Origin of the sequence: Microbacterium kyungheense (assembly GCF_006783905.1) — a bacterium.
In the GTDB taxonomy this organism is placed as follows: Bacteria; Actinomycetota; Actinomycetes; order Actinomycetales; family Microbacteriaceae; genus Microbacterium; species Microbacterium kyungheense.
The window spans coordinates 1,081,295-1,136,004 of the sequence record NZ_VFPE01000002.1 but is presented as its reverse complement, the minus strand read 5'-3'; the positions used below and the strand labels follow the sequence as shown (position 1 = coordinate 1,136,004).

At 70.6% G+C, this 54,710-nt stretch carries 57 protein-coding genes, 1 tRNA gene and 1 pseudogene (2 of these 59 running past the window's edge); 21 read left to right on the top strand and 38 right to left on the bottom strand.

Annotated features, from left to right (window positions below):
* The 3 genes in view from FB391_RS12115 to FB391_RS12105 are tightly spaced (each overlapping or abutting the next) and all read left to right on the top strand, a layout consistent with a single transcriptional unit that may run on beyond the window.
* A protein-coding gene (locus FB391_RS12115; protein WP_141894606.1) for a sulfite oxidase-like oxidoreductase crosses the window boundary here: on the top strand, window positions 1-446 show its 3' portion. 148 nt of this gene lie to the left of the window's left edge; the window shows 446 of its 594 coding nt (coding positions 149-594); the start codon falls outside the window, past its left edge; the stop codon is at window positions 444-446.
* On the top strand, window positions 443-1,168 hold the full coding sequence (locus tag FB391_RS12110; protein WP_141894605.1) for a ferredoxin reductase: 726 nt from the start codon (window positions 443-445) through the stop codon (window positions 1,166-1,168). Before FB391_RS12115 ends, FB391_RS12110 begins: the two co-directional genes overlap by 4 nt.
* The gene (locus FB391_RS12105) at window positions 1,165-1,437 is read left to right on the top strand and encodes a DUF6510 family protein (protein WP_246093473.1); all 273 of its coding nucleotides are present in this window, start codon (window positions 1,165-1,167) and stop codon (window positions 1,435-1,437) included. Before FB391_RS12110 ends, FB391_RS12105 begins: the two co-directional genes overlap by 4 nt.
* Window positions 1,438-1,452: 15 nt before the next feature.
* Here FB391_RS12105 and FB391_RS12100 read toward each other — a convergent pair whose 3' ends face one another.
* On the bottom strand, window positions 1,453-2,373 hold the full coding sequence (locus FB391_RS12100; RefSeq protein WP_141894604.1) for an AEC family transporter: 921 nt from the start codon (window positions 2,371-2,373) through the stop codon (window positions 1,453-1,455).
* Window positions 2,374-2,460: 87 nt separating this feature from the next.
* On the opposite strand from FB391_RS12100, the gene FB391_RS12095 reads away from it, so the two are divergent.
* The 5 genes from FB391_RS12095 to FB391_RS12075 all read left to right on the top strand — a co-directional run bounded on the left by FB391_RS12095 (window position 2,461) and on the right by FB391_RS12075 (window position 5,146).
* Entirely contained in the window at window positions 2,461-2,910 is a 450-nt protein-coding gene (locus tag FB391_RS12095; protein WP_141894603.1) for a pyridoxamine 5'-phosphate oxidase family protein, read from the top strand.
* A gap of 264 nt (window positions 2,911-3,174) precedes the next feature.
* Complete coding sequence (locus tag FB391_RS12090) at window positions 3,175-3,630, top strand: HTH domain-containing protein (protein WP_342778192.1); 456 nt, start codon at window positions 3,175-3,177, stop codon at window positions 3,628-3,630.
* Between the two features lie 41 nt (window positions 3,631-3,671).
* On the top strand, window positions 3,672-3,866 hold the full coding sequence (locus tag FB391_RS12085; RefSeq protein ID WP_185843040.1) for a hypothetical protein: 195 nt from the start codon (window positions 3,672-3,674) through the stop codon (window positions 3,864-3,866).
* A gap of 37 nt (window positions 3,867-3,903) precedes the next feature.
* Window positions 3,904-4,371 carry a 2'-5' RNA ligase family protein gene (locus FB391_RS12080; RefSeq protein ID WP_185843039.1) on the top strand — a complete coding sequence of 156 codons (468 nt, stop codon included), beginning with the start codon at window positions 3,904-3,906 and terminating at the stop codon, window positions 4,369-4,371.
* A 25-nt stretch (window positions 4,372-4,396) separates the two neighbouring features.
* A complete protein-coding gene (locus tag FB391_RS12075) occupies window positions 4,397-5,146 on the top strand; it encodes a class I SAM-dependent methyltransferase (protein WP_141894600.1) in 750 nt (249 codons plus the stop codon).
* A 49-nt stretch (window positions 5,147-5,195) separates the two neighbouring features.
* Here the strand turns inward: FB391_RS12075 and FB391_RS12070 are convergent, their stop codons facing one another.
* Window positions 5,196-5,891, bottom strand: a complete 696-nt coding sequence (locus FB391_RS12070; protein WP_141894599.1) for a hypothetical protein — start codon at window positions 5,889-5,891, stop codon at window positions 5,196-5,198.
* A 70-nt stretch (window positions 5,892-5,961) separates the two neighbouring features.
* Here FB391_RS12070 and FB391_RS12065 point away from each other — a divergent pair, with 70 nt between their 5' ends.
* Window positions 5,962-6,735 (top strand): TetR/AcrR family transcriptional regulator, encoded by a 774-nt coding sequence (locus FB391_RS12065; RefSeq protein WP_185843038.1) that lies wholly within the window; start codon window positions 5,962-5,964, stop codon window positions 6,733-6,735.
* A 30-nt stretch (window positions 6,736-6,765) separates the two neighbouring features.
* Here FB391_RS12065 and FB391_RS12060 read toward each other — a convergent pair whose 3' ends face one another.
* From FB391_RS12060 to FB391_RS12050, 3 genes are read right to left on the bottom strand one after another with little or no spacing between them, the layout of a single operon-like run.
* On the bottom strand, window positions 6,766-7,371 hold the full coding sequence (locus tag FB391_RS12060) for a class I SAM-dependent methyltransferase (protein WP_141894597.1): 606 nt from the start codon (window positions 7,369-7,371) through the stop codon (window positions 6,766-6,768).
* A 10-nt stretch (window positions 7,372-7,381) separates the two neighbouring features.
* Window positions 7,382-8,254 (bottom strand): serine hydrolase domain-containing protein, encoded by an 873-nt coding sequence (locus FB391_RS12055; protein ID WP_141894596.1) that lies wholly within the window; start codon window positions 8,252-8,254, stop codon window positions 7,382-7,384.
* Window positions 8,255-8,280: 26 nt separating this feature from the next.
* A complete protein-coding gene (locus tag FB391_RS12050) occupies window positions 8,281-8,850 on the bottom strand; it encodes a TetR/AcrR family transcriptional regulator (RefSeq protein ID WP_141894595.1) in 570 nt (189 codons plus the stop codon).
* Window positions 8,851-8,964: 114 nt separating this feature from the next.
* Here FB391_RS12050 and FB391_RS12045 point away from each other — a divergent pair, with 114 nt between their 5' ends.
* Window positions 8,965-9,648 carry a GNAT family N-acetyltransferase gene (locus tag FB391_RS12045; RefSeq protein ID WP_141894594.1) on the top strand — a complete coding sequence of 228 codons (684 nt, stop codon included), beginning with the start codon at window positions 8,965-8,967 and terminating at the stop codon, window positions 9,646-9,648.
* A 49-nt stretch (window positions 9,649-9,697) separates the two neighbouring features.
* Here FB391_RS12045 and FB391_RS12040 read toward each other — a convergent pair whose 3' ends face one another.
* Entirely contained in the window at window positions 9,698-9,961 is a 264-nt protein-coding gene (locus FB391_RS12040; RefSeq protein WP_141894593.1) for a DUF6458 family protein, read from the bottom strand.
* Window positions 9,962-10,115: 154 nt separating this feature from the next.
* Between FB391_RS12040 and FB391_RS12035 the strand changes: the two genes are divergently transcribed.
* Genes FB391_RS12035 through FB391_RS12025 form a run of 3 tightly spaced genes read left to right on the top strand, consistent with a single transcriptional unit; the run spans window position 10,116 to window position 13,224 of the window.
* Entirely contained in the window at window positions 10,116-11,456 is a 1,341-nt protein-coding gene (locus FB391_RS12035; protein ID WP_141894592.1) for an MFS transporter, read from the top strand.
* A 17-nt stretch (window positions 11,457-11,473) separates the two neighbouring features.
* Window positions 11,474-12,388: a pseudouridine-5'-phosphate glycosidase gene (locus tag FB391_RS12030; protein WP_141894591.1), complete on the top strand. Its 915-nt coding sequence runs from the start codon at window positions 11,474-11,476 to the stop codon at window positions 12,386-12,388.
* On the top strand, window positions 12,388-13,224 hold the full coding sequence (locus FB391_RS12025; RefSeq protein ID WP_141894590.1) for a carbohydrate kinase family protein: 837 nt from the start codon (window positions 12,388-12,390) through the stop codon (window positions 13,222-13,224). The genes FB391_RS12030 and FB391_RS12025 overlap by 1 nt, the downstream gene beginning before the upstream one ends.
* 10 nt (window positions 13,225-13,234) lie before the next feature.
* Here the strand turns inward: FB391_RS12025 and FB391_RS12020 are convergent, their stop codons facing one another.
* The gene (locus tag FB391_RS12020; protein ID WP_141894589.1) at window positions 13,235-13,678 is read right to left on the bottom strand and encodes an SRPBCC family protein; all 444 of its coding nucleotides are present in this window, start codon (window positions 13,676-13,678) and stop codon (window positions 13,235-13,237) included.
* Complete coding sequence (locus FB391_RS12015) at window positions 13,671-14,048, bottom strand: ArsR/SmtB family transcription factor (RefSeq protein WP_141894588.1); 378 nt, start codon at window positions 14,046-14,048, stop codon at window positions 13,671-13,673. Before FB391_RS12015 ends, FB391_RS12020 begins: the two co-directional genes overlap by 8 nt.
* A gap of 98 nt (window positions 14,049-14,146) precedes the next feature.
* On the opposite strand from FB391_RS12015, the gene FB391_RS12010 reads away from it, so the two are divergent.
* On the top strand, window positions 14,147-14,719 hold the full coding sequence (locus FB391_RS12010) for a dihydrofolate reductase family protein (protein ID WP_141894587.1): 573 nt from the start codon (window positions 14,147-14,149) through the stop codon (window positions 14,717-14,719).
* Window positions 14,720-14,741: 22 nt separating this feature from the next.
* Here the strand turns inward: FB391_RS12010 and FB391_RS12005 are convergent, their stop codons facing one another.
* The gene (locus FB391_RS12005) at window positions 14,742-15,503 is read right to left on the bottom strand and encodes an SGNH/GDSL hydrolase family protein (RefSeq protein ID WP_141894586.1); all 762 of its coding nucleotides are present in this window, start codon (window positions 15,501-15,503) and stop codon (window positions 14,742-14,744) included.
* A gap of 65 nt (window positions 15,504-15,568) precedes the next feature.
* On the opposite strand from FB391_RS12005, the gene FB391_RS12000 reads away from it, so the two are divergent.
* Window positions 15,569-16,198: a phosphoribosyltransferase gene (locus FB391_RS12000; protein ID WP_141894585.1), complete on the top strand. Its 630-nt coding sequence runs from the start codon at window positions 15,569-15,571 to the stop codon at window positions 16,196-16,198.
* Between the two features lie 9 nt (window positions 16,199-16,207).
* Here the strand turns inward: FB391_RS12000 and FB391_RS11995 are convergent, their stop codons facing one another.
* Entirely contained in the window at window positions 16,208-17,881 is a 1,674-nt protein-coding gene (locus tag FB391_RS11995; protein ID WP_141894584.1) for a DUF885 domain-containing protein, read from the bottom strand.
* Window positions 17,882-17,930: 49 nt separating this feature from the next.
* A complete protein-coding gene (polA, locus tag FB391_RS11990; protein ID WP_141894583.1) occupies window positions 17,931-20,588 on the bottom strand; it encodes a DNA polymerase I in 2,658 nt (885 codons plus the stop codon).
* Between the two features lie 80 nt (window positions 20,589-20,668).
* Here polA and FB391_RS11985 point away from each other — a divergent pair, with 80 nt between their 5' ends.
* On the top strand, window positions 20,669-21,100 hold the full coding sequence (locus FB391_RS11985; protein ID WP_141894582.1) for a PaaI family thioesterase: 432 nt from the start codon (window positions 20,669-20,671) through the stop codon (window positions 21,098-21,100).
* A 48-nt stretch (window positions 21,101-21,148) separates the two neighbouring features.
* Here the strand turns inward: FB391_RS11985 and FB391_RS11980 are convergent, their stop codons facing one another.
* Complete coding sequence (locus FB391_RS11980) at window positions 21,149-21,769, bottom strand: ANTAR domain-containing response regulator (protein ID WP_018170749.1); 621 nt, start codon at window positions 21,767-21,769, stop codon at window positions 21,149-21,151.
* 50 nt (window positions 21,770-21,819) lie between these two features.
* On the opposite strand from FB391_RS11980, the gene FB391_RS11975 reads away from it, so the two are divergent.
* A tRNA-Leu gene (locus FB391_RS11975) sits at window positions 21,820-21,902 on the top strand.
* 250 nt (window positions 21,903-22,152) lie between these two features.
* On the opposite strand, the pseudogene FB391_RS11970 reads toward FB391_RS11975, so the two are convergent.
* A pseudogene (locus tag FB391_RS11970) lies at window positions 22,153-23,415 on the bottom strand (APC family permease); the annotation flags it as partial.
* A gap of 256 nt (window positions 23,416-23,671) precedes the next feature.
* Between FB391_RS11970 and FB391_RS11965 the strand changes: the two are divergent.
* From FB391_RS11965 to FB391_RS11950, 4 genes are read left to right on the top strand one after another with little or no spacing between them, the layout of a single operon-like run.
* The gene (locus FB391_RS11965) at window positions 23,672-24,028 is read left to right on the top strand and encodes a PadR family transcriptional regulator (protein WP_141894581.1); all 357 of its coding nucleotides are present in this window, start codon (window positions 23,672-23,674) and stop codon (window positions 24,026-24,028) included.
* A gap of 1 nt (window position 24,029) precedes the next feature.
* A complete protein-coding gene (locus tag FB391_RS11960; protein ID WP_141894580.1) occupies window positions 24,030-24,398 on the top strand; it encodes a DUF1048 domain-containing protein in 369 nt (122 codons plus the stop codon).
* A complete protein-coding gene (locus tag FB391_RS11955; protein WP_141894579.1) occupies window positions 24,395-25,204 on the top strand; it encodes an ABC transporter ATP-binding protein in 810 nt (269 codons plus the stop codon). Before FB391_RS11960 ends, FB391_RS11955 begins: the two co-directional genes overlap by 4 nt.
* A complete protein-coding gene (locus FB391_RS11950) occupies window positions 25,201-26,004 on the top strand; it encodes an ABC transporter permease (RefSeq protein WP_141894578.1) in 804 nt (267 codons plus the stop codon). The genes FB391_RS11955 and FB391_RS11950 overlap by 4 nt, the downstream gene beginning before the upstream one ends.
* Before the next feature lie 81 nt (window positions 26,005-26,085).
* Here the strand turns inward: FB391_RS11950 and FB391_RS11945 are convergent, their stop codons facing one another.
* The 25 genes from FB391_RS11945 to carB all read right to left on the bottom strand — a co-directional run.
* A complete protein-coding gene (locus tag FB391_RS11945; RefSeq protein ID WP_141894577.1) occupies window positions 26,086-26,475 on the bottom strand; it encodes an SHOCT domain-containing protein in 390 nt (129 codons plus the stop codon).
* An 84-nt stretch (window positions 26,476-26,559) separates the two neighbouring features.
* Window positions 26,560-28,008: a pyruvate kinase gene (gene pyk / locus FB391_RS11940; RefSeq protein ID WP_141894576.1), complete on the bottom strand. Its 1,449-nt coding sequence runs from the start codon at window positions 28,006-28,008 to the stop codon at window positions 26,560-26,562.
* Between the two features lie 46 nt (window positions 28,009-28,054).
* The gene (locus FB391_RS11935) at window positions 28,055-29,521 is read right to left on the bottom strand and encodes a glutamate synthase subunit beta (RefSeq protein WP_141894575.1); all 1,467 of its coding nucleotides are present in this window, start codon (window positions 29,519-29,521) and stop codon (window positions 28,055-28,057) included.
* On the bottom strand, window positions 29,514-34,118 hold the full coding sequence (gene gltB, locus FB391_RS11930) for a glutamate synthase large subunit (RefSeq protein WP_141894574.1): 4,605 nt from the start codon (window positions 34,116-34,118) through the stop codon (window positions 29,514-29,516). Before gltB ends, FB391_RS11935 begins: the two co-directional genes overlap by 8 nt.
* Before the next feature lie 76 nt (window positions 34,119-34,194).
* A complete protein-coding gene (lgt, locus tag FB391_RS11925) occupies window positions 34,195-35,166 on the bottom strand; it encodes a prolipoprotein diacylglyceryl transferase (protein WP_141894573.1) in 972 nt (323 codons plus the stop codon).
* A gap of 65 nt (window positions 35,167-35,231) precedes the next feature.
* Window positions 35,232-36,041, bottom strand: a complete 810-nt coding sequence (gene trpA, locus FB391_RS11920) for a tryptophan synthase subunit alpha (protein WP_141894572.1) — start codon at window positions 36,039-36,041, stop codon at window positions 35,232-35,234.
* The gene (gene trpB, locus FB391_RS11915) at window positions 36,038-37,303 is read right to left on the bottom strand and encodes a tryptophan synthase subunit beta (RefSeq protein WP_141894571.1); all 1,266 of its coding nucleotides are present in this window, start codon (window positions 37,301-37,303) and stop codon (window positions 36,038-36,040) included. The genes trpA and trpB overlap by 4 nt, the downstream gene beginning before the upstream one ends.
* Entirely contained in the window at window positions 37,300-38,076 is a 777-nt protein-coding gene (gene trpC, locus FB391_RS11910) for an indole-3-glycerol phosphate synthase TrpC (protein ID WP_141894570.1), read from the bottom strand. The genes trpB and trpC overlap by 4 nt, the downstream gene beginning before the upstream one ends.
* 2 nt (window positions 38,077-38,078) lie before the next feature.
* Window positions 38,079-38,309: a DUF6704 family protein gene (locus FB391_RS11905; RefSeq protein ID WP_141894569.1), complete on the bottom strand. Its 231-nt coding sequence runs from the start codon at window positions 38,307-38,309 to the stop codon at window positions 38,079-38,081.
* A 66-nt stretch (window positions 38,310-38,375) separates the two neighbouring features.
* Window positions 38,376-38,987, bottom strand: a complete 612-nt coding sequence (locus FB391_RS11900) for a Trp biosynthesis-associated membrane protein (protein WP_141894568.1) — start codon at window positions 38,985-38,987, stop codon at window positions 38,376-38,378.
* Entirely contained in the window at window positions 38,984-39,349 is a 366-nt protein-coding gene (hisI, locus tag FB391_RS11895; RefSeq protein WP_141894567.1) for a phosphoribosyl-AMP cyclohydrolase, read from the bottom strand. The genes FB391_RS11900 and hisI overlap by 4 nt, the downstream gene beginning before the upstream one ends.
* Window positions 39,346-40,119 (bottom strand): imidazole glycerol phosphate synthase subunit HisF, encoded by a 774-nt coding sequence (gene hisF / locus FB391_RS11890; protein ID WP_141894566.1) that lies wholly within the window; start codon window positions 40,117-40,119, stop codon window positions 39,346-39,348. The genes hisI and hisF overlap by 4 nt, the downstream gene beginning before the upstream one ends.
* A complete protein-coding gene (gene hisG / locus FB391_RS11885) occupies window positions 40,119-40,961 on the bottom strand; it encodes an ATP phosphoribosyltransferase (RefSeq protein WP_141894565.1) in 843 nt (280 codons plus the stop codon). Before hisG ends, hisF begins: the two co-directional genes overlap by 1 nt.
* 43 nt (window positions 40,962-41,004) lie before the next feature.
* Complete coding sequence (locus FB391_RS11880; protein WP_141894564.1) at window positions 41,005-41,268, bottom strand: phosphoribosyl-ATP diphosphatase; 264 nt, start codon at window positions 41,266-41,268, stop codon at window positions 41,005-41,007.
* Between the two features lie 112 nt (window positions 41,269-41,380).
* The gene (locus tag FB391_RS11875) at window positions 41,381-41,902 is read right to left on the bottom strand and encodes a hypothetical protein (protein WP_141894563.1); all 522 of its coding nucleotides are present in this window, start codon (window positions 41,900-41,902) and stop codon (window positions 41,381-41,383) included.
* A 46-nt stretch (window positions 41,903-41,948) separates the two neighbouring features.
* Complete coding sequence (gene rpe, locus FB391_RS11870; protein ID WP_141894562.1) at window positions 41,949-42,644, bottom strand: ribulose-phosphate 3-epimerase; 696 nt, start codon at window positions 42,642-42,644, stop codon at window positions 41,949-41,951.
* 54 nt (window positions 42,645-42,698) lie between these two features.
* Complete coding sequence (locus FB391_RS11865; protein WP_141894561.1) at window positions 42,699-44,069, bottom strand: RsmB/NOP family class I SAM-dependent RNA methyltransferase; 1,371 nt, start codon at window positions 44,067-44,069, stop codon at window positions 42,699-42,701.
* Window positions 44,066-44,986: a methionyl-tRNA formyltransferase gene (gene fmt / locus FB391_RS11860; protein ID WP_141894560.1), complete on the bottom strand. Its 921-nt coding sequence runs from the start codon at window positions 44,984-44,986 to the stop codon at window positions 44,066-44,068. Before fmt ends, FB391_RS11865 begins: the two co-directional genes overlap by 4 nt.
* A 30-nt stretch (window positions 44,987-45,016) precedes the next feature.
* The gene (locus FB391_RS11855) at window positions 45,017-47,038 is read right to left on the bottom strand and encodes a primosomal protein N' family DNA-binding protein (protein WP_246093490.1); all 2,022 of its coding nucleotides are present in this window, start codon (window positions 47,036-47,038) and stop codon (window positions 45,017-45,019) included.
* Window positions 47,039-47,057: 19 nt separating this feature from the next.
* Complete coding sequence (metK, locus tag FB391_RS11850; RefSeq protein WP_141894559.1) at window positions 47,058-48,251, bottom strand: methionine adenosyltransferase; 1,194 nt, start codon at window positions 48,249-48,251, stop codon at window positions 47,058-47,060.
* 94 nt (window positions 48,252-48,345) lie between these two features.
* Entirely contained in the window at window positions 48,346-48,600 is a 255-nt protein-coding gene (gene rpoZ / locus FB391_RS11845) for a DNA-directed RNA polymerase subunit omega (RefSeq protein WP_018170775.1), read from the bottom strand.
* A 91-nt stretch (window positions 48,601-48,691) separates the two neighbouring features.
* Window positions 48,692-49,729, bottom strand: coding sequence for a DUF4037 domain-containing protein (locus FB391_RS11840; protein WP_141894558.1), 1,038 nt, complete (start codon window positions 49,727-49,729; stop codon window positions 48,692-48,694).
* 9 nt (window positions 49,730-49,738) lie between these two features.
* The gene (gene gmk, locus FB391_RS11835) at window positions 49,739-50,671 is read right to left on the bottom strand and encodes a guanylate kinase (RefSeq protein ID WP_141894557.1); all 933 of its coding nucleotides are present in this window, start codon (window positions 50,669-50,671) and stop codon (window positions 49,739-49,741) included.
* A 168-nt stretch (window positions 50,672-50,839) separates the two neighbouring features.
* Window positions 50,840-51,682 (bottom strand): orotidine-5'-phosphate decarboxylase, encoded by an 843-nt coding sequence (gene pyrF / locus FB391_RS11830; RefSeq protein ID WP_141894556.1) that lies wholly within the window; start codon window positions 51,680-51,682, stop codon window positions 50,840-50,842.
* Window positions 51,679-54,710, bottom strand: partial view of a carbamoyl-phosphate synthase large subunit gene (gene carB, locus FB391_RS11825; protein WP_141894555.1) — the 3' portion only. The gene runs 256 nt beyond the window's last position; the window shows 3,032 of its 3,288 coding nt (coding positions 257-3,288); its start codon lies off the right edge, out of view; it ends in the stop codon at window positions 51,679-51,681. Before carB ends, pyrF begins: the two co-directional genes overlap by 4 nt.

Below are 54,710 nucleotides of genomic sequence, written 5' to 3'. Positions count from 1 at the left end.
GCACCGAGACCGGAGGGGGAGCGTCGTGGACGTGGGACGAGTTCCTCGCGCTGCCCATCGAGGACATCCACACCGACATCCACTGCGTGACCCGCTGGTCGAAGCTCGGCACGTCGTGGCGCGGGGTGTCGCTGGACACGCTGCTGGATGCCGTCGACACCGAGGCGTCGTACGCGATGGCGCACTCGTACGGCGGCTACACGACCAATGTGCCGCTGGACGAGCTGCGCGACGGCCAGGCGTGGGTCGCGTTCGAGTTCGACGGTGAGCCGCTCGACCCGGAGCACGGCGGGCCCGCGCGCCTGCTCGTGCCCCACCTCTACTTCTGGAAGAGCGCCAAGTGGGTGCGCGGCCTCACTCTGATGGACGAGGACGAGCCGGGATTCTGGGAGCAGAACGGCTACAACATGCACGGCGATCCGTGGACCGAGGAGCGGTATTGGTGACGGTCGGCGGCTGGCGCGCCGCCCGCGTGGTCGAGGTCGCCGATGCGACGCCGTCCGCGCGCGTGCTCCGCGTCACCGTTCCCGGCTGGGCGGGCAGCGAGGCCGGGCAGCACGTCGACATCCGGCTGACCGCCGAGGACGGCTACCAGGCGGTGCGGTCCTACTCGCTGGGCTCGTACGGGGCGTCCGAGACCATCGAACTCGCCGTCGACGAGATCCCCGAGGGCGAGGTGTCGCCGTATCTCGTGCGGGACGTGCGCCCGGGCGACGAGCTGGAGGTCAAGGGCCCGCTCGGCGGCTACTTCGTCTGGCGACCCGGGGGAGCGGACCCCGTCCAGCTCATCGCCGGCGGGTCGGGTGTGGTGCCGCTGGTGGCGATCGCGCGGGCCGCGAAGGATGCCGGAGCAGCGGCATCCCTCCGGCTCCTGTACTCGGTGCGAACCCCGACTGACGCGATATATCGCGATGAGCTGAACGGTTCGGCCGCCGACGGGGGAGTGGCGGTCACCTGGCGCTACACGCGCGCTGCGCCGGACGGCTGGGAGGGCGCCGTCGGCAGGATCGACGCGGAAGCCCTGCGGGCGGCGGCGTGGCCGCCGGATCGGCGGCCGATCGTCTACGTCTGCGGCCCGACGGGGTTCGTCGAGCATGTGGCCGACGCGCTGGTCGAACTCGGCCATGCGCCGGAGCGGATCAAGACCGAACGGTTCGGAGGCGCATGATGCGGGTGGAGAACGCGACGAGCACGGTCGACGGCAATGCTGCGGCCGGGATGCTGTGGGACGTGTTCGGTACGGATGTCACGGCGCTCGTGGGCGTCTGCGGTGGCTGCGGCGCCGCGGCCCCGTTCGCCGAGACGATCGTGGAGCTGGACGAGGCGGCGGCGATCGTCCGCTGCCGCTCGTGCACACATACCCTGTTCACGGTGCTCCGCGACGAGCGGGGCACGAGGCTGATTCTGGGCACGCTGCACGAGATCGTGCGGGACTGAGCCGCGCCGGGGGAGTCAGCCCAGCAGGAGTGTCACGAGGATGAGGACCGGCACGCACCCGATCGTGGTGAGGAACACGGTGTCGCGCGAGATCGTCTCGCCGATGTCGTAGCGCTGCGAGTAGTTGAAGACGTTCTGCGCGGTCGGCAGTGCGGCGAGCACCGTGACGATCAGCACGTCATGCGCGCTGAGGCCGAACGCGAACTCGGCGACCGACCAGGCGATGAGCGGCATCGCGACGAGCTTGAGCGTGGTGGCCAGCACGATGTCGCGTCGACGCCCGGATGGGCCGAGCACGCGCTGCCCGTGCAGGGATATCCCGTACGCGATGAGGAGCACGGGCACGCACGCGTTGGCGATGAGCAGCGCCGGCTGCAGCACGACGGGCGGCAGCTCGATCCCGAGGACCGAGACGAGCGCGCCCAGAGCCGAGCCGAGCACGATCGGGTTGGTCGCCACCCGGACGACGGAACGCCACAGCGACGTGCGGGCCGTCGTGACGGCATCCAGGATCGCCATCGTGATGGGCGTGAACAGCAGCAGCTGCATGAGGATCACCGGCGCCGGATACGCCGCGCTGCCCAGCAGGTACAGCGACAGCGGGATGCCGATGTTGTTCGAGTTGACCTGTCCGGCGCTCAGGGCTCCGATGACCGTCTCGCCGACGGAGCGCCGGAACACGAATCGCGCGATCACCGCGTAGACGAGGATGACGGCCACCGCGGCGATCGCGGACACCGGCAGCAGCGACGAGAACAGGGTGTGCACGTCCGCCTGCGACAGCACCGTGAACAGCAGGAACGGCGACAGCACGAAGAACGTCAGACGGGCCAGCACCGGCCGCGCGTGTTCGCCCAGCAGGTCGATGCGACCGAGAATCCAGCCCACCAGGATCGCCACGCCCACCACGACGAACCCGGTGAGCGACTCCAGCATGCTTCGAGCCTAGAGAAATCGTTACCTGGACGTGAATCGTGTGGCGTCGTCTGACAGACTGGCTCGCTGAGCAGACAGGGGATCCGGATGCCTGAACCACGCGATCGTGCGAGCCGCAAGGCCGATCTCATCGCGGCGCTGACCGCAGCAGCCGCCGACGTATGGGTGGCGACGGCATCCTCTGAGGGCGTCCCGCATCTGGTGCCGCTGTCTCTGGCCTGGATCGACGACCGCGCGGTGATCGCTCTGGACGTGGCATCTCTCACCGCCCGCAACCTCGCCGCTTCAGGCACCGCGCGCCTGGGCGTCGGCCCGACGCGCGACGTGGCGCTTCTCGACGTCGCGCTCGAGCGCTCAGTGCCCGTGGACGACGACCCGGCGATCGGTGCGGCGTACGCAGCACAGGCCGACTGGGATCCGCGCGGTGTCGACGGGTATGTGTACCTCGTGCTGCGGCCGACGCGCATCCAGGCATGGCGCGAGTCGAACGAGCTCACCGGCCGCGTGCTGATGCGGGACGGTTCCTGGCTCGTCTGACGCATCGTGCGGTGCATCGGCGTGCACCACGACGATTCTGCGTCGCGCCGGCGCAGTTTGCGCGGTCGGCCCGGTGCCGCGTCGTTGCCGGATGCCGGCGGTCGGCCCCTTCTGGGCGCCCGCGGTGAGGGTTCCTTCAGAAGGGGTGCGGCCGTGATGAAGAACAGCCGATAATGCACATTATGTCAACTTATATGATCGCATGCCGTAACTGATGCGCATCTGGCGCTCCCCTCGACGCAGTGGTGCGCGCATGTGGGCAGGATGGTGCTCATGACGCACCGCGGCCATCTCCCCAGCGAAGATCTCCAGGCCGTCATCGATGCGGGCGGGATGTCAGAGGACGCACTGCACGCGATCACCCGCATCCCCGCGGAGACGGTGGCCCGCTTCCTCCACGGAGAGGCTCCGGGCTCGCCACCGGCGACGTCGACCCCGCTGCTGAGCGACGACGAGAGCCGCCGTCTCTCGATCTTCTCCGCGTACGTCTCAACAGGGCTGACGATCGACGACGATGAGCGGCTCCGGGCCATCCTCGAATCACTCACGGTCGAGTGCCGCCTCACACCCGAGAACGTCGCACGGCTCGCGGATGTCGATGTCGAACACGTCGAACGAGCTCTCGTCGATCCGTCGGCAGTCCCGCTCGACGCGCGATACCGCCTCGCACTGCGGAGCTCGTACATCATCACCGCGGTCAACCGAGCACAGCCCGGCTGACCGCGGTCCGTCCGCCGTCCGCCGTCTGACAGGCTGGACGGATGCGCGCGGTCATCCTCGGCGGAGCGACCGCGGAGCGTCTGGCAAGAGCGGGGTGGGCCGTCGACGTGACCGGGCGCTCCCCCGGGCTCATGCCGGACGAGCTGGCGGAGGCGGGCGTGCGGTTCCACCGGAAGGCCGTGCACTCCCCCGTCGTGATCTCGTCACGTGCGGTGTACGTCGATGCGTCAGACTGAGGTCGTGCGCGACAGGATGTCTCGAGAGCCTTTCGTCGTGGTCGCCCTGCCCGCGCCACTCGCCGTCGGCGAGCGGGTCAGCCGCCGCGCGTGGCCCGCGCACGTGACGCTTGCGTCGAACTTCGTGGTCGAGGGCACCGCCGATGCGGTCGTGAGCGCCGTGCGCCGCGTCTGCGCCGGCGAGCGGCCGCTGAAGCTGCGGTTCGGCGACGCGGCGTGGTTCGGACCGCGACAGGACATCGCCGTGCAGCTGGTGGATTCCGCCCGGATCCTGGCACTGCACGCGCGCCTGGCCGACTCGCTCGAGGCGCTCGACGGCTTCGCTCCCGACGGGCCCGGCTACTGGCGCGAGGGCTACCGCCCGCACATGACGCACGTCCCCGGCGTCGCGACTCCGGCCGGCACGAGCGCGCAGCTGCCCTTCGTCGCCGTCGCGGTGATGCCGGGCGCGACGGCCACGGTCGTGGCGACCACCCTGCTCGAGGAGGATGCCCGCGGCAGCTGACTCGTGGGAGGGCTAGGCTCGCGGCGTGGTCGATCCTCTGCACTTCGACGGGATGGCGGACCGCTACGCGACCGCCCGGCCGCCGTATCCGCAGGAGCTCTGGCGCGACGTGCGGAGCACCGGGCTCCTCGGCCCGGGAAGACGCGCACTCGACCTCGGGGCCGGCAGCGGTGAGGCCACCCGAGAGCTCGTCGCCGCGGGGATGGACGTCGTCGCGGTCGAGCCGGGGCCGAACCTTGCCGCGATCCTGCAGAGGCGGCTCCCCTCGGTGACGGTCGTCCGCTCGCGCGCGGAGGACCTTCGCGTCGACGACGGAGCGTTCGACCTGGCGGTCGCGGCGACATCGATCCACTGGATGGATCTCGACATCGTGCTGCCGCTCCTCCACCGTGCGCTGAAGCCCACGGGGCGGTTCCTCGTGTGGCGCAACGTGTTCGGCGACGCCGCCGCGGACATCACGCCGTTCCGCCGCGCTGTGCACCGGATCGTGGAGCGGAGAGGCACCACCCGACCCGGGAACACCGAGGACGCCGATGCCACGGCAGCGCGGCTGGGCGGCACGGGACTGTTCGCCGTCGACGGCATCCATCACTACCGGTGGTCGGTGACGCTCACGACTGCACAGGTGCGTGCCCTCTTCGCGACGTTCAGCGACTGGACGCCGGCCGAAGTCGAGGAGGCGGCCTCGGCCGCGGCAGAACTGGGCGGCGCCGTGACCGAGCACTACACGTCGTGGCTGATCAGCGCGCTCCCCGTGGACATCCCGTCGGCATGAGCGCGACGCGGTCCGGGCGGCGAGCACCCGGACCGCGGCACGACGGAGGTCAGACGGTGCCGGACGTCCTGCGGCGCAGGACGGCGATCCCGACGACGGCGAGCCACAGGGCGGCGATGCCGTTGAACATCGCGACAGCACCCCAGCCGTTCGAGGCGTAGAACTCCGACGAGTTGTAGCCGAAGAACATCGACGGGACCCCGGCCAGGTGCAGGAGCGCGATCGCGAACGCCGACCAGCCGACCCACGGAGCGAGCGCCCGCGTGCGCAGCACCGCGTACCCGAATGCGACGCCGAACACCGTCAGCAGCAGGTGGGAGATGGATCCGTACAGCAGGTACGTCGGGACCGTGCGGGTCGGATCGATGAGTTCCGCCGTCTGGATGGCGCTGCTGCCCTCGAGCCCCTTCGCGACCATGTCGACGATCGTCCAGGCCACGCCGGCGGTGCCCGCGACGGCTCCGAACCACTCGAATCGCGAGTCGGCGCGTCCGATCAGGAACCGCACCCCGCTCATGAACACGAGGAACGCGGTCAGGGCCAGGAAGTTGAACAGCGTGCGCGTCAGGATCAGACCATCCGGCATGAGCGAGCCGGTGTCGACGCTGCAGGTGTTGCAGGCGGGCACCACGAAGTACAGCGGGAGCTCGGCGATGGCGAAGACCCCGCCGACGATCGCCGCTCCCCCGATCCACCGCTGTGCTGCCGTGGTGAGCGATAACTGTGTATGAGATGAAGTGTTCATGGCATGCACAGTAGCCTTAACTGTGTAAGCCGTCTACTGTTTGTTACGAGACGTCGAGAGGATGCCGCACATGACGCCGGCCGCGCCAGATCACCCGCAACGCACAGCTGTGGACCTCGACGCCCTTCCTCCCGGCCTCGCGGCGGCGTGGGGCGTGACGGGGACGGAGGGACGCCGCGGCCCCAAACCAGCCCACACCGTCGACGAGGTCGTCGAGGCCGCGACAGCGCTGGCGGACGAGGAGGGTATCGCGGCGGCATCCCTCCCCCGCGTCGCGTCACGGATCGGTGTGAGCACGAACGCGCTCTACCGCTACGTGAGTTCGAAGGACGAGCTGCTCGTCCTCGTCGCGGACCGCGCGTGGGGCGACCCGCCCGCGCTGCCCGACGGCGACTGGAGAGAGGCCGCTGCGCAGTGGGCCCGAGGCCTGTTCGAGCAGTTCGTCGCTCGCCCCTGGCTGCTCGACGTTCCGCGCACCGTTCCGCTCACGCCCCACAACGCGGCGTGGCTGGAGGAGCTCATCGGCGCCCTGGCGCCGACCGGCATGGGCTCTCAGCAGATGCTGAACTGCGCGTATCTGCTCGACAGCCACGCGCGGTACGGCGCGGATCTGCGGCGCGACGCCCCGACCCCCGCCGAGCTGCGTCGCGCGAACCCGGATCAGCAGCGCGCGATGCGGGCCGTGCGCGAGTTCCTCGACGCGCAGCTGCGCGCTCGCCGACTCGATGCGGTGGCCGACGTGATGCGGGAACCGATGTTCCTCGCGGACGAGCCTCCGCTCGACGGGTTCGAGTTCGGGCTCGCAAGGATCCTCGACGGCATCGCCGCGTACGTGGAGCGCTGACGGTCGCGATACGTCCGTCCAGCTCCGCCGTCACGACGCGGGCCGGTGCCACGTCAAGGCATAGCGCCACAGTGCGAACTGCCGCCAGCGCATGCCAGGGAGGACCGCGGACGCCATCTCCCGGACCTCGGCGTACGTGTGCGGAGGGGGCCAGACAGTGGGAGCGGTGTGCTCCCACAGGTTGCGGGTCCGGGCGTAGTACTGGTGCTGTGCGACGCCTGCCAGTCCGCGCACCCGGTCCGCCAGAGACCCTTCGCGGGCGAGCCCTACGACGACGAGGATTCCGCCGGGGGCGGTCAGGTCGCGCAGGCGCACGAGGGCGGCCCCGAGATCGTCGAAATGGTGGAGCGTCGCGATGGATGCCACCACGTCGAAGCGTCGGCCGAAGTCATGCTTCATCACGTCGGCGTGCGTCCACGCGATGTCATCGCCGTGCTCGGCGGCCGCATCGGCGAGCACCGTCGCGTCGATGTCGACGGCCGTCACGTCGGGCAGGCGCTCGCGCAGCTCTCGCGCGAGCATGCCGTTGCCCGTGCCGACGTCGAGAGCCGACGTCGCCCCCGCCGGGATCGCGTCGATGACCACGCGATGGAAGTGGATGTTGTGATTCCATCGTGGACCGTCGGTGCGCCGCATCCCGTCGTCCTCAGCCGGCGATCGCCGCCGCGGCGATCGCGGCGAGCAGGTGATCGCGCGACTCCTCGTGCGCCGTGATCGTGACGACGGAGGTGCCGGCGTCGTCGATGACGACGTACTGGCCGTACCTTCCGTCCAGGCGCCAGCACGCGCCGGGGCCCTGCCAGACGGCCAGCCCGTAGTGCGACGACGACCCGTCGTACGGGGTCGTGACCCACTCCGAGTGCATGCGATCGACCCACTCCGCGCTGACCAGCTGCTCCGCTCCCCACCGCCCGCGGTCGCGCAGCACGCTTCCGATGCGTGCGAGCTCCTCTGTGCGCAGCTCCAGGCCGCTGCCGCCCACGATCCAACCCTGCGGGCAGCGGTGCCACTGCGGGTTGTGGATGCCCAGCGGCTCGAACAGCCGTGGCACGAGCCAGTCGCGCACATCGCCCACCCGCGCGCCGAGCAGCCGCATCGCAGTGTAGGTGCTCGCGTCGCTGTACTGGAACGCCTCGCCCGCTCCCCTCGACGGGCGGCGGAGCATCTCCTGTGCGAGATCAGGCCACGGCACGGGCTGATCCCCGAACCACTCGAAGTCGATGCCGCTCGTCATCGTGAGCAGGTGGCGCACGGTCACGCGATCGACGCCCTCGCCGAGTTCGAACGAGGGCAGCAGCTCGGCCACCGTCGAGTCGAGGGACAGGATGCCGTCGTCCGCGGCCATCCCGACGGCCAGCGCGCACACGCCCTTGGAAGCGGAGTAGATGTTGACGCGATCGTCGCTGCGCCAGCGGTGCTGCGCCTGGTCGTCGCCCACGCGGACGTGAACGCCATACGCACCGAGTCCCTCCGCGTCGATGTCGGCGACGATCCGGTCGAGGATGGTAGAAGCGGTCACGCTCAGCAGTCTGGCAGAGCGTCGGCTCACAGCGAGCCGACGAGGATCGACTCGACGACCTCGTGCGTCGCGGCGCGGTCGGGGAACGCCCCCAGCTCTCCCGCGTAGAGCAGGTGCGCGCTTCCGATGAGCGCCAGCGCGAGGGCGGCCACCTCGGCGTCCGGACGGAGCCACCCCAGGTCGCGGCCGGCCGCGAGCACGTCGATGACGACGGCGGTCGCGTCCATCAGGAGCGGGATCCCATACGAGCCGGGCGCGCGCACACGGCGGCGCACCTCGTCGCGGCTGATGACGAGGGCGACGAGCGCCCGGGTCGTCGGTGTGAAGACCTGCTCGATCACATCGGTCACGGCGTCGACCGCCGAGCCGGCGGCGCGGGGCTCGATCGCCCGGATCCGCTCGGCGTCCTCTGCGACCAGCGCCGCGAGATACGCGTCGAAGTCAGCGAAGTGCCGATGCAGCACGCCCTTGGCCACCCCGCTCCTGTCGGTCACCGACCGGCTGGTGAGAGCACCGGCGCCCTCGGCGGCGAGGATGCGCCGGCCCGACTCCAGCAGCAACGTGCGTGCGTCGTCGAGTGCTCTGCCTGTCGGCACGGAGATTCCTTTCAAGTGGGCGCTCGCCCACTTTATAGTGGGCGCATGGTCACTCTATCTTCCCAGCCCCACGACCATCGTGCGATCGCGCGACGCGTCTGACAGAATTCCGGGATGCCGCACCCTGACGCGCTCGCCCGACTCTGGCCGGCCTCCGCCGTCCGTGCCCGTGCCGGAGACCTCGAACTGCGGTGGATCGATGACCAGCTGCTGCTCGAGCTCGCGGAGCTCGCCGGTCGCGGCATCCACGCTCCCGACGCGATGCCGTTCGAGCATCCGTGGACGCGCGGCACCGCGGACGAGGTGGCCCGCAGTGTCCTCACCTACCAGTGGGGCCTGCGCGGCGAGGTGTCGCCGCAGGCGTTCGCGCTGGAGTTCGCGGTGCTGCACCGGGGCGTTCCCGTGGGCATCCAGGGGCTCACCGCGAAGGACTGGACCGTGCTCCGCACGGTCACCACGGGGTCGTGGCTGGGTCTGGAGCACCAGGGTCACGGGATCGGGACGCGCATGCGGGCGCTCATCCTGCATCTCGCGTTCGAGGGTTTCGGCGCCCTCGAGGCGACATCCGGCGCGTTCGCCGACAACGGGCCGTCCAACGCCGTCTCCCGGCGCCTGGGGTACGAATCCGACGGGGCGTTCCAGGTCGCGCGCGAGGGGGCCGCGGTGCTCCACAACCGGTACACGATGTCGCGGGAACGATGGCTGGCGCAGCGTGACGATCACGCCGCGCTCTTGGGCTCGCCCGTCGAGCTGTGGGGCGTCGAGGTGATCCGCACACCCCTCGCGACCGAGCACTGACGCAAAGCAGAGCGGGCGCCCCCGAGCGCCCGCTCCACGTTGCTGCGCGTCAGAGGCCGGCGGTGTCGTCCGGGGTGCGCGTCGAACGGCGCACGACCCGCTCGTCTCCGGCAGGATCCACGGCCGTGTGCGTCACGACGTCAGACCGACGCCGGCGCATCATCAGCACGATGCCGACGAGGAAGATCACGACTCCCGCGCCCATCAGGATGTAGCCGATCATGTCGAGGTTGACCCAGTCCACCTGGACGTTCAGCGCGAACGCCAGAATGGCTCCGATCGCGAACAGTACGATTCCTGCTCCGATGCTCATGCGAAGCTCCTTTCCGGAGTGCTCCTCAGCCCTCCCCGGGCCTGGGGACGGGGTTGTCCCGGCTACCACGCTGGCCGATGCACCCGCTCCGGCGGGAGGGGGTTGACAAACAGGTGCCGACGGCGCGCTGCCCACCGGTGACTACGCTGGAGAGGTGCACAGCCTGTCCCGCCCCGCCGCGAGCGGGCCGGGAACGCGCGCGTGGATCATCTGGACCGTCGGTGTGGCCGCCTACGTGCTGGCGATCACCAACCGCTCGTCGCTGAGCGCGGTCGGGGTGGACGCGGCGGCGCGGTTCGACGCGGACGCTGCGACGCTGTCGCTGTTCGCCGTCGTCCAGCTCGCGGTCTACGGCGGCATGCAGATCCCGATCGGCGTGCTGCTGGACAGGTACGGCGCGCGACCGATCATGACGATCGGGATGCTGCTCATGGCCGTGGGTCAGCTGACGATGGCCGTCTCACCCAGCGTCGGGGTGGCGATCCTCGCGCGCATGCTGCTGGGCGCGGGCGACGCGGCGATCTTCCCCGGTGTGCTGCGTCTGATCGCGACGTGGTTCCCGGCTCAGTGCGGCCCGATCATGGTGCAGCTCACCGGCATCGTCGGACAGGCGGGCCAGTTGGTCGCCCTGGTGCCGCTGGCCGCTCTGCTGCACGCCACGACGTGGTCGATCACGTTCGGCAGCATCGCGGGGCTGGGCGTGCTCTTCGCGGTGCTGGTGTTCCTGCTCATCCGCAACCATCCGCCCGACCGGGACGAGGACGTGTCGGTGGACACCGACACCGGCGCCATCCGCGTCGTCACGTCGGCCGTCGACACCGGCGTCGGCATCCGTGCCGCCTGGGCGCATCCCGGCACCCGGCTGGCGTTCTGGTCGCACTTCACCACGCCCTTCGCGGGCACCGCGTTCGTGCTGCTGTGGGGCATGCCGTTCCTGACGGCCGGTGAAGGGCGCACCACCGCCGAGGCGGCGTCGATCATGTCGCTGTACGTCGTGGTCGGCATGGCGCTCGGGCCGATCATGGGCGAGCTCTCGCGCCGCAATCCGCATCTGCGCTCTCGCGCGCTGGTGCTGCCCACCGTGGCCGTCCAGGCGGCTGCGTGGCTCGCCGTCGTCGCCTACCCCGGACCGGCGCCGCTGTGGCTGCTGCTGGCCCTCGCGGTGGCGCTCGCGACCGGCGGTCCGGCATCCATGATCGCCTTCGACCACGCTCGCACCCACAATCCCTCGCACCGGCTGAGCACTGCGACGGGCGTGACGAACGCGGGAGGCTTCCTCGCGGCGCTCATCGCCATCCTCCTGATCGGCCTCGCCCTCGACCTCCAGGGTGCGGGCACGCCGGCCACGTACAGCCTGGACGCGTTCCGCATCGCCTTCCTCACCCAGGTGCCGCTGTGGGCCCTGGGTGCGACGTTCATCGTCATCGAGCGCAAGCGGACGCGAATCCGGCTCGGCATGGACCCGCCGCGCCCACCGCGGCGGCCGCGAGGCTGATCCGCCAAGATACTCACATGTCCGATCCCCTCGTCATCGCCCCCGAGGTGCGGGCGGCCGTCGCGGACGGCGAGCCCGTCCTCGCGCTGGAGTCCACGATCTTCACCCACGGGCTGCCGCGCCCTCGCAACATCGACGTGGCGCTCGAGGCCGAGGCGCGGGTGCGTGCGCTCGGTGTCGTATCGGCCACGATCGGAATCATCGACGGCAGGCCGACCGTGGGTCTGTCGCCCGAAGAGATCGAGCGACTGGCTACCGCGGACGATGTCGTCAAGGCGAGCGTGCGAGACGTGCCGGTGGCCGTGGTCAAAGGGCTCAGCGCGGGAACGACGGTGGCGGCCACGGCGTACCTGGCGGCTCGCGCCGGCGTGCGGGTGTTCTCGACCGGCGGTCTCGGCGGCGTGCACCGCGGTGCGCCGCAGACCTTCGACGAGTCGGCGGACCTGCCCGCGCTCGCGGGCCTGCCGCTCGTCGTGGTGAGCGCGGGCGTCAAGTCCATCCTCGACATCCCGCTCACCCTGGAACGGCTGGAGACGCTCGGTCTTGCCGTGATCGGCTACCGCACCACCGACTACCCCGGCTTCTACGTGGCCGATTCGGGTCATGACATCGAGTTCGCAGCCGACTCCCCCGCCGAGATCGCGGCGATCGCGCGCACGCGCGACGCCCTGGGGATCGCCTCGACCCTGCTCGTCGCGAACCCGCTCGCCCCCGAGCGCGAGCTCGATCCCGCAGAGCACGATCGCGTCCTTCGCCGCGCACTCGCGGCCGCCGAGTCGGCGGGCATCGCCGGGCACGACACCACGCCCTTCCTGCTCGATTTCTTCCAGCGCGAGACCGCCGGGCGCAGCCTCGACGTCAACGTCGAGGTGTACCGCGGCAACGTGGATCTGGGCGCGCACATCGCCGTCGCGCTGTCGGGCGCGGTCTGATGCTCGTCGTCATCGGCGATCTCGTCGCCGATCTCATCGTGCTCGGCGGCGCCGTCCTGGAGCATGGCACCGACAATCCCGCCGAGATCCGCCTGACGCGCGGCGGCAGCGCCGCGAACGTGGCGGTGGCGGCCGCCTCGCGGCATCCGGTCCGCTTCATCGGCCGCGTCGGCGACGACACCCTCGCCCGCGCGCTGGTCGGCGAGCTGGAGGCGGCGGGCGTCGAGGTGCGGGTGCAGCGGGCGGGACGCACCGGTTCGATCGTCGTGCTCGTGGATGCCGTCGGCGAACGCACGATGATCACCGATCGCGGCGCGGCGGCCGAACTCGAGGCGATCGAGCCCGCATGGCTGGAGGGCGCAGAGTGGGTGCATGCGCCGCTGTACGGGTTCGCTGTGACCCGCTCCCGGACCGCGTTGACGGATGCTGTGGCCCGCGCCGCGGCCGGCGGCGCGCGGGTCAGCATCGACCTCTCGAGCGTCGCGACCATGCGCGAGCTGGGGGCGGCGCGACTGCAGCGGATCCTCGACGGCGTCCGCCCCGATGTCGTGTTCGCCAATGACGACGAGGCGCGGGCCGGCGCGGAGCTCGGCGTGGCGGTGACGGGGGTCTACGTCGTCAAGCGGGGCCCGGACCCCGTCAGCGTCACGGTCGACGGGGTGTCGTCCGACGTCCCCGTCGAGCGCGTCGATGACGTGCTCGACTCCACCGGCGCGGGCGATGCGTTCGCGGCCGGGTACGTCGCGGCGGCGCTGTCGGGTGCCGGCCCGCACGAGAGCGCCCGGGCAGGCGGCGCGCTCGCGATGAGTGCGCTGCGACGCCCGGGCGCCCTGTGACGAAGGGCCGTCAGGCCTGCAGGCGCTCCAGCACCCGCTCGATGTCGTCGATGAACGAGTTGTAGCCGGCGATGGTGGCGGCGACCTGCTCGTCCGTGAAGTCCGAGCGGTCCTGGCGGATGGTCAGCACCGTGCCGTCGGCGGTCTCTTCGAGATCGAAGAGCACAGGCAGCCCGGTGTCGTCGCCCGGCTGATCCGTGAGGGTCATCGCGAGATGCGACGGCGGCTCGACCACCTTGTACTCGCCCGACCAGTCGATGCGGTGTCCGTCCGGAAGGTGCATCACCGCGCGGAACGCGCCGCCGGGCCGCACTTCCATCGTGAGGGTGTCCTGGGGCACTTCGACCTCGGCCGTGCCGAACCACACGGCGAAGTGCTCGGGCTTGGTCAGGGTCTCGAAGACCAGTTCGCGAGGAGCCCGGAGGGTCCGGGTCACCGTGAAGTACTCAGTCATCGTCATTCTCCTTGTCGGTCGTGCGTGTGTCGTTCTCAGGGTGTGTGCCGAGCTGCTGCAGGGCGTTGAGGTACTGGTCGAGGGCGGTGAGGCTGTCGTCCCAGAACTTCGCGTAGTCGCCGATCCAGGCGGATGCCGCGGCCAGCGGTCGTGCGTCGAGTTGGGCAGGACGGTACTGAGCCGTCCTGCCGCGCGTGACGAGCCCCGCCTCCTGGAGCACGCGCAGGTGCTTCGAGACGGCGGCGAACGTCATGTCGAACGGCTCGGCAAGCTCGCCCACGGTCGCCTCGCCCGTGCTCAGCCGGGCCAGGATGGCTCGTCGCGTCGGATCGGCCAGCGCCGCGAACGTGCGGCTCAGGGTGTCGGTCATGACTCACCTCGCATTCAACTGATTGGTACAGTACTGCTTGGTTGAATACGAGTCAAGACCTTCCCCGAGATGTCGGGAGGCGGCGCTACGGTGGCGACATGGCCCGAGTGATCTTCTACACCGCCACCACGCTCAACGGCTTCCTCGCCGACGACCAGGATTCGCTGGAGTGGCTGTTCGCCGTTCCGGGCGGAGAGGGCGGCGACGCCGACTTCCAGAGCTTCCTCGCCGGGATCGGGGTTCTGGTGCAGGGGTCGTCGACGTATCGCTGGGTGGTGGAGCACGAGGACCTCGTGGCCCATCCCGAGAAGTGGCCGTCGTACTACGGCGACCGGCCGACCTGGGTCTTCACGAGCCGCGACCAGCCGGTCGTCCCGGGTGTCGACATCCGGTTCGCCGCCGGAGACGTGCAAGACGCGTGGCCGGCGATCCAGGAGGCGGCCGGCGACCGCGATGTGTGGGTCGTCGGAGGCGGCGACCTCGCCGGGCAGTTCGCCGACGCAGGCCTGCTCGACGAGATCAGGGTGTCGGTGGCGCCCGCGACGCTCCCGTCGGGCAGGCCGCTGCTCCCCCGTGCCCTCGGCGCAGATCGGCTCGAGCTGACGGCGGTGCGTCAGGCCGGTGCGTTCGCCGAGCTGACGTATCGCGTGACCCGGGCCGACGGCGAGTGAGCGCTGCGCGCGAGCGGAGCCCTCACACCGACGGAGCGACGGCGTTCCAGCCGCCGCCGAACTTCGGCTCGCGGCCATCTCCGGATGAGGTCCCCGTGAGCCGGCGGCGCACCCACGGCCCGACGTGCTCGCGGTAGTAGGCGGGCCCGCGGGCGCCTGCCGGCGGCAGGAGCGGGAGCGACCACCACTCCGGGTGCGGGTCGAGGCCCAGTGCGTCCAGCACGCGCGCGGCCACCCTGTGGTGCCCACGGGAGTTCATGTGCAGGCGGTCCTCCGACCAGAACGGCGGCGTCGCCAGCTCGGCGTCGAACCAGTTGTACGCCCGGACGACATCCGGGCGCGACGCGAGGTGCGCCTCGACGGCGTGCGACAGCAGGTCGCCGCGGCGCTGGATGAGGCGGCGCATCGGGAGCTGCCCGGACGGGTTCGCGCCCGACAGCACGATGAGCTGCACACCCTCTTCGTCGCAGCGCTTCAGCACCCGGTCGAAGGCGGTGACGACGCCGGTCACACTCGTGCGCGGGCGCAGCATGTCGTTGCCGCCGCCGTTGAACGACAGGTGCGTGGGTTTCAGCGCGAGCGCGGGCTCCAGCTGCTGCTCGACGATCGGCCACACGAGCTTGCCGCGGATCGCCAGGTTCGCGTACTCGACGGGCTCGCCCAGCGCGTCCGCCCATCCCTGGGCGACGAGGTCCGCCCAGCCGCGGACGTGTCCGTCGGGGAGCTCGTCGCCCACGCCCTCGGTGAAGGAGTCGCCGATCGCGACGTATCGAACGGATGCCACCGACCCAGCCTACGGCGCGGCCCGGGGTGCTCCCGCCCACCTCGGACCCGGCGTAGCGTGGGCGCATGGCCCTGTTCGACGACCGGCGGGCCGCAGGGCGCGCGCTCGCCGCACACCTCGAACCCTGGCGCGGATCCGATGCCGTCGTCCTGGGCATCCCCCGCGGTGGCGTGGTCGTCGCGGCGGCGGTCGCCGACGAGCTCGGGCTGCCCCTGGATGCCGTCGTGGTCCGCAAACTCGGGGCCGCCGGGCACGAGGAGTTCGCGGTCGGCGCGATCGCCGACGGAGTGCGGATCGTGACCCCCGACGCCGTCCGCTGGGCGGGGATGACACCGCAGGAGGTGGATCGGGTCGAGTCATCCGAACGCGACGAGCTCTCACGCCGCACGCGGGCATACAGGACGGCGCGCACCGAGCTCCAGGGCCGCGCCGCGATCGTCGTGGATGACGGCGTGGCGACCGGCGCGAGTGCGGTCGCGGCCTGCCGTGCGCTGAGGACGCGCCAGCCGTCGCGCATCGTGCTGGCCGTCCCCGTCGCACCCGAGGAATGGATCCCACCCGCAGATGCGGTCGACGACTACGTGTGCCCGAACCGCGAGCCGGACTTCTGGGCCGTGGGCCAGTACTACGACGTCTTCACGCAGACGAGCGACGGGGAGGTCGTGGCGCTGCTGCACCACGGCCTCCCCGGCTGACGGAGCGCGTCAGCGCGACAGCGCGAAGCGCAGCGTGTCGAGGCCGACTCCGCCGATGTCGAGCGCGCGCTTGTGGAACTGCTTGATCGAGAACGCGTCGCCCTCACGCTCGGCGACCTCGTCGCGCAGCTGCTCCCAGATGCGCTGGCCGACCTTGTATGCCGGCGCCTGACCCGGCCAGCCGAGGTAGCGGTTGACCTCGAACTTCACGAACTCGTCGGGCATGTTGACGTTGCGCAGCATGAAGGCGAGGGCGTAGTCGGCATCCCACGTGCCCTGGCCGTCCAGGCGCGGCTTCTCGAGGTGGACGCCGATGTCGAGCACGACGCGGGCGGCGCGCATGCGCTGACCGTCGAGCATCCCGAGGCGGTCAGCCGGGTCGGAGAGGTACCCGAGCTGCTCCATGAGGCGCTCGGCGTACAGCGCCCACCCCTCGGCATGACCCGAAGTGCCGCCGAGCAGGCGGCGGTAGGTGTTGAGCTGGGCCCGGTTGTAGACGGCCTGCGCGATCTGCAGGTGGTGTCCGGGGACACCCTCGTGGTACACCGTGGTGAGTTCGCGCCACGTGTCGAAGTCCTCGACGCCCTCGGGCACCGACCACCACATGCGGCCCGGACGCGAGAAGTCGTCCGTCGGACCGGTGTAGTAGATGCCGCCTTCCTTGGTGGGGGCGATCATGCACTCGAGCCTGCGGATCGGCTCCGCGATGTCGAAGTGGGTGCGTCCCAGCTCTTCGATGGCGCGGTCGCTGGTCTGCTGCATCCACTTCTGCAGTGCATCGGTGCCGTACAGCTTGCGCGAGGCGTCCTGCTCGAGGAACGCGACGGCCTCTTCGACCGAGGCGCCGGGCTTGATCTCGTTCGCGATCGACTCCTGCTCCGCGACCATGCGCGCGAGCTCCTCGACACCCCATTCGTAGGTCTCGTCGAGGTCGATCGTCGCGCCGAGGAAGCGCTGCGAGTGCAGCGCGTACAGCTCCCGGCCGACGGCGTCCTTCTCGCTGGCTGCGGGGGCGAGCTCGTTCGACAGGAACGAGGCGAGCTCGTCGTAGGCGACGCGGGCGGCGTTGGCGTTGTCGGCGAGGTCACGGGCGAGGGATGCCGGGAGCTGCCCCTCGTCGGGCGCCGCCTCGGCCGCGAACGTGGCGAAGAAGCCGCCGTCGGCCGTGTACCGCCCGATCTGCGTCACGACCTCGACGACCTGCCGGCGCGCGGGGACCACGCCCTGCGAGATGCCCTCGCGGAGGCTCGCGACGTAGCCGTCGATCGCTCCGGGGACCGCGGCCAGGCGCGTCGCGACGACCGACCAGTCGTCGGTGGTGGCGGTCGGCATGAGGTCGAACGCCGAGCGGATGTCCTGCGCGTGCGACGCGATGACGTTCAGGTCGCGCAGGTGCCACTTCGCCTCGTCGAGGTCGAGACCCAGCTGGATCTCGCGCGAGAGGTCGTCCTTGGTCACCTCGTCGACGAAGTCGGCGGGCGTCGCGGCCTGCAGCGCGGCCAGAGTCCGGCGTCCCTCTTCGGCGAGGCGCTCCTGCCCGGCGGGGCTGTAGTCGCCGAACCGGCCGTTGTGCTCGGTGCGGCCGATATAGGTCGCGAGCGTCGGCTCCAGGTCGGCAAGGGTGTCGACCCACGCATCTGCGATCTTGTCGATCTGCGTGGGCGTGCGGGTTTCGTCTGTCATAGCTTGAGCCTAAGTGCTGGGCCGGGTGGGATTCAGTGCCGGCGGGGATTCAGTGCCCGGCCTCGTTCCAGTCGCCGCCGCGGCCGATCTGCACGTCCAGCGGCACCGAGAGCGTCGCCGCATCGCCCATGCGATCGCGCACGATGCGTTCGGCCGCATCCCACTCCCCCGGTGCGACCTCGACCACGAGTTCGTCGTGGATCTGCAGCAGCACGCGCGAGCGCAGCTCGGCCGCGGCGAAATCGTCGTGGATGTGGAAGAGCGCGATCTTCATGATGTCGGCCGCGCTGCCCTGGATCGGAGCGTTGAGCGCGGCACGCTCGGCGTTCTCGCGCAGCACCCGGTTCGGGCTCGCGAGGTCGGGGAACGGGCGGCGGCGCCCGAAGATCGTCTCGGTGTACCCGTCGATGCGCGCCTGCTCGACCGACGACCGCAGATAGTCGCGCACGGCGCCGAACCGCGCGAAGTACTCCATCATGAGCTGCTTCGCCTCGGACTGCTCGATGCGCAGCTGCTTCGACAGGCCGAACGCCGACAGACCGTAGACGAGTCCGTACGACATCGCCTTCACCTTCGTGCGCATCGCCGCCGTGACGTCTTCTGGCGCGACGCCGAACACGCGCGAACCGACGAACCGGTGCGTGTCCTCTCCGGAGTTGAACGCCTCGATGAGTCCCGGATCCTCCGACAGGTGGGCCATGATGCGCATCTCGATCTGCGAGTAGTCCGCGGTGAGAAGCGTCTCGTACCCCTCGCCGACCGTGAACGCCGAGCGGATGCGCCGGCTCTCTTCGGTGCGGATCGGGATGTTCTGCAGGTTGGGGTCGGTGCTCGACAGACGTCCCGTCTGACTGCCCGTCTGCACGTACGTGGTGTGGATGCGGCCGTCGTCGCCGATCGCCCTGTCGTTGCCGATGGACCCGTCCAGCGACTCGATGATCTGCCGGAGCTTGGTCGCCTCGCGGTGCTGCAGGAGCAGGTCGAGGAACGGGTGCGGATTCGTCTCTTGCAGGTCCGCGAGGACGGCGGCGTCGGTCGAGTAGCCCGTCTTGGTCTTGCGGGTCTTCGGCAGCTGCAGCTCGTCGAACAGCACCTCCTGCAGCTGCTTGGGCGATCCGAGGTTGACCTCGCGCCCGATCGCCGCGTACGCCTCCTGCGCGAGAGCGTCGGCACGTGCTCCGAGCTCGCCCGAGAAGGTCGACAGGATGTCGTGCGACACCGCGACCCCCGCGAGCTCCATGTCGGCCAGCGTGTGCAGCGTCGGCAGCTCGATGTCGGCGAGCACGGTCGCGACGCTCTCGGGCAGCTCGGCACGCACCGCGCCGGCGACGCGCAGCGTGTACCACGAGAGCTGACCGGGCGTCGCGCCCTCGGTCTCGGGCACGAGCTGCGACGGGTCGGACTCGGGCAGCTTCTCGTCGAGGTACCGGTCGACGAGGTCGGCGAGGTTCTTGTCGGGGAAGCTCGGGCGCAGCAGCCACCCCGCGAGCACGACGTCGAAGTCCAGACCGCCCAGTCTCAGACCGGCTCGGCGCAGCGCCTTGACCTGCGGCTTCGCGTCGGCGAACACCTTCGGCGCGTCCGAGGCGAGCCACGGCGTGAGGGATGCCTCGACCTCCGGCGTCCACGAGGCCTCGGCCGCGGCATACTTCGTCGCCAGGCCGATGCGCGCGGGCAGGCCGCCCTCGATGGTCAGCGTCACGCCGACGTCGCCCGTCGCCTTGTCGAGCCACGCGGCGAGGTCCGGGCCGGACAGCTCGGCGGCGACCGGCGCCAGCTCCGCGGCGGCCGAGTTGACCGCGGCCATCTGCTGCTCGATGCCCGCGAGCTCGGCCACGCGCGGGATCAGCGTCTTGAACTCGAGGCGCGAGAAGATGTCGCGCACGGCCTGCGCATCCATCGGCTGCACTTCGAGGTCGGCCGGACCGTACGGCAGTTCGACGTCGCGCAGCAGCCGGTTGAGGCGGCGGTTGCGACGGACGTCCTCGGTGTGTGCGACGAGATTGCCGCCGACGACGCCTTTGATGGTCGAGGCGCCGTCGAGCAGCGCGTCGAGCGAGCCGAACTGGTTGAGCCACTTGACCGCGGTCTTCTCGCCGACCTTGGGCACGCCGGGAAGGTTGTCGCTCGTCTCTCCGACCAGCGCGGCGATGTCGGGGTACTGCTCGGGCGGCACGCCGTACCGGTCGATGACGGCCTGGCGGTCGTAGCGCTTGAGCTGCGAGACGCCCTGCACGTTCGGGTACAGCAGGGTGATGTCGTCGTTGACGAGCTGGATGGTGTCGCGGTCGCCCGAGCAGACGAGCACGTCGAAGCCCTGCTCGGCGCCCTGCGTCGCGAGCGTCGCCAGGATGTCGTCGGCCTCGATGTCTTCTTTCTGGATGACCGTGATGCTCATGGCGGCGAGGCAGTCCTGCAGCAGCGGGATCTGGCCCTTGAACTCGTTCGGCGTCTCGGACCGGTTCGCCTTGTACTCCTCGTACTCGCGCGTGCGGAACGACTGCCGCGAGGTGTCGAACGCGATCGCGAGATGCGTCGGCTTCTCGGCCTTCAGCAGGTTGATCAGCATCGCGAGGAACCCGTAGATGCCGTTCGTGTGCTGCCCGTCCTTGGTCGAGAAGTTGTCGACCGGCAGCGCGTAGAACGCGCGGTACGCCAGCGAGTGGCCGTCGACGACCAGAAGGGTAGGCTTTGCGGAGTCCGTCACCCTGCCAGCCTAGCCAGGGCCGACGACACCCGAACTCCTCCGCCCGCCGCCTCCCGAGCCGGCCAGACCGAAGGTGCGCCATGCCCGATCACTCCCCCGCCGCCGTCGATGCAATCGCGTGGGCGAGCAGTCGCGGCATCGGCGCCCTCGCCGAGAAGATGGGGTTCGAGTGGCTGGAGTTCACCCCCGAGCGCGCGGTCGCACGCATGCCCGTCGAGGGCAACACGCAGCCCGTGGGCCTCTTCCACGGCGGCGCGTACGTCGTGCTGGGCGAATCGCTCGGATCGATGCACGCGAACTACCACGCGGGTCCCGGGCGGCTCGCCGTCGGCGTCGACATCAACGCCACGCACACGCGCTCGGCGACCGCCGGCTATGTGACGGGCGTCTGCACGCCCCTGCACCTCGGCCGCAGCCTGACCGTCCACGAGATCGTCGTGACCGACGATGAGGGCCGCCGCTGCTCGACCGTGCGCATCACGAACCACATCAAGGATCTGCCGCAGGCATGAGAAGAGCGGATGCCGCGCTATGCGGCATCCGCTCCACTCGACGTCCGGTCAGCCCTTCTTGGGCGCGAGCTGCTCGATAATCGCCTTCGCGACGTCCTGCATAGTGAGGCGGCGGTCCATCGACGCCTTCTGGATCCAGCGGAACGCCTCAGGCTCGCTCAGGCCCATCTTCTCATTGAGCAGGCCCTTGGCGCGGTCGACGAGCTTGCGGGTCTCGAAGCGCTCGACCATGTCGGCGACCTCGGCCTCGAGCGTGATGATCTGCTCGTAGCGGGCCAGTGCGATCTCGATCGCCGGCAGCAGGTCGTTCGGCGTGAACGGCTTCACGACGTAGGCCAGCGCGCCTGCCTCGCTCGCGCGCTCGACGAGCTCCTTCTGGCTGAAGGCGGTCAGCAGCACGACGGGGGCGATGTGGTTCTTGCTGAGCTTCTCGGCGGCCGAGATGCCGTCGAGCTGCGGCATCTTCACGTCCATGATCACGAGGTCGGGGCGCAGCTCGGTGGCCAGGGCCACGGCGGTCTCACCGTCCCCCGCTTCGCCGACGACATCGAATCCGTTGTCGCGGAGGATCTCGACGATGTCCAGCCGGATGAGCGACTCATCCTCTGCGACGACGACACGACGGGGGGTGGACGCCGTCGTAGCGGCGGTCTGCTCCTGCTCAGTCACCTGCCAATCCTACGGTATGGTCGTTCGCGGACGCGCGGAGGCCCGCGCCGGCCGGTGTGGCGGAATGGCAGACGCGACCGACTCAAACTCGGTTGCCCGAAAGGGCGTGTGGGTTCGACTCCCACCACCGGCACCCTGAACGAAGAGAAGAGTGGATGCCTCGGCCCGAGGCATCCACTCTTCTTCTTCTCTGCGGCCTGCTTGTCGTCGACCGTCTTGATCACTGTGGTGTTCGGGTCGGGCAGCGTCTCGACCTGTTCCGGCGAGCGGAGGTCGATGTCGGCCGGGGCCTTCCTATCGAGCTCCGGCGGCACCTCGAGCGGACGCCGCGAGTAGTACACCTTCGCCTTGCGGTAGAAGAGCGCAAGCGGCACGACGCCCAGCACGATGAGCCCGATGCCGAGCCAGTTCACGATCGGATCGTTGCTCGGGATCGACGCGAAGAACGCCCAGCCCATGAACACCGCGCCTGAGGCGGGCCACAGCCCGATCAGCAGGAAGTTCTTCACGGAGCGGAAGAGCACCCTCCGATACGCCACCACGACGGCGACGCCGGCGAGCGTGTAGTAGAACGCGATCTGGAGTCCGATCGAGAGGATCGCGTTCTCCATGATGTCGCCCACGCTGCCGAGGAAGTTCGAGCCGACGAACAGCAGCAGCGAGACCACGAGGATCACGATCGTCGCGAACGTCGGCGTCTTCCAGCGCGGGTGCACGCGACCGAACGCGCGCGGGATCGTGTGGTCGCGGCCCATCGCGAACAGCGAGCGGGTGACCTGGATGAGTGTGGTCTCGAGCGTCGCGATCGTCGAGAGCGCCACCGCGATGATCAGGATCTTGCCGCCGAGCCCCGGCCAGATGACGTCGCCGAGCACCGACAGGATGTTGGCGCTGTTCGCCTCGATCTGCTCCTGCGACAGCATGATGAGCGTCGCGATCGTGAAGATCTCGAACAGCACGAAGACGATGCCCACGCCGATCAGCCCTGCGGCGCCTGCCGACTTGTGGCCGTCCGTGGTCTCCTCATTGAGGTTCGAGCTGACGTCCCAGCCCCAGTAGTAGAACGCGGCGATCAGTGCCGCTCCCACGAAGATGCCGGGGCCGGTGAGGTGCGAGAACCCGAGCCAGTCCCAGGAGAAGTCCGGGCCGTCGTGGCTGGTCGTGGCGGCGCGGAAGAGCGCGAGCGCGGCGAACACCACCAGGATGCCGACCTCGATGGTCGACATGATCCACTGGGCGCGCGCGGTGATGTGCACGCCGAAGTAGACGCAGGCCGCCATGATGACGAACCAGATCGCGCCGATGCCGGTGATCAGTGGCACGTTCTCGGCCTGGGACGGATCGAACAGCGAGACGGTCATCGCTCCGGCGGGAAGCGCGCCGGCGACCATGAAGATGGTCGCCGAGATCACGAGCGCCCATCCCGACAGGAAGCCGAGCGCCGGGTGCAGCGCCCTGGCCACCCACGAATAGGCGGCTCCCGCATTGACGTCGGCGCGTCCGAGATACAGGAACGCCCACGCGATGCCGAGCATCGGGATGCCGCACCACAGCAGGGCGGCCGGGGCGCCCAGTCCTGCGACGCCGACAAGGGCCGCGGTGGTGGCGGCGATGGAATATGCCGGTGCGCTTCCGGCGACGGCCATCACGATCGAACCGGCGGCGCTGACGCCGCCCGCCTGCAGATCGTGACGCTCAGGGGTGCTCTGGTCGTCGGGTGCGACCGGTGAGCCGATTCGGGTCATCGAAGGTCCTCTTCTGCCGCCTCCGTTGGCGACGGATGGACATTACACCCGCGCCTCGGAAGATCTTGCTATTCGGTGTTGCTAAGTACTGGTACTCAGTGTTACTTTGTAGTGGTACTCAGCAAGACAGAGTAGCGAGAGAGAGGAGGTGCCCCTCATGGGCAAGCAGGAGACCGAGATGCTCAAGGGCACGCTCGAGGGGATCGTCCTCGCGATCCTGTCGGGGCGTCCCGCCTACGGGTACGAGATCACCGCATGGCTGCGGGAGCAAGGATTCGCCGACATCGCCGAGGGCACGGTGTACGCGCTCCTCGTGCGCGTCGAGCAGCGCGGACTGGTCGATGTCGAGAAGGTGCCGTCCGAGAAGGGACCGCCTCGCAAGGTGTACACGCTGAACGCGCAGGGTCGCGAACAGCTCTCGGAGTTCTGGAGGACGTGGAGCTTCCTCGCAGAGCGCATCGAACAGCTCCATGCACAGACCGACAACAGCAGCACGACCCAGGAAGGGAACTGACATGGCCGCCAAGTGGTACGAAGTCGTCACCGGCTCGCTGGAGCAGAAGAAGCAGTGGAGGCAGTACAAGGCCCGCGTCGAGGCGCTCCCCGAGCCCTATCGCGGCGCCGCGAAGGCCGTCGAGCGCTACCTGATGTACGCGGGCGGCGTCGTCGACGGCGACACCATCGTGCAGATGTACGCCGACCTCGCCGACCTGTGGGAGCGCGCCGTGGCCGATGGCACGTCGGTGCGCGATCTCGTCGGCGACGACCCGGCGACCTTCGCCGAGGAGTTCGCCGCCGCGTACAACGGCAAGCAGTGGATCGACAAGGAGCGCGATCGCCTCAACAAGGCGATCGACGAAGCGGAGCGAGGTGAACAGCGATGACCGGCGCAGCGATCGCGGTCAAGAACCTGGAGAAGTCGTACAAGGACCTCCACGTGCTGAAGGGCGTGGACTTCGAGGTGGCGCGAGGCAGCATCTTCGCGCTCCTCGGGTCCAACGGCGCCGGCAAGACCACAGTGGTACGGATCCTCGCGACACTGCTCAAGGCGGATGCCGGCACCGCCGCCGTCGGCGGGCACGACGTGTCGGCCGACGCCCAGCGGGTGCGCGAGACGATCAGTCTCACGGGACAGTTCGCCGCCGTCGACGAGGTCCTCACGGGCCGCGAGAACCTCGTGCTCGTGGCGCAGCTGCGACACCTCAAGAACCCCGGCGCGATCGCGGACGACCTGCTCGCCCGCTTCTCGCTCACCGAGGCCGGCGCCCGCAGAGCCGGCACCTACTCCGGCGGCATGCGGCGCCGGCTCGACATCGCGATGAGCCTGATCGGCGATCCCTCCGTCATCTTCCTCGACGAGCCGACCACGGGGCTGGACCCCGCGGCCCGCCTGGAGGTGTGGGATGCCGTGACGACGCTCGCTCGCGGCGGCACCACCGTGCTGCTCACCACGCAGTACCTCGACGAGGCCGAACAGCTGGCCGACCGGATCGCCATTCTCCACAAGGGGAAGATCATCGTCGACGGCACGCTCGACGAGCTGAAGCGCCTGCTGCCGCCCGCGAAGGTCGAGTACGTCGAGAAGCAGCCCAGCCTCGAAGACGTCTTCTTCGCCCTCACCGGCGAGGTCGACACCGAACCCGGGTCCGCCGACGCGGACGCCGCGACAACCCGAAAGGACCGATCATGACCGCCGTCGCCGTCGGCGCTCCCCGCGCCGCCACCGGTGCCCGCTTCTTCAGCGACACCGCCGTCCTCACCGGTCGGTCGCTGCGCCACATCCTGCGCAGCCCCGACACGATCATCACCACCGCCGTCACGCCGATCGCGCTCATGCTGCTGTTCGTCTACGTGTTCGGCGGGGCGATCGATCTGGGAGCCGACCAGGGGTCGTACATCGACTACATGCTGCCCGGCATCCTGCTCATCACCATCGCGTCCGGCATCGCCTACACGGCGTACCGCCTGTTCCTCGACATGCAGGGCGGCATCTTCGAGCGGTTCCAGTCGCTGCCGATCTCGCGTTCGGGAGTGCTGTGGGCGCACGTGCTCACGTCGCTGGTGTCGATCGTGGTCTCGCTGGCCATCGTCATCGGCGTGGCGCTCCTGATGGGCTTCCGGACGGGAGCGAGCATCGGGGCGTGGCTCGGAGTCGCAGGGCTCCTGGTGCTGTTCACCCTCGCCCTCACGTGGCTCGCGGTGATCGCGGGGCTGTCGGCCAAGACGGTGGACGGTGCGAGCGCGTTCTCGTACCCGCTCATCTTCCTGCCGTTCATCAGCTCGGCGTTCGTGCCGACGGAGAGCATGCCGGGGCCGGTGCAGTGGTTCGCCGAGAACCAGCCGGTCACCTCGATCGTCGACTCGATCCGGGCGCTGTTCGCCGGACAGCCGGTGGGCAGCGACATCTGGGTGGCGATGGCGTGGCTGGTGGGCATCCTCGTCGTCGCGTACGCGATCTCGATGTCGATCTACCGCCGCAAGATCAGCTGAGCCCTCCCCCGCACCCCGCGGTGCGCGCACGAATGAGAAGAGTGGATGCCTGGGCCCCAGGCATCCACTCTTCTCTTCGTCTCAGGCGCCGAAGTACTGGTTGCCCAGCGCCTTGCTCTTGAGCGCGTCGTACTCCCCCTGCGAGATCGTGCCGGCGTCCAGCAGCGCCTTCGCCTTGGCGATGTCGTCGGCGGGGCTCGCCGACGCGGCCGGACGGTAGTCGTCGGACTCCGCCACGATGCCTCCGCGGGCGGCCTGTGCGCGCTGCGCCATGCCTTTGCCGCGAGCGATGACGTAGATCAGACCCGTCAGGAACGGCACGAACACGAGCGCGATGATCCACAGCGCCTTGAACCAGCCGTTGAGCTTGTCATCGCGGAACAGGTCCATGATGACCACGATCACGATGTACAGATACGCGATGAAGTAGAAGCTCCACAGAAGGAACCAGAAGAAGTCCTGGAAGAACATTTCGAGACACCACCTTGCACGAGAAACGGGCTGACGCGATCACACTAGTGGTCGCGCCAGCCCATTCGCGGGATCCCGGAGGGATCAGCTTCGTGTCTGGTAGATCGGCGCCTTGCCGTGCACCGCATCGCCCACCTTGTGGATGCGGATGTCGTTCGTGGAGCCGATGATCCCGGGAGGGGAACCCGAGATCACGACGACCTTGTCGCCGACCTTCGCGAGGTCGTTCGACAGCAGGTAGTCGTCGACCTGGATGAACATCAGGTCGGTGTGGGCGACGTGCTCGACGAGGGTCGACTGCACGCCCCACGTGATCGCCATGCGGCGGCGGATCGCCGGCTCAGGCGCGAACCCGATCATCGGGATGCGCGGACGCAGACGCGACATGCGGCGGGCGGTGTCGCCGGACTCCGTGAAGATGCAGAGGTACTTGGCGTCGACGAACTCCGCGACCTCCATCGCGGCGAGCGTGATCGCGCCGCCCTGCGTGCGGGGCTTGGTCGTGAGCGGCTGGATGCGCTCCAGCCCGTGCTCCTCGGTGGAGGCCACGATCCGGGCCATCGTCTCGACGACGGTCACCGGGTACTTGCCGACGCTCGTCTCGCCCGAGAGCATGACCGCGTCCGCGCCGTCGAGGACGGCGTTGGCGACGTCGCTCGTCTCGGCGCGCGTGGGCACGGGGTTCTCGATCATCGACTCGAGCATCTGCGTGGCGACGATGACGGGCTTGGCCATGCGGCGGCAGAGCTCGACCGCGCGCTTCTGGACGATCGGCACGGCCTCCAGGGGCAGCTCGACGCCCAGGTCGCCGCGAGCGACCATGATGCCGTCGAACGCGTCGATGATCTCTTCGAGGTGGTCGACCGCCTGCGGCTTCTCGATCTTGGCGATGACCGGGACGTGGCGTCCCTCTTCGGCCATGATCACGTGGACGCGCTGCACGTCCTTCGCGTCGCGCACGAACGACAGCGCGATGAGGTCGGCGCCCGCGCGCAGACCCCAGCGCAGGTCGTCCTCGTCCTTATCGGACAGCGCCGGCACGTTGACCGCGACGCCCGGGAGGTTGATGCCCTTGTTGTTCGAGACCGCGCCGGCGACGATCACCTTGGTGGTGACGACGGTGCCGTCGGTCTCGACGACCTGGACGCGCACCTTGCCGTCGTCGATCAGCAGGAAGTCGCCCGGCTTGACGTCGTTCGGCAGACCCTTGAAGGTCGTGCCGACGATCTCCTTCGTGCCGAGGATGTCTTCGGTGGTGATCTTGAAGATGTCGCCGACCGCGAGCTCGTGGGGGCCGTTCTCGAACTTGCCGAGGCGGATCTTCGGACCCTGCAGGTCGACGAGGATGGCGACCGCGCGACCGGCGTCCTCAGCCGCCTTGCGCACGTTGGCGAAGTTGTTGTCGTGGACCGAGTAGTCCCCGTGGCTCAGATTGAATCGGGCCACATCCACACCGGCGTCGATGATCGCGCGGACCATCTCATACGTCGATGTGGCGGGACCCAGGGTTGCGACGATCTTGGCGCGTCTCATCCGTGGTTTCTCCGGGTTGGGTGAATTGGCGAGTGCCTCGGCCAGCCTACGCGGGCTGCAGGCCGATGGCGATATCAGTCGGACGGACCGGCTCGGGCAGCTCGGTCTCGCCCATCAGGAAGCGGTCGACGCTCGCGGCAGCCGCTCGGCCCTCGGCGATCGCCCACACGATGAGCGACTGTCCGCGGCCGGCGTCGCCGGCAACGAACACGCCCGGGGCGGTCGTCTGGTAGTCGTCCTCGCGGCGCACGTTGCCCCGCTCGGTGAACCGGGCGCCGAGCTGCTCCTCCAGGAGAGCCTGCTCGGGGCCGGTGAAGCCCATCGCGATCAGCACGAGGTCCGCGGGGATCTCGCGCTCGGTGCCGCTCTTGGGGACGCGGCGGCCGTCGACGAACTCGGTCTCGGCCACGCGCAGCGCGCGCACCTCGCCGGCGCCGTTCGAGAGGAACTCGACCGTCGACGCGAGGTAGGCACGCTCGCCGCCCTCTTCGTGGGCCGACGAGACCTCGAACAGCGTGGCATCCATCGGCCACGGCTGGTGCTCGGGACGCTCGCCCGGGGGGCGACGGCCGATCGCGAGGTTGGTGACGCTCAGCGCGCCGTGACGGTGGGCGGTTCCGATGCAGTCGGCACCGGTGTCGCCGCCGCCGATGACGACGACATGCTTGCCCTCGGCGGTGATCTGGTTGGCGACCGCGTCACCGGCGACGGCCTTGTTCGACTCGACGAGGTACTCCATCGCGAAGTGCACGCCGGCGAGGTCGCGACCGGGCACGGGCAGGTCACGCGGCACTGTCGAGCCCGTCGCGACGACGACGGCGTCGTAGCGGGCGCGAAGGTCGGCCCACGTGATGTCCTTGCCGATCTCGACGCCCGCGCGGAAGCGCGTGCCCTCGTCCTGCATCTGGCGAAGCCGCGCCTCGAGGTGCTTCTTCTCCATCTTGAAGTCCGGGATGCCGTACCGCAGGAGTCCGCCGATGCGGTCGTCGCGCTCGAAGACGGCGACGGTGTGACCCGCGCGCGTGAGCTGCTGGGCCGCGGCGAGGCCGGCGGGACCGGAGCCGACGACGGCGACCGTCTTGCCGGTCAGGCGCCCCGGCGGCTCGGGCTCGATCCACCCGTTGGCGAACGCCTCGTCGGCGATCGAGACCTCGACCTGCTTGATCGTCACAGCGGGCTGGTTGATGCCGAGCACGCACGCGCTCTCGCACGGCGCGGGGCACAGCCGCCCGGTGAACTCCGGGAAGTTGTTCGTCGCGTGCAGGCGCTCGCTCGCCGCGCGGCCCTCGCCGCGCCACGTGAGGTCGTTCCACTCGGGGATCAGGTTGCCCAGCGGGCAGCCCTTGTGACAGAACGGCACGCCGCAGTCCATGCAGCGACCGGCCTGCCGGCGCAGGACCGCCGTGTCGCCCGGCTCATAGACCTCTTTCCAGTCCATGATGCGCACCGGCACCGGCCGCCGCGCAGGCAGCTCGCGCTCGGTGACCTTGAGAAAGCCCTTCGGGTCAGCCACCCGTCACCTCCAGGATGCGGTTCCAGACGACGTCGCCGTCGGGGTCGAGCCCCTGGGCGACTGCCTCCTGGCGGGTCTGCAGCACCGCGGCGTAGTCGCGCGGCAGGACCCGGACGAAGTTCTCGCGTTCCGCCTCGAAGTCGTCGAGGAGGGCACGGGCGAGAGTCGAATCGGTCTCGGCGACGTGCTGCTCGAGCAGATCGCGCAGGATCTCGGCGTCGCCCGATCCGAGCGCGCCGAGCTCGAGCTCGCCCGAGGCCAGGGCCTCCCGGTTCACGAGCTTGCTGTCGAGACGGTAGATGTACGCGGTGCCGCCGGACATGCCGGCGCCGAGGTTGCGGCCGGTGGCGCCGAGGATCACGGCGAGCCCGCCGGTCATGTACTCCAGCGCGTGGTCCCCCACGCCCTCGACGACGGCCGTCGCGCCCGAGTTGCGGACGAAGAACCGCTCGCCCACGACACCACGCAGGAACATGGTGCCCTGAGTCGCGCCGTAGCCGATCACATTGCCGGCGATCACGTTCTTCGACGCGTCGAAGGTCGCGCCGCGCGGCGGACGGACCACGATCTGGCCGCCCGACAGGCCCTTGCCCACATAGTCGTTCGAGTCGCCTTCGAGACGCAGCGTGATGCCGGCGGGCATGAACGCCCCGAACGACTGCCCGGCCGAGCCGGTGAGGTTCACCACGATGCTGCCCGAGGGCAGGCCGTTCGCGCCGTGCGCCTTCGTGACATGGTGCCCGAGGAGCGTTCCGACCGCGCGCTCGGTGTTGCGGATCGGCAGGTCGATCGTGACCTGGCCGCCGTTCGCGATCACGTCCTGCGCCCGCTCGAGCAGTCCGACGTCGAAGTGCTCGTCGAGCTCGTGGAGCTGGGCGGTCGTGTTGCGGCGCGGCTCGTCCTCGGCGAACTGCGGTCCCTGCAGCACGGGCGTGAGGTCGAGACCGCTCGCCTTCCAGTGCCGGACCGCGCCGTCGACGTCGAGCAGGTCGCTGCGGCCGATCGCCTCGTCGAGCGTGCGGAAGCCGAGCTCGGCGAGGTACTCGCGCACCTCTTCTGCGATGAACTCCATGAAGTTCACGACGAACTCGGGCTTGCCCGAGAAGCGCGCGCGCAGCACGGGGTTCTGCGTGGCGACGCCCACCGGGCACGTGTCGAGGTGGCAGACGCGCATCATGACGCAGCCCTCGACGACGAGCGCCGTCGTCGCGAAGCCGTACTCCTCGGCGCCCAGGAGAGCGGCGATGATGACGTCGCGACCGGTCTTGAGCTGGCCGTCGGCCTGCACCACCACGCGGTCGCGCATGCCGTTGAGCATGAGCGTCTGCTGGGTCTCGGCGAGACCCAGCTCCCACGGGGTGCCCGCGTGCTTGAGGGAGTTCAGCGGGCTCGCGCCCGTTCCCCCGTCGTGCCCCGAGACGAGGATGACGTCGGCCAGCGCCTTGGCGGTGCCCGCGGCGACCGCGCCGATGCCGGACTGGCTCACGAGCTTCACGTGCACGCGAGCGCCCGGGTTGGCGCGCTTCAGATCGAAGATCAACTGCTTGAGGTCCTCGATCGAGTAGATGTCGTGGTGCGGCGGCGGCGAGATGAGTCCCACGCCTGCCGTGCCGCCGCGCGTGCGCGCGATCCACGGGTACACCTTGGTCGGAGGCAGCTGCCCGCCCTCACCGGGCTTGGCGCCCTGGGCGAGCTTGATCTGGATGTCGTCGGCCTCGGTGAGGTAGAGGCTCGTCACGCCGAACCGGCCCGACGCGACCTGCTTGATCGCACTGCGACGCTCGGGGTCGAGCAGCCGCTCGACGTCTTCGCCGCCCTCACCGGTGTTGGACTTGCCGCCGATCCGGTTCATGGCGATGGCCAGCGTCTCGTGCGCCTCGCGCGAGATCGAGCCGTAGCTCATCGCACCGGTCGAGAACCGCTTCACGATCGACGACACCGGCTCGACCTCGTCGATCGGGACAGGGGCGCGCCCCTCGGTCTTGAGCGCGAACAGGCCGCGGAGCGTCTTCAGCTCGTTCGCCTGGTCGTCGACCAGTTTGGTGTACTCGCGGAAGATGTCGTAGCGGCGCGTGCGCGTCGAATGCTGCAGCCGGAAGACGGTGTCGGGGTTGAACAGGTGCGGTGCACCGTCCCGCCGCCACTGGTACTCGCCACCGGTCCAGAGCCGCTCGTGCGCGCGGACCGCGGCATCCTCCGGGTAGGCGAAGTCGTGGCGCGCCTGGTTCTCGGCGGCGACCTCTTCGATGCCGATGCCGCCGAGCTTGGACTCGGTGCCGGTGAAGTACGCGTCGACGAACTCCTGCGACAGGCCCACCGCCTCGAACACCTGCGCGCCCGTGTAGGAAGACACGGTCGAGATGCCCATCTTCGACATGATCTTCAGCACGCCCTTGCCGAGCGCGTAGATCACGTTGCGGACGGCCTTCTCGGGCGTGATGCCCGTGATGAAGCCCGAGCGCACGAGGTACTCGACGGTCTCCATAGCGAGGTACGGGTTCACCGCGGACGCGCCGTAGCCGAGCAGCGTCGCGACGTGGTGCACTTCGCGCACATCGCCCGCCTCGACCAGCAGCCCCACCTTCATGCGGTTCTGCTGGCGGATGAGGTGGTGGTGGACCGCCGAGACCATGAGCAGCGACGGGATCGGGACGAGGTCCTTGTTGGAGTCGCGGTCCGACAGGATGATGAACTCCGCGCCGTCGGCGATCGCGGCGTCGACCTCGTCGCACATCTCGTCGATGCGCGCCTTCATCGTGCCGGGCCCGGCGTCGAAGTGGTACAGCCCGCGGATCGTGACCGCGCGGCGTCCGGGCATCGTGCGCTCGATGTTCTGGATCTTCGCGAGCTCGTCGTTGTCGAGCACCGGGAAGTCGATCGTGATCTGGCGCGCGTGGTCGGGACCGGCCGACAGCAGGTTGCGCTCGGGGCCGATGCCGGTGCGCAGGCTCGTGACCACCTCTTCGCGGATCGAGTCCAGCGGCGGGTTGGTCACCTGCGCGAACTGCTGCGTGAAGTAGTCGAAGAGCAGCCGCGGACGCTCGCTCAGCACGGCGACGGGGGTGTCGCTGCCCATCGCGCCGAGCGGCTCGGCGCCGGTCTGGCCCATCGGGGTGAGGAGGATCTTGACCTCTTCCTCGGTGTAGCCGAACGTGCGCTGACGTCGGGTGATCGAGGCGATGGGGTGCACGATGTGCTCGCGCTCAGGCAGCTCCGACAGCTGCAGACGCTGCCGCATCCACAGGCCCCATGGCTGGAGCGTCGCCAGCTGCTGCTTGATCTCGTCGTCCTCGATGATGCGCCGCTGCGCGGTGTCGACGAGGAACATCCGGCCCGGGCGCAGGCGGCCGCGGCGCTTGATGCGCTCGGGCTCGAAGTCCAGCACGCCCGTCTCGCTGCCGATCACGACGAGGCCGTCGGTGGTCTCGGTCCAGCGGCCGGGGCGCAGCCCGTTGCGGTCGAGCGTCGCGCCGACCGAGGTGCCGTCGGTGAAGATGAGGGCGGCGGGACCGTCCCAGGGCTCCATCTGCATGGAGTGGTAGTCGTAGAAGTCCCGCAGCTCGGGGCTGATGTCGGCCTGCTTCTCGTACGCCTCGGGCACCATCATCATGATCGCGTGCGGCAGGCTGCGACCCGTGAGCGTCAGGAGCTCGAGGACCTCGTCGAACGAGGCCGAGTCGCTCGCGCCCTCGGTGCAGATCGGCAGCAGCGGCCGGATGTCGCCGAGCAGCTCGGACTGCAGCTGCGACTGGCGGGCCCGCATCCAGTTGCGGTTGCCGCCGACGGTGTTGATCTCGCCGTTGTGGGCGAGCATGCGCAGCGGCTGTGCGAGCGGCCACGACGGGAAGGTGTTTGTCGAATACCGCGAGTGCACGACGGCCAGCTCCGAGGCGAAGCGCTCGTCCGACAGGTCCGGGTAGAACGGCTCGAGCTGCAGCGTCGTGACCATGCCCTTGTAGCCGAGGGTCCGCGCCGACAGCGACACGAAGTACGCGTCCAGCTCGTTGCGGGCCCGCGTGCGCAGCCGGTAGGCGCGGCGGTCCAGCGCGATGCCCGACAGGGCGGGCGTACCGCCCGCGGCGGGGTGCGACACGAACAGCTGCTCGAAGGCCGGGCGGGCCTCGAAGGCGAGCTTTCCCAGGTTGTCGTCGGCCGTCGGGACCTCGCGCCAGCCGAGGACCGTGAGGTTCTCGGATGCGGCGATCCGCTCGATCCCGCCCTTCTGAGCGGCGCGCTCGTCGGCGTCGCGCGGCAGGAACGCCATGCCGGCCGCGTACTCCCCCACCGGCGGCAGGTCGAACCCGACCACCGCGCGCAGGAACGCGTCGGGCATCTGCGTCAGGATCCCCGCGCCGTCGCCGGTGCCGGCGTCGGAGCCGATGGCGCCGCGGTGCTCGAGGTTGCGCAGCGCCGTCAGCGCCAGATCGATGATGTCGTGCCCGGCCTCGCCGCGGAGCGTGGCGACCATCGCCAGGCCGCACGCGTCCTTCTCGAAAGCGGGGTTGTACATCCCCTGCTTGGTCGGGAATCCGGCGCGGCCGGACGAAGCGGGGGTGGGCGCCTGCTGGGCGGCGCCGTGACGGGGGCTCGAAGCCATACCTACCGTCCTCACGTTGATAGTCAAGATGGGACGACGTCGGCCCTGGAACGCTCGCTCGGGAACGAGCGGAGCGTTATTTGCTGGCAGGAGTGCTTGTGGCGGTAGCCCCTTCGGCCTCGGACGTCGGGGGTTCGCTGACGTCGACGAAGTCGTCGGTGTTCTGCGATTGTACAGCCTGTCCGGCGGTCCACTCGCGGCCGGACACATAGGGCGACGGCTCGAGGCCCGGGTGGCGGCGCTTCTGGACGAAGAAGATCACGATGCCGAGCACCACTCCGAAGATCGCCGCCCACACGTTGCTGCGCAGGCCAAGGTAGATCTCGCTCGGGTCGATCCGGATCGACTCCCAGACGATGCGGCCCGCGCTGTACCAGACCAGGTACACGGCGAACAGGCGGCCCCACTGCAGGCGGAACCGGCGCCCGACCCACACGATGACCAGCACGCCCAGGACGTTCCAGATGACCTCGTACAAGAACGTGGGCTGGAAGAGCGTCCCCTCGGGCAGACCGATCGGCCACGCCGGGTTCGGGTAGTCGATCTCCAGTCCCCACGGGGCGTCGGTCGGCCAGCCGAAGAGCTCCTGGTTGAACCAGTTGCCGAAGCGGCCGATCGCCTGGGCGAGCAGCAGGCCGGGCGCGAGCGCGTCGGCGAAGGTCCAGAAGCGGATGCCGGTCCACCGGCATCCCAGCCACGCACCGATCGCGCCGCCGATGAGGGCGCCGTAGATCGCGATGCCGCCCTCCCAGATGTACAGCGCCGACAGCGGGTTCGCGCCTTCGCCGAAGTAGAAGCCCCAGTGTGTGAGCACGTGGTAGATGCGCGCGCAGATGATCGCGAGCGGCACGGCGAGCAGGGCGATGTCGATGACGACCCACGGCTCTGCGCCGCGCTTGGTGAGCCGGGCGTTCGTCCACAGCACCGCGACGATGATGCCCGCGATGATGCACAGCGCGTAGATGTGGATCCGCAGGGGGCCGATGTCGAAGTAGCTGATCGACGGGCTCGGGATGCTGGCGACGACGCTCGCGGCGGCGTTGATCATGGGAGAACCGTGTCCTTGCTGGATCCGTGCGTGGGATGCCGGCGCCCGGCGCCGACCTGAGAAGTCTAGTTCGCGCGGCGGACTGTGCCCGCGGCGAGGGTCCGTGCGGTGTCGGCGAGCCCGTCCAGGCCGCCTTCGCGGAGCGCCCGGACGAGGGCCGTCCCGACGATCGCGCCGTCCGCGTACTCGAGCACGCCCGCCACCTGCTCGGCGTTGGAGATGCCGATGCCGACGCACGCGTGCTGGGCGCCGTGCGCGCGCAGACGCGCCACGAGGGTCCGGGCTGCGGCATCCAGTTCGGCACGCTCGCCGGTGATCCCCATGGTCGAGACGGTGTACACGAAGCCGGTCGAGTTGCGGACGATGAGGTCCAGACGGTCGTCCGTCGACGTCGGTGCAGCGAGAAAGACGCGGTCGAGCCCGGTGCGCTCGCTCGCGGCGATCCACTCGGCCGCCGCTTCGGGCGTGATGTCCGGCGTGATGAGACCCGCGCCGCCGGCGGCGAGCAGATCGTCGGCGTACCGGTCCACCCCGTACTGCAGCACCGGGTTGAAGTACGTCATGACGAGCACCGGGACATCGACGCGGCGGGTGATCTCGCGGACGGCGGTGAACGTGTCGCGCAGCCGGAATCCTCCCGCGAGGGCCGCCTGCGTGGCCTCCTGGATGACCGTGCCGTCCATGACCGGATCGGAGTATGGCGGGCCGAGCTCGAGGATGTCGGCGCCGTTCTCAGCGAGGGCGACGGCGGCGTCGATGCTGGTCTGCAGGTCGGGGAATCCGAGCGGCAGGTAGCCGACGAACGCACCGCGTCCAGCGGCGTGGGCGGACTCGATCGCCGCGGCGACCCGTGAATCGGCGGAGCGCGAGCTCACAGCTTCTCCCCCTCGCCGTGCGCGGCGTCGTCGTGAGGTGCGCTCGCGGCGGCCGCCGCGTCCGCGCCCTTGTCGTAGAGCCCGAAGTAGCGGGCGGCGGTGTCCATGTCCTTGTCGCCGCGACCCGACAGGCACACGGCGAGGATCGCGTCGGTGCCGAGCTCGCGGCCGATGCGAAGGGCGCCCGCGAGGGCGTGGGCGGACTCGATGGCGGGGATGATCCCCTCGGTCTGCGACAGCAGGCGCAGCGCCTGCATGGCCTCGTCGTCGGTGGCGGGGATGTACTCGGCGCGCCCGATCGAGGCGAGCCACGAGTGCTCGGGACCGACGCCCGGGTAGTCGAGACCGGCCGAGATCGAGTGCGACTCGATCGTCTGGCCGTCCTCGTCCTGCAGCACGAAGGTCTTCGCACCGTGCAGCACGCCGGGACGACCGCGCTCGATGGATGCCGCGTGCCGGGGGGTGTCGACGCCGTCGCCCGCCGCCTCCACGCCGTAGAGCCGGACGCCCTCGTCGTCGAGGAAGGCGTCGAACATGCCGATCGCGTTGGAGCCGCCGCCGACGCACGCCAGCACGGCGTCGGGAAGCCGCCCGGCCTCTTCGAGCAGCTGGCCGCGCGCCTCTTCGGAGATGACCTTCTGGAAGTCGCGCACCATGGCGGGGAACGGGTGGGGCCCGGCCGCGGTGCCGAAGATGTAGTTCGTCGTCTCGACGCTCGCGACCCAGTCGCGGTAGGCGTCGTTGATCGCGTCCTTCAGCGTGCGCGAGCCCGTCTTGACCGGCACGACCTCGGCGCCGAGCAGGCGCATGCGGGCGACGTTGAGGGCCTGCCGCTCGGTGTCGACCTCGCCCATGTAGATCGTGCAGTCGAAGCCGAAGAGGGCCGCAGCGGTCGCGGTGGCCACGCCGTGCTGACCGGCGCCGGTCTCGGCGATGACACGCGTCTTGCCGAGCCGCTTCGTGAGGAGCGCCTGCCCGAGGACGTTGTTGATCTTGTGCGACCCGGTGTGGTTGAGGTCCTCGCGCTTGAGGAACACGCGCGCACCACCGGCGTGCTCGGCGAACCGCGGCACTTCGGTGATCGGCGACGGGCGTCCGGCGTACGAGAGCAGCAGCCGGACGAACTCCGCCTGGAACTCCGGGTCGGCCTTCGCGGCCTCGTACTCCGCCGTCAGTTCGTCGATCGCCGCGATGAGCGACTCGGGCATGTAGCGGCCGCCGAACTCTCCGAAGAAGGGTCCGGATGCCTCGCGAAGACTCATTCGCCGGCCTCCAGGAATGCGCGCAGGGTGGATACGGGGTCGTTCGTCACGAGGGCTTCGCCGACGAGCACGACATCGGCGCCGGCCGCGCGGTAGTGCGCGACATCGGCGGGAGCGAGGACCGCGGACTCGGCGATCTTCACCGCTCCCCCGGGGATGCGGTCGGCCAGCCGGCCGAACAGGTCGCGGTCGAGCTGGAACGTCGACAGGTCGCGCGCGTTGACGCCGACCAGCCGGGCACCGAGATCGGCCGCGCGGTCGACCTCGTCGGCGGAGTGCGTCTCGACCAGCGGGGTCATCCCGAGCTCGAGCACGAGCGCGTGCAGCCGCTGGAGCAGATCCTGTTCGAGGGCGGCGACGATGAGCAGCACGAGGTCGGCGCCGGACGCACGGGCTTCGAGCACCTGGTACTCGGTGGCGATGAAGTCCTTGCGCAGCACCGGCAGCGACACGGCGGCCTTGACGGCTTCGAGGTCGGCGAGGCTGCCCTTGAACCGGCGGCCTTCGGTGAGCACCGAGATGGCGGATGCTCCGCCCTCTTCGTAGCGGCGGGCCTGCAGGGCGGGATCGGGGATGTCGGCGAGATCGCCGCGCGAAGGACTCGCGCGCTTGACCTCGGCGATGATCTTCACGCGATCGGCGGGGGCGAGGGCGGAGAGCACGTCCAGAGCAGGGCGCTGCGCGAGGGCCGCGGCCTCCACGGCCGCCAGCGGCCGCTCCGAGGCGCGTGCCTCGGCGTCCTCAACCGCGCCGGCCGTCAGATCGGCCAGCACGCTCAGTGCTCTTTCGCGACGTACTTCGAGCCGTTGACGCCGTAGCCGGCTTTGCCCATGGCCCAGCCCACGATCAGGCCGACGACGAGCAGGGCCGCAGACGCCCACACGAGGACGGGCATGTCGAGGAAGAAGAACAGCGTGCCGAGGGCGACGGCCACGAGCATGATCACCACGGTCGTCCAGGCGGCGGGCGAGTGTCCGTGGCCGGGGTCGCCGATGTTGTTGCTCATGGTGTCTCCTTGTGGTTCCGGGCAGGCATCAAGCCAGGGGTGCGCGGGATGCCGCCAGTCTAGCGGTCAGGCGGTCGGATCCTCGCCACGCGACAGGTCGTCCCAGTCGTCGATGGCGTGCGATCCGGCGGCGTCGTGGGGTCGGGGTCCCGCCGGGGCGGTGGGGCGCGCGGCGTCCTCGGTGCGGTACCGGCGGCCGGTCCCGGACCAGCGGCGTGCGGTCGCAAGGACGAAGGCCCCGGCGACGATCAGCACGGCCCAGACGACCAGCGTGACGGCCGGCCAGCCGGATGCGCTGATCGTGGCGATGAGCTGAGCGACCGACTTCTGGCCGGCGATGCCGGTGGATTCGGTGACCACCGAGGCCACCGCCGACACCGGGTGCTCGAACGCGACCCGCGCGGTGAGCCAGGCCAGCGTGCCGCCGACGAGGATCGCCAGCGCACCGAAGACGTACCGCAGCACGAGCCCCACGATCGACAGCGCGGCGCCGAGCGCGAGGACGGCGAGGCTCAGGGGGGCGAGCACCGGCACCGCGGACGCACCGGGCACCTCGAGCGTGTGGTGCGCGCCGTCGGCGAGCTCGACCGTCAGCCACGTCTGCGTCGACGAGATGACGCCGATCGCACCGCACAGCACGATGACGACGACCGACAGCAGTCGTGCGCGGCGCGTCACGCCGGCAGCTCCGGTCCGCGCGTGGCCTCGAGGTCGTCGGCGTCGAAGCACGTGCGGGTCCCGGTGTGGCACGCCGGCCCCACCTGCTCCACCTCCACGAGCACGGCGTCGCCGTCGCAGTCGAGCCGGGCTCCGCGGACGAGCTGGATGTTCCCGGAGGTGTCGCCCTTGCGCCAGTACTCCTGCCGCGACCGCGACCAGAAGGTCACGCGGCCCTCGGTGAGGGTGCGGCGCAGGGCCTCGGCATCCATCCATCCGAGCATGAGCACCTCACGGGTGTCCCACTGCTGGATGATCGCGGCGACGAGGCCGTCGCCGGTGAACGTCACGCGCGCGATGCGCTCGTCGACCGTCTCGCTCATGCCGTCACCTCACGGACCGGGATGCCGTCGGCCAGCAGGGAGCGCTTGACGTCGCCCACCGTGAGCTGACCGGAGTGGAAGACGGATGCCGCCAGCACGGCGTCCGCGCCGGCCTCGATCGCGGGGCCGAAGTCCTCGGCGCGCCCGGCGCCGCCGGAGGCGATCACGGGCACGCTCGACACCTCGCGCATGAGGCTCACGAGCTCGAGGTCGAAGCCCTCCTTGGTGCCGTCGGCGTCGATGGAGTTCACGAGGAGCTCGCCGGCTCCGCGCTCGATCGCCTCACGGGCCCACTCCAGCGCGTCGAGCTCGGTCTCGGTGCGTCCGCCGTGCGTGGTGACGACGAAGCCCGAGACGGTCTCGGGCGACCGTTTGACGTCGAGCGACAGCACCAGCACCTGCGCGCCGAAGCGGTCGGCGATCTCGTCGAGCAGCGGCGGGCGCGCGATGGCGGCCGAGTTCACGCCGATCTTGTCGGCGCCCACGGCGAGCAGGCGGGCCACGTCGTCGGCACTGCGGACTCCCCCGCCGACGGTGAGCGGGATGAAGACCTCTTCGGCGGTGCGCCGCACGACGTCGTACGTCGTGGCGCGCTCGTCGACGGTCGCGGTGACGTCCAGGAACGTGATCTCGTCCGCCCCCTGGCGGAAGTACTCGCGGGCGAGCTCGACGGGGTCCCCCATGTCGCGCAGGTTCTGGAAGTTGACGCCCTTCACGACGCGGCCGGCGGCCACGTCCAGGCACGGGATCACCCGGCACACGAGCGACATCAGAGCCTCGCGTTGTGGATCGCGGTGACGAGGATCGCGCGGGCGCCGATCGCGTACAGCGCGTCCATCACCTGGTTGACGCCCTTGCGGGCGACCATCACCCGCACCGCGACCCATTTCGGGTCGCGCAGCGGCGAGATCGTGGGCGATTCGACGCCCGGAGCGATCGCGACGGCCGCATCGACGAGGTCGGCAGGCAGGTCGTAGTCGACCATGACGTAGCTGCGGGCCACCATGACGCCGCGCAGTCGCCGCAGCAGCGTCTCGGTCCCCTCCGCCTCGGTCGGGGCGCCGATCAGCACGGCCTCGGATCTCAGGATCACCGGCCCGAACACCTCGAGCCCCGCCTGGCGCAGCGTCGTCCCGGTCTCGACGACATCGGCGATGGCATCCGCGACGCCCAGCTCGACGGCGGACTCCACCGCGCCGTCCAGCGGCACGAGGTCGGCAGCGACGCCGTGCTCGTCGAGGAACGCGTCGACCAGGCCCGGGTACGACGTCGCGATGCGCACGCCATCCAGGTCGCCGACGTCGGCGAACCGGCCGGCGGGGGCGGCGAAGCGGAATGTGGATGCCGCGAACCCGAGCTTCTCGATCTCGCGGGCACCCGGCATCCGGGCGTCCAGCAGCAGGTCGCGACCGGTGACGCCGACGTCGAGCGCACCCGAGCCGACGTACGTCGCGATGTCCTTGGGACGGAGGTAGAAGAACTCGACCTCGTTGGCGGGGTCGATGACGTGGAGATCTTTCGGGTCGCGGCGACCGGTGTAGCCCGCCTCGGCGAGCATCTCAGCGGCGGTCTCGGCCAGCGATCCCTTGTTCGGCACGGCGATGCGCAGCATTCGCGTCTCTTTCGATGGGAGCTTGAGGGGTCGGAGCGGGGGCTCAGAGATGTCGGTAGACATCCTCGAGGCTCAGACCCTTCGCGAGCATCAGCACCTGCAGGTGGTACAGCAGCTGCGAGATCTCTTCGGCCGCGGCATCCGTCGACTCGTACTCGGCGGCCATCCACACCTCGGCGGCCTCTTCGACGATCTTCTTGCCGATCGTGTGCACGCCGGCGTCCAGCTCTGCGACGGTGCCCGAGCCTTCGGGGCGCTCGACCGCCTTCGCGGTCAGCTCGGCGAACAGGGCATCGAACGTCTTCACCATGCCAGGGTATCGAACCGGCGGGGCGTCCAGGCGCCGCGTGACGCCGGGCCCCTGCGCGTGACCGCGCACGGCGCCCGCGCGACAGCCCTCGGCGTCGCGGCGCAGCCGGTCAGTGCGCCAGGATGCTCAGCCCGATGACGAGCATGCCCAGCAGCGTCGTCGCGACCAGTCCCGCGATGCGCCAGGGCCACGAGCTGCCGTTGCGGGCGGCGTTGGCATACCCGATCACCGCGAGCATCACGATGCCGCTCGCGAGGGCGAGGAAGTACGCGGTGTACTCCTCGACCAGGCCCACGGTGCCCAGCAGCAGCAGAGCCGCGGGAACCAGCATCGCCACCAGCATCCCCGACGCGTGGCGTGCCCCGTCGCCGATGGCGGCCGGCATCGGCTTGGCGGGATGCTCGGCGCGGCTGGCGACGACGGCGGCGTAGATGTGGGCGAGCCAGAAGATGACCACGGTGCCGACGACGAACAGCAGCACTTCGAAGTCGGTGTCCTCCTCCCAGCCGACGGCGACGAGGGCCGTGACCAGGACCAGGCCGTAGACCGCGTGCTCTCCGCTGTACGCGTCGAGGATGCGATTCAGGCCGCGACGGGCGCTCGGCGTCGGAGTCTCGTCGTCGTCGGACATGTTCTCCCTCGCGTCCTGGGCCGCGCCGGAGGACCGGCGGCCCGGTTCAGTGGATGTGGTGCGCGGCTGCGGCTGCCCGGAGGCCGGCGATGGCGTGGGCGGGGTCGCCGGCGCCGAAGACCGCCGAACCCGCGACGAACGTGTCGGCACCGGCCTCGGCGGCCTGCGCGATCGTCGACTCGCCGATCCCGCCGTCGACCTGCAGCCACACCGACGACCCGCGCCGGCGCGCCTCGTCGGCGAGCCGGCGGAGCTTGGGCATCGTCTCGGGCATGAAGGACTGACCGCCGAAGCCCGGTTCGACGGTCATCACGAGGATCTGATCGAAGTCGTCCAGCAGATCGAAGAGGCTCTCGACCGGAGTCGCCGGCTTCACGGCCACCCCGGCCCGCGAGCCGATGTCACGCAGACGGCGGGCCAGTGCGACCGGCTCGGTGGCGGCCTCGAGGTGGAACGTGACCGACGCTGCGCCGATCTCGGCATAACCGGGTGCCCACCGGTCGGGATCGGTGATCATCAGATGGACGTCCAGCGGCACCGGGCTCGTCGCCTGGACGCGCTCGACCATCTGCGGCCCGAAGGTGAGATTGGGGACGAAGTGGTTGTCCATCACGTCGACATGCACGAAGTCCGCCGTGGCGATGCGGGCGAGTTCTGCCTGCATGTTCGCGAAGTCCGCAGCGAGGATGCTGGGATTGATGCGGATGCCGTCGTCGCGGCCGGTCTCGGAGGTCGGGGGCACGCGTCCATTATGGTCGAGCGGCTGCGGACGCCGCGGGTGCCGGTCCGCGCGGGTTCAGACGCGCCGCAGCAGCGAGATCGACATGCCGTCCGTGTTGTGGCGGTGCGGCCACAGCTGGGCGCGCCCGCTGCCGTCGGCCTGCGGCGGAAGCGCGGGGTCGGAGTCCGCGAGTGACGTGATGACCTCGCGCGCCGACAGCTCTTCCAGGGCCTCGCCCCATTCGCGGCGGATGTCGGCCACGACCGCCGTCGTCTCGGCCAGGTGCGGCGAGCACGTGACGTACGCGACGACCCCGCCGGGCTTCAGAGCACCGACGGCGGCCGTCAGCAGTTCGCGCTGCAGCGTCGTGAGCGCCGGCACGTCGCCCGGAGACTTCCGCCAGCGGGCCTCGGGGCGCCGCCGCAGCGCGCCGAGTCCTGTGCACGGCGCGTCGACCAGGATGCGGTCGTACGCTCCCGGCGCGGCCTCCGCCCGTGCGCGGCCGTCCTCTTCTGACACCAGCACATCGAGGGGGACGCCGGCGATCGCCTGGCGCACCAGTCCCGCGCGCGCGGGCGAGATCTCGTTCGCCTCCAGCCGTGCGCCGTGCGCCAGCGCCTCGGCCGCGAGCACCGCCGTCTTGCCGCCGGGGCCCGCGCACAGGTCCAGCCAGCGTTCGCCTTCTGCCACGGGCAGGGCGCGGGTCAGCGCCAGCGCCGCCAGCTGCGAGCCCTCGTCCTGCACGCGGATCCGGCCGCCGGAGCCTCGCACGGTCTGGTCGGGGTCTCCCCCGCCCAGCCGGAAGCCGATCGGCGAGAACGGCGTCCGCCTCGCGTCGTCCGGGGCATCGGCGAGACCGGGGAGCGCCGCCATCGTGACCCGGGGCGACGCGTTGTCGGCGGTGAGCAGCGCTTCCAGCTCATCGGCGCGCCCCTCGGCGGCCAGCGCCCGGCGGAACGCGCGCACCACCCACACCGGGTGCGAGAACAGGAGGCCGAGCTGCTCGTCGTCGGAGCGGGCGCTGGCGGCGACGTGCGTCATCCAGTCGCCGGGGGTGTCGCGCGAGACGCGGCGCAGGACGGCGTTGGCGAACCCCGCGGCGCCGCGGCCGCCGGCCGAGCGTGCGAGCTCGACGGACTCGTTGACCGCCGCGTGCGAGGCGACGCGCGTGGACAGGAGCTGATGGACGCCCAGCCTCAGGGCGTCGAGCACGGCCGGGTCGATGCTGGCGACGGGCCGGTCGGCGGCGATGGCGATGACGGCGTCATACGTGCCCTGACGGCGCAGGGTGCCGTACGTGAGCTCTGTCGTCAGGGCGGCGTCGGCGGGCGACAGCTCGGCACGGGCGATCGCGGTCGGCAGCAGCAGGTTGGCGTATGCGTCGGACTCGTGCACGGCCCGCAGCGTCTCGTAGGCGATGCGGCGCGCGGCGACGGTGCGGCTCATGATCCGGCCACCGGCGCGTCGCGCAGCCCGCGCCACCAGTCGGCGGCGCGCATCGCTCCCTTGCCCGCGGGCTGCACGGTCTCGAGCACGACGGATGCAGAGGCCGTGCCGGCCAGCACCTGCTTGGCGTGCAGCGCCAGTTCCCCGGGCGCGAGCGCGGGCGCATCGGCGGGCGCGGAGGCGACGGCCAGCACCTTCAGGCGAGCGCCGTCGATCGTCGTGTGGGCGCCGGGCTCGGGTGTGACGCCGCGGATCCGGCCGAGGACGGCCTCGACGGGCTCGTTCCAGCGGATGCGTCCGTCGTCGTCCCCCAGCTTCGCTGCGTACGTCGGCTCTCCCTCCTGCGGCCGCGCCACGGCGGTGCCCGCGGCGATGCCGGCCACGACGTCGGCGAGCAAGCCGGCGCCGTCCTCCGCGAGTGCGCCCAGCAGGTCGCCGGCTGTCGCGTCCGCGGGGACGTCCATCGCGAGTTCTCCGAAGACGGCGCCCGCGTCGAGCTCCGGCACCAGCTGGAAGACGCTCGCGCCGGTGACGGCATCCCCCGCGATCAGGGCGTGCTGCACGGGCGCAGCGCCGCGCCACCGCGGCAGCAGCGAGAAGTGCAGGTTGATCCAGCCGTGCGCGGGGGCCGAGAGCAGGGGCTCGCGCACCAGGCCGCCGTACGCCACGATGACACCCAGCTCCGGCCGCAGGGCGGTGATCCGGGCGGTCGCGTCGTCGTCCAGGCGGTCGGCGCGGATCACGGGAAGCCCGAGCTCTTCGGCCGCCGCCGCCACGGGTGACGGCGTGAGGACGCGCTTGCGGCCCAGCGGCGCGTCGCGACGCGTGATGACGGCGGCGATGTCATGGGTGGATGCCGCGAGCCGCCGCAGCGACGGGACCGCCGGCGCGGGAGTGCCGGCGAAGACGAGGCGCATGGGGCTCCAGATCTGTGGCGTTCGAGAGGATCAGAGATCGAGGTCGGGCACGTCGACCCGCACCTTCAGTGTATTGGCGGCGCCCGCGGGGCGTCCCTTCGACGGCCGGCGGCCCTTGACCGCCTGACTCACCACCGACGCGCGCAGATTCTCGGTGACGCGGGCGCCCAAGCCGTACTCGAAGCGAACGAGCGCCCGCACGCCGTCGCCGCGCGCGAGCGGGCCCAGCACGGCCTCTGCATCCAGTTCGGGAACCGCGCGGCGCAGGTCGTCCAGCGCGGCGTCCACGGCGCGGCGGGGGCCGTCCACGGCGGCGACCCGCACCGTGGGGGGCATGCGCAGCGGCGCGCGATCGGCGAGCTCTGATCGCGCGTACGCGGCTTGCGTCCACGTCGCCAGCGCGCGGGCCACCTCGCCGCCGACGCCGACGAGGTGCACCGGAGCGCCGGGTGCGGCCAGCGCGGCGGCGTTCGACCACCACCGCAGGCACGACTCGCCGATCCGCAGGTCGTCGGCCATCAGCATCCGGTCTCCGTCGAGCAGGATGACCGCCCGGTACCCGCCGCTCGCGAGCGGTTCGGCGCCGCGGGTGGCGACCACGAGCGCCGGGCGCTCGTCGACGGTCGCCACCGGATGGTCGCCGTCGGCGACGACGACGCGCGTGCCGGGGAACGCGCGGCCGAGCTCGTCGGCCGTACGCTCGCTGCCCGAGGAGGCCATGCGCAGCATGGTCGACGAGCACTCCGCGCACGCCCAGGCGTTGGCCGCGCGTCCGCACCACGTGCAGGCGGGTACCGCGCCATGGCGGGCGGCGTGCAGGGGGCCGCCGCAGTGGGGGCAGCGTGCGGGATGCCGGCACGTCGCGCACACCAGCACCGGCGCGTAGCCGGGGCGCGACACCTGCACGAGCACCGGCCCCTCGGCCAGGGCCTCGCGCGCGGCCGCGAAGGCGGCCGACGGCACCCGCGACGCGCGCGACTCGCCCTCGCGGTGGGCCGTGAGCACGACACGCGGGCTGCGTCGCCGCGCCGCCGGAAGGTCGCGCACCCACCCGAGGGCGACGAGCCGCTCCACGTCGCTCGTGCGCGTGTGGCCGGCGAACACCAGGGCCCCGCCATCGAGCTCCTGTCGCAGCAGCGCCGCATCGCGCGCGTGCACACCGGGGCTGAGCGGCTCGCCGAACAGCGGATCGCCGTCGTCCCACAGCGCGACGAGGCCGAGGTCGGCGACCGGGGCGTAGACGGCGGACCGGTTGCCGATCACGACGCACGGGGCGTCGGCCAACGTGCGCAGGAACGCCGTATAGCGCGCCGGCCCGCTCTGCTTCGCATCGTCGCGCACGAGCGCGTCGGCAGGCACCCACTCCTGCAGCGCGGCCTCGAGCTGCGCGCGGTCGCGGTGGTCGGGCACGGCGATGATCGTGCTGCGCCCATCGGCCAGCGTCCGCACCGCGGCGGCCGCCAGCAGCACCGCCCACGCTCCCACGGGCGTCCCGTCGGCGAGCCGGGCGGGCTGCGGGGGTGCGTCGACGGCGAGGCGGGCGCTCTGGGCGAGCGCGTCGCCGAACCCGGGGTATTCGGCGAGGATCCCGTCGGCCCAGGCCTCCGCCTCGGGCGGGAGCTCCGGGCGCGTCGGCGGATCGGCGGCCAGCCAGGCCTTCTCGGCCCGCACCATGCGCTTGGGGATCGCGAGGCGCAGGATGTCGCCCGCCGAACCCGCCGCGCGGTCGGCGGCGCGCCGTGCGAGCGCGTAGAGGCGCGGCGTCAGCACCGGCATCGGCGAGACGACGGCCTCGAGCTCTGAGAGCGGCCGGTCCGAGGCATCCGGCTCGCCCAGCTCGACGAGGTATCCGTCGATCACGCGACCCGCGCTGCGCAACGGCACCCGGACCCGCACGCCCGGCAGCGCCTCGTCCGCGAGCTCGCCGGGGATCTCGTAGTCGAACAGGCGGTCGAGCTGGGGCAGCGGCGAGTCCAGCAGCACGCGCGCGACACGGCGGCGACGGATCGGGGCGGGCGCCGTGTCGGCGCCGCCCAGTGCCTCCCCTGGCACCGCCCTCACGCGGCCCGTGTCAGAGCCCGGCGGCCGCGCGCAGCGCGTCGGCGCGGTCGGTGCGCTCCCACGTGAAGTCGGGCAGTTCGCGGCCGAAGTGCCCGTACGCCGCCGTCTGGGCGTAGATCGGACGCAGCAGATCGAGCTGCTCGATGATCGCCTTGGGGCGCAGATCGAACACGTCGAGGATCGCCCGCGTGATGACGTCGTCGGCCACGCGCCCGGTGCCGAACGTCTCGACGTACAGACCCACCGGCTTGGCCTTGCCGATCGCGTACGCGACCTGCACCTCAAGACGGTCGGCGAGTCCGGCGGCGACGGCGTTCTTCGCGACCCAGCGCATGGCGTAGGCGGCGGAGCGGTCGACCTTCGACGGGTCCTTGCCGCTGAAGGCGCCGCCGCCGTGCCGGGATGCGCCGCCGTACGTGTCGATGATGATCTTGCGGCCGGTGAGACCGGCGTCGCCCTTGGGGCCGCCGATCACGAACGGGCCCGCGGGGTTGATGTAGAACTTCACGTCCGACGTGTCGAGGCCCGTGGCCTCGAGCACGGGGTCGATGACCTCGGCCCGCACCGCGGCGCGCAGCGCCTTCTGCGAGATGTCGGGGTGGTGCTGGGTCGACAGCACCACGGAGTCGACCGTCGTGGGCGTGTCGCCGTCGTACCCGAGCGTCACCTGGGTCTTGCCGTCGGGGCGCAGGAACGGCAGCTCGCCCGAGCGGCGCACAGCCGACAGACGCTCTGCCATGCGGTGCGCGGTCCATGCGGCCATCGGCATGAGCTGCGGCGTCTCGGTCGTCGCGTAACCGAACATGATGCCCTGGTCGCCCGCGCCCTGCAGGTCGTGCGGGTCCTCGGAACCGTCCTCGCGGCGCTCGAACGCCTTGTCGACGCCGGCGGCGATGTCGGAGGACTGTGCGCCGATCGACACGCTCACGCCGCACGAATCGCCGTCGAAGCCGGTGTCGCTGGAGGTGTAGCCGATGCGGTTGACGACGTCGCGCACGATGGCGGGGATCTCGACGTACGCCGAGGTCGACACCTCGCCGGCGACGTGCACGAGGCCCGTGGTCACGAGCGTCTCGACGGCGACGCGGCCGTCCGGGTCGGCCGTGAGGATCGCGTCGAGGATCGAGTCCGAGATCTGGTCGCAGATCTTGTCGGGGTGGCCCTCCGTCACGGACTCGGACGTGAACAGGCGCAGGTCGGTCATCGATACTCCAGTAGTCGTGGTCCGGGGGCGGACACCAGTATGCCCCCGAGAGCGGACATCGCCGTCCTCGGGGGCATATCGGTCGTAACGGGGATTACTCCGCGCGACGCAGGCGCAGCTTGTCCTCGTGGATCTCGTGCATCGCGATCGTCAGCGGCTTGTCTTCGACGGTCGAGTCGACGAGCGGCCCGACGTTGTCGAAGAGGTTTCCCTCGTGCAGGTCGGAGTAGTAGTCGTTGATCTGACGCGCGCGCTTGGACGCGAAGATCACGAGCTGGTACTTCGAGTCGACCTTCTCGAGCAGGCTGTCGATGGGGGGCTCGATGATGCCCTGGTTCGTTCCGGCCATGGGAACCTCCTGGTCTGACGGTGTCTGTGGGCGCGCGCAAGCCGCGCGCGGACGCATCCGACCAGTCTACCCGGTCGGCGACGCGGGCGCTTCACGCCGCGGCGATCGCGCGGCGAGCGGCCGGATCCGTGAGGATCGCGACGTCGGAGGTCCGCTGCTCGATGCAGCCGTGGCCCGGCGCCAGGGCGCGGACGCCGGCATCCGTGATCCCTGCGCGCAGGCGCTCGGCGATCTCGGCGCGAGGATGGCGGAACGGGCGATCCCAGAACGCCTCGGTCGCCGGGGGCGTCGCGGGCAGACCGGCCGCCCGCTGCAGATCCAGGAGCGCCTCGAGGGCGTCCGAGAGCAGCGCCTGGCGCTGCGTGCCGTCGGCCGCGCGCAGTGCGGCGTCGAGTGCTGCGGTCAGCGGATCCGTGCCCGGCAGCCGGCGCAGCAGCGTCCCGCTCCACTTCGCGTACGGCATCCAGGACCGCGCGATGACGAAGGCGAGGTGCACGACGGTGCCCGCGATGCGGCCGGCGATGATGCGCGATCCGAGATCGTCGCCGACCTGCGCGGTGCGACCGAGCAGCGGCAGCTCCTCGGCGATCTGCTGCCACCCGACGGCGACGACGTGACGGCGCACGTCGTCGGGGTACTGCCGCAACACCGTGCGGATGCGGGTGAGCTCGCCCGTCTCGTCGGCGAACAGCGGGCCGGCGACGATCTCGAGCGCGGCCTGCCCGCTCACGGACAGCCAGTCCGCCGTTGAGATGGGCTCGGTGGGGTCGAAACCGAGCCGCGCCACGGCGAACGGGCGCGGCGATGCGACCTCGACGTGGTGCCGGGCGACCACCTCGCCCGTGAACGGAAACCGCGTGGGCAGCCCGAACGCGACGTCCGGGAGATCGGTTGCCAGTGCCCGATCCACGTCGTCGACGAGCGTCTCGTCGACGAAGAGGCTCAGCCGGAGGCCCCAGTCGTGATCGCGGGAGGTCGCGTCGTCGAGTCCGAGCACGTCGGACCCTGCGCCGAGGCGTCCCGCAGCGACGGGCAGCCCCGGCCACCGCGCCGCGACGAGCGGGCGCACCACCTCGTCGAAGTAGCGCTCGGCGAGCCGGCGTCCGTCATGGTCCTCGTCGGATGGCACCGCCGAAGCCTAGCGGGTGAGGCGGGCGACCTCGTCGGCGGCGCGGGCGACGTCGTCGTTCACGACGCGGAAGTCGAACTCGCCCTGCGAGGCGAGCTCCGTCTTCGCCGTGCGCAGGCGGCGGGCGCGCTCGGGCGCGTCCTCGGTGCCGCGGCCGACCAGGCGCTGCACCAGCTCGTCCCAGCTCGGCGGCAGCAGGAACACGAGCGTCGCCGACGGATCCGCGTCGCGCACCTGGCGGGCGCCCTGCAGGTCGATCTCGAGCAGCACGGTGCGGCCCTCGGCGAGCGCCTTCTCGATCGGGCCGCGCGGCGTGCCGTACCGGTACGCGTTGTGCACGGTCGCGTGCTCGAGCAGCTCGCCGTCGTCGATCATCCGGTCGAACTCGGCGTCATCGACGAAGAAGTAGTGCTCCCCGTCCACCTCGCCCGGACGCGGCGCCCTGGTCGTCGCCGACACCGACAGCAGGATCTCGGGGTGGTGCTCCTTGATGTAGGCCGCCACCGTGCCCTTGCCGACGGCGGTGGGGCCTGCCAGCACGACGAGGCGGCTGCGGCCGCCGCGCGGCTCGAGCTCCGGCCACCGCGCGTCGAGGAACGCGCGCAGCTCTTCGCGCTGACGCGAGCCGAGCCCGCCGAGGCGCTTCACCGGCGAGATCTCGAGGTCGTGGAGGATACGGTCGCGCTTGCCCTCGCCGATGGCGGGGATCGCGGTCAGGAACTCCGGCACGCGCATCGCGCCGGCAGGCGACGACGGGTCGGCCAGCGCACGCCGCAGGAGCTCCTGCGGCGTGATGACGCGCATCGCGACGTCCTTCTTGAGGGCGGCGCGTTCGCGTCGCGCTGCGACGGCGCGACGTGATGCCGCCACCCGGTCGACCTCGGGCGGCCGGGCTGGAGTATGTGGCGAAACGCCATTTTCGGGGGTGCGTGAATCGGGCATGTCAATCACCACGGTAGAGATGGGCGAGCTCTGAATGTGCGCATCGAGCCGGTCGGGTCCGGCGGAAGGGTGCGCGGCTCTCCGAAGGTATCACCGCAGGGGCGGGCTCAACGAAACCACTCCGTGGCGCGGGAATTCTTCCCGCGTGCGCCTGCCGCAGGACAGCGTTTACCTCGCCGCCGGGGTGCCGTACAGCCCCGCGCGCTCGGCGATCCGCCCGGCGAGGGCGTCAGGACCCGCCGAGAGGATGCTGCGGCTCTCGGAGGCCATGACGGCCTCGGCGAGCCGTCCGTATCGCTCGGTGAGCCGCTGCGGCTCGGCGCCCTGGTGCCCGAACCCCGGGCCGAGGATCGGCGCGACCGGCGAGAACGGCTGCAGGCCGGCATCCGTCCAGTCCACGGTGCCGCCGATGACGAAGCCGAGGCTCCCCCACTCCCCCTCGGGCGTCGTCCGGGCGTTGCGTTCGGACACCTCGCGCACCACGTCCGCGGACACGGTGGCTCCGCCCGACACCCGTGCGCGCTGCAGCGGCAGCGCCTCGGGGTTGCTCGTCGCGGCGAGCACGAGCACGCCCTTGCCGTGGCGCTCGGCCAGGGCGAAGGTGCCGTCCAGCGCACCGACCCCGAGGTACGGGCTCGCCGTCATCGCGTCGGCCTCCAGCGGCGAACCGGGCGTCAGCCACGCCTCGGCGTACGCGTCCATCGTCGTGCCGATGTCGCCGCGCTTCGCATCGGCGATCACGACCAGACCCGCGTCCCGCGCCGCCGCGAGGACATCCTCGAGCGCGGCGAAGCCGGCGGAGCCGTAGCGCTCGAAGAACGACACCTGCGGCTTCACGATGCCCACACGGCCGGCGGCGGCGTCGACCACGCGCAGCCCGAACTCACGGGCGCCGGCGGCCGAGGCATCCATCCCCCACTCGGTCAGCAGATGCGCGTGCGGGTCGATGCCGACGCACAGCTGTCCGTGCGACGCGAACGCCGCACGGACCCGCTGCCCGAACGAGGTCATCCGCGCGCCTGCCGCTCGACGGCGTACTCCTGCAGGCTCTTCACATCGAAGCCCTCCCGCAGCACCGGCAGGGCGCTGACGGCGGCGCCGAGGACGGCCATCGTGGTGAACAGCGCCTTGTCGCCGGCCACCGCGGCGGCGCGGATCTCGTAGCCGTCGGCCCGCGCCGCGCCACCGGACGGCGTGTTCACGACGATGTCGATGTCGCCGGCGTTGATCAGGTCGACGATGTTGGTCGCGCCGGAGTCCTGCGTCTCGGAGTACTTGCTCACGACCCGCACGTCGATGCCGTTGCGTGCGAGGATCTCGGCGGTGCCCTCCGTCGCGACGAGGTCGAAGCCCAGCTCCTGCAGGCGGTGCGCAGGAAGGATGACGGCGCGCTTGTCGCTGTCGGCGACCGAGATGAAGACGGTGCCCGACTGCGGCATGCCGCCGTACGCGGCCTCCTGCGACTTCGCGAACGCCGTCGGGAAGTCACGGTCGATGCCCATGACCTCACCGGTCGAGCGCATCTCGGGGCCGAGCACGGAGTCGACGGTCTGGCCTTCGCGGGTGCGGAAGCGCTTGAAGGGCAGCACGGCCTCCTTGACCGCGACCGGGGCGTCCAGCGGAACGCGCGAGCCGTCCTGCTCGGGAAGCAGGCCCTCCGCCTTGAGCTCGGCGACCGTGGCGCCTGCCATGATGCGCGAGGCTGCCTTCGCGAGCGGGATGCCGAGCGCCTTCGACACGAACGGCACCGTGCGGCTCGCGCGCGGGTTCGCCTCGATGACGTAGAGCACGCCCGCCGAGATCGCGAACTGCACGTTCAGCAGGCCGCGCACGCCCACGCCCTCGGCGATGGCGTGCGTGGCCTCGCGGACGCGGTCGATGTCGGTGCGGCCGAGGCTCACCGGCGGCAGCGTGCACGACGAGTCGCCGGAGTGGATGCCGGCCTCTTCGAGGTGCTCCATGACACCGCCGATGTACAGCTCCTCGCCGTCGAACAAGGCGTCGACATCGATCTCGATCGCGTCGTCGAGGAAGCGGTCGACCAGCAGCGGCAGGCCCGGGCCGATGATCGCCTGGTCGGCGATGCGCACGAAGTAGTCGCGCAGCGCCTCGGTCGAGTACACGATCTCCATGCCTCGGCCGCCGAGCACGAAGCTGGGGCGCACGAGCACCGGGTAGCCGATCTCCTCCGCGACCGCGACCGCGCCCTCGACGTCGATCGCGGTGCCGTTGCGCGGCGCGACCAGGCCGGCCTCGTCGAGCAGGCGCGAGAACAGCTCGCGTTCCTCGGCCAGATCGATGGCGGCGGGCTTGGTGCCGAGGATCGTGTACCCGGCCTCTTCGATGCCCTTGGCGAGGCCGAGCGGCGTCTGGCCGCCCAGCTGGCACACGACGCCCAGGATCGTGCCCGACTGCGCCTCGGCGTGCAGCACCTCCAGGACGTCCTCGAGCGTCAGCGGCTCGAAGTACAGGCGGTCGGACGTGTCGTAGTCGGTCGAGACCGTCTCGGGGTTGCAGTTCACCATCACCGTCTCGTAGCCGGCCGCCGCGAGGGCGAACGACGCGTGCACGCACGAGTAGTCGAACTCGACGCCCTGGCCGATGCGGTTCGGCCCGGAGCCGATGATGACGACCTTCGTCCGCTCGGACGGCGTGACCTCGGTCTCGACGTCGTAGCTGGAGTAGTGGTACGGCGTGAGCGCCGGGAACTCCCCCGCGCACGTGTCGACGGTCTTGTACACCGGACGGACGCCCAGACCGTGGCGGACGCCGCGGACCTCCGCCTCGGTGTCGCCACGCAGCTGCGCGATCTGCGCGTCGCTGAAGCCGTGCTCCTTCGCGACGCGGAGGGTGGCGGCATCCAGCTCCGCGGCCTGGCGCACGAACTCCGCGACCTCGTTGATGAGCACGATCTGGTCGAGGAACCAGGGGTCGATCTTCGTCGCCTCGAACGCCTGCTCGATCGTCGCGCCCTTGCGCAGCGCCTGCTGCAGCACGACGATGCGGCCGTCGGTCGGAGTCTGGGCGATCTCGAGCAGCTCCTCGACCGAGCGAGGCTCGTCGCCCCAGTGGAAGCTCGACCCGCGCTTCTCGAGCGAGCGCAGCGCCTTCTGCAGAGCGGTCGCGTAGTTGCGGCCGATCGCCATCGCCTCGCCCACCGACTTCATGGTCGTGGTGAGCGTGGTGTCGGCGGCCGGGAACTTCTCGAAGTTGAACCGGGGCACCTTGACCACCACGTAGTCGAGCGTGGGCTCGAAGCTCGCCGGCGTCGCCTTCGTGATGTCGTTCGGCACCTCGTCGAGGCGGTAGCCGATCGCCAGCTTGGCGGCGAGCTTCGCGATCGGGAAGCCGGTGGCCTTCGACGCGAGCGCCGACGAGCGCGACACGCGCGGATTCATCTCGATGACGATGATGCGGCCGTTCTCGGGGTTCACCGCGAACTGGATGTTGCAGCCGCCGGTGTCGACGCCCACCGCGCGGATGATGTCGATGCCGATGTCACGCAGCTTCTGGTACTCGCGGTCGGTGAGCGTGAGGGCCGGCGCCACCGTGATCGAGTCGCCCGTGTGCACGCCGACGGGGTCGACGTTCTCGATCGAGCAGACGACGACCGTGTTGTCGGCCGTGTCGCGCATGAGCTCGAGCTCGTACTCCTTCCAGCCGAGGATCGACTCCTCCAGGAGCACCTCGCCCGTGGGCGAGTCGTGCAGGCCGGCACCTCCGATGCGGCGCAGGTCGGTCTCGTCGTACGCGAAGCCCGACCCGAGGCCGCCCATCGTGAACGACGGACGCACGACCAGCGGGTACCCGAGCTTCTCGGCGCCGGCGAGCAGGTCGTCCATCGAGTGGCAGATGACGGATGCCGCGACATCGGCGCCCGCCTCGATCACGAGCTCCTTGAAGATCTGCCGGTCCTCGCCCTTGCGGATGGCGTCCACCTTCGCGCCGATCAGCTCGACGCCGTACTTGTCGAGGATCCCCTGATCGTGCAGGGCCATGGCCGCGTTCAGCGCGGTCTGGCCCCCGAGGGTCGGCAGGA

What these genes read in the sequence shown, in the direction of transcription:
- FB391_RS12040 (WP_141894593.1), bottom strand. Translation starts at nt 9,961, where the DNA reads ATGAGCATCGGAGCAGGAATCGTACTGTTCGCGATCGGAGCCATTCTG.
- FB391_RS12025 (WP_141894590.1), top strand. Translation starts at nt 12,388, where the DNA reads ATGCTCGTCGTCATCGGCGATCTCGTCGCCGATCTCATCGTGCTCGGC.
- FB391_RS12085 (WP_185843040.1), top strand. Translation starts at nt 3,672, where the DNA reads ATGCGCGCGGTCATCCTCGGCGGAGCGACCGCGGAGCGTCTGGCAAGA.
- FB391_RS12105 (WP_246093473.1), top strand. Translation starts at nt 1,165, where the DNA reads ATGATGCGGGTGGAGAACGCGACGAGCACGGTCGACGGCAATGCTGCG.
- FB391_RS12090 (WP_342778192.1), top strand. Translation starts at nt 3,175, where the DNA reads ATGGTGCTCATGACGCACCGCGGCCATCTCCCCAGCGAAGATCTCCAG.
- FB391_RS11905 (WP_141894569.1), bottom strand. Translation starts at nt 38,309, where the DNA reads ATGAGCAACAACATCGGCGACCCCGGCCACGGACACTCGCCCGCCGCC.
- FB391_RS11995 (WP_141894584.1), bottom strand. Translation starts at nt 17,881, where the DNA reads ATGACAGACGAAACCCGCACGCCCACGCAGATCGACAAGATCGCAGAT.
- pyrF (WP_141894556.1), bottom strand. Translation starts at nt 51,682, where the DNA reads ATGACCTCGTTCGGGCAGCGGGTCCGTGCGGCGTTCGCGTCGCACGGA.
- FB391_RS12060 (WP_141894597.1), bottom strand. Translation starts at nt 7,371, where the DNA reads ATGCGGCGCACCGACGGTCCACGATGGAATCACAACATCCACTTCCAT.
- FB391_RS12100 (WP_141894604.1), bottom strand. Translation starts at nt 2,373, where the DNA reads ATGCTGGAGTCGCTCACCGGGTTCGTCGTGGTGGGCGTGGCGATCCTG.
- gltB (WP_141894574.1), bottom strand. Translation starts at nt 34,118, where the DNA reads ATGGCTTCGAGCCCCCGTCACGGCGCCGCCCAGCAGGCGCCCACCCCC.
- pyk (WP_141894576.1), bottom strand. Translation starts at nt 28,008, where the DNA reads ATGAGACGCGCCAAGATCGTCGCAACCCTGGGTCCCGCCACATCGACG.
- trpB (WP_141894571.1), bottom strand. Translation starts at nt 37,303, where the DNA reads ATGAGTCTTCGCGAGGCATCCGGACCCTTCTTCGGAGAGTTCGGCGGC.
- hisG (WP_141894565.1), bottom strand. Translation starts at nt 40,961, where the DNA reads ATGCTGCGCATCGCCGTGCCGAACAAGGGATCGCTGGCCGAGACCGCC.
- FB391_RS11875 (WP_141894563.1), bottom strand. Translation starts at nt 41,902, where the DNA reads ATGTCCGACGACGACGAGACTCCGACGCCGAGCGCCCGTCGCGGCCTG.
- hisI (WP_141894567.1), bottom strand. Translation starts at nt 39,349, where the DNA reads ATGAGCGAGACGGTCGACGAGCGCATCGCGCGCGTGACGTTCACCGGC.
- FB391_RS12095 (WP_141894603.1), top strand. Translation starts at nt 2,461, where the DNA reads ATGCCTGAACCACGCGATCGTGCGAGCCGCAAGGCCGATCTCATCGCG.
- FB391_RS12020 (WP_141894589.1), bottom strand. Translation starts at nt 13,678, where the DNA reads ATGACTGAGTACTTCACGGTGACCCGGACCCTCCGGGCTCCTCGCGAA.
- FB391_RS12015 (WP_141894588.1), bottom strand. Translation starts at nt 14,048, where the DNA reads ATGACCGACACCCTGAGCCGCACGTTCGCGGCGCTGGCCGATCCGACG.
- FB391_RS12030 (WP_141894591.1), top strand. Translation starts at nt 11,474, where the DNA reads ATGTCCGATCCCCTCGTCATCGCCCCCGAGGTGCGGGCGGCCGTCGCG.
- FB391_RS12010 (WP_141894587.1), top strand. Translation starts at nt 14,147, where the DNA reads ATGGCCCGAGTGATCTTCTACACCGCCACCACGCTCAACGGCTTCCTC.
- FB391_RS11965 (WP_141894581.1), top strand. Translation starts at nt 23,672, where the DNA reads ATGGGCAAGCAGGAGACCGAGATGCTCAAGGGCACGCTCGAGGGGATC.
- metK (WP_141894559.1), bottom strand. Translation starts at nt 48,251, where the DNA reads ATGACCGACCTGCGCCTGTTCACGTCCGAGTCCGTGACGGAGGGCCAC.
- hisF (WP_141894566.1), bottom strand. Translation starts at nt 40,119, where the DNA reads ATGTCGCTCGTGTGCCGGGTGATCCCGTGCCTGGACGTGGCCGCCGGC.
- FB391_RS11960 (WP_141894580.1), top strand. Translation starts at nt 24,030, where the DNA reads ATGGCCGCCAAGTGGTACGAAGTCGTCACCGGCTCGCTGGAGCAGAAG.
- gmk (WP_141894557.1), bottom strand. Translation starts at nt 50,671, where the DNA reads ATGCCCGATTCACGCACCCCCGAAAATGGCGTTTCGCCACATACTCCA.
- FB391_RS12070 (WP_141894599.1), bottom strand. Translation starts at nt 5,891, where the DNA reads ATGAACACTTCATCTCATACACAGTTATCGCTCACCACGGCAGCACAG.
- FB391_RS11955 (WP_141894579.1), top strand. Translation starts at nt 24,395, where the DNA reads ATGACCGGCGCAGCGATCGCGGTCAAGAACCTGGAGAAGTCGTACAAG.
- FB391_RS12045 (WP_141894594.1), top strand. Translation starts at nt 8,965, where the DNA reads ATGCCGCACCCTGACGCGCTCGCCCGACTCTGGCCGGCCTCCGCCGTC.
- rpoZ (WP_018170775.1), bottom strand. Translation starts at nt 48,600, where the DNA reads ATGGCCGGAACGAACCAGGGCATCATCGAGCCCCCCATCGACAGCCTG.
- FB391_RS11950 (WP_141894578.1), top strand. Translation starts at nt 25,201, where the DNA reads ATGACCGCCGTCGCCGTCGGCGCTCCCCGCGCCGCCACCGGTGCCCGC.
- FB391_RS11865 (WP_141894561.1), bottom strand. Translation starts at nt 44,069, where the DNA reads ATGAGCCGCACCGTCGCCGCGCGCCGCATCGCCTACGAGACGCTGCGG.
- FB391_RS12065 (WP_185843038.1), top strand. Translation starts at nt 5,962, where the DNA reads ATGACGCCGGCCGCGCCAGATCACCCGCAACGCACAGCTGTGGACCTC.
- fmt (WP_141894560.1), bottom strand. Translation starts at nt 44,986, where the DNA reads ATGCGCCTCGTCTTCGCCGGCACTCCCGCGCCGGCGGTCCCGTCGCTG.
- FB391_RS12000 (WP_141894585.1), top strand. Translation starts at nt 15,569, where the DNA reads ATGGCCCTGTTCGACGACCGGCGGGCCGCAGGGCGCGCGCTCGCCGCA.
- FB391_RS11985 (WP_141894582.1), top strand. Translation starts at nt 20,669, where the DNA reads ATGCCCGATCACTCCCCCGCCGCCGTCGATGCAATCGCGTGGGCGAGC.
- lgt (WP_141894573.1), bottom strand. Translation starts at nt 35,166, where the DNA reads ATGATCAACGCCGCCGCGAGCGTCGTCGCCAGCATCCCGAGCCCGTCG.
- FB391_RS11945 (WP_141894577.1), bottom strand. Translation starts at nt 26,475, where the DNA reads ATGTTCTTCCAGGACTTCTTCTGGTTCCTTCTGTGGAGCTTCTACTTC.